This is a genomic window from Parasphingorhabdus sp., assembly GCF_039939955.1.
In the GTDB taxonomy this organism is placed as follows: domain Bacteria; phylum Pseudomonadota; class Alphaproteobacteria; order Sphingomonadales; family Sphingomonadaceae; genus Parasphingorhabdus.
The window spans coordinates 860,820-918,490 of the sequence record NZ_JBDVHS010000005.1; the positions used below are offsets into that span (position 1 = coordinate 860,820).

The window sequence follows — 57,671 nt, forward strand, 5'->3', positions numbered from 1 at the left end:
GTTCTTCTATAAAAAACAAGCGCTTAACGCGGTTGATGCTCGGTGCCGGAATGGCGTCGCTCACAGTCGCTGGCTGCGCCGGTAACGGCGGTGCTCCGCAGCTGCCGCCTGCTTCTTTTGTTGCCATGCAAGAAGGGCCAGGAGAAGAATATGTGATTGGTCCATTGGATGAGCTGACAATTTTTGTGTGGCGCAATCCTGAACTGGGCGCCAGAGTTCAAGTCCGGCCTGATGGGCGGATCACCACTCCGTTGATCACCGATATGCCTGCAGTCGGCAAAACGCCGGCAATGTTGGCGCAAGATTTGAAGCTACAGCTGTCGGAATATATCAATGAACCATTGGTATCCGTCATTGTGAACAATTTCTCCGGAACCTTTTCACAGCAAATTCGGGTGGTTGGTGCGACAGAAAAGCCCGCATCTCTTCCTTATCGGGCTAATATGACCTTGCTGGATGCGATGATTGCAGTCGGTGGCTTGTCTGAATTTGCTTCCGGTAACAGCGCCCGTTTGATCCGTTTTGATCGCGGCACTGGCAAGCAGCAGGAATTTGCACTGCGGATCGCCGATTTGCTCAAAAAGGGCAAAGCCGAAGCAAATGTCATGCTGCGTCCTGGTGATGTGATCATCATTCCGGAAAGCATGTTTTGATCAATATTGTTCCATTTGATTAGGAATTAGAAAGACCAATGAACGGCCTTTATGATGAATTTAGAATAGCATTGCACAGCGTCTGGAATCGACGCTGGTTAGCGCTGGCCGTCGCCTGGGGGCTTTGCCTCTTGGGATGGCTCGTTGTTGCGTTGATACCCAATAGCTATGAATCGCAGGCCCGTATCTCGGTTGAGGTACAGTCGATATTGTCTGACAAAATTGGTGTGGATGCCCGTGAACGCAAGAAAAATATGGAGCGCGTTCAAGGAACGCTAGCTTCGACCGTCAATCTTGAAAAAGTGGTCCGTGGAACGGCCCTTAACCAGTCGGTCGTTACCGATCGGGAACTGGCGAGCAAGGTCGAGATGTTGCGTCAGAGCATTGAAATAAAATCGGAAGAAGACAATCTGTTCGAAATTATTGCGCGCTCTTCGGCAAGCAATTTTTCTGACGCACAAAATGCTGTTCTCGCTCGCGATATTGTTCAGAAGCTGATCGACATATTTGTTGAAGAAAATCTGTCCGGCGGGCGTGCGGAGACCAGTCAGACGATTAAATTCCTCGATGCTCAGCTCGCGGAAAGAGAAAAAGAGCTTCAGGAAGCGGAGCAAAAACGCGTTCAATTTGAGACAGAAAACCTAGGCTTGTTGCCAGGTGTTGGCTCGATCAGCCAGCGCATGGAATCCGCTCGCTCTGAACTGGCTCAGATTGAATCGCAACTTGGTCAGGCGTCGGGCTCGCTCGCTGCTCTAAATGGCCAACTTGCGGGGACACCGGCATCCATCCCTATGCCGGGTGTCGCTGGCGCCGGTGGTGCTCGCGCGCAATTGGCTCAGGTAGAAGCCCAAATGGCTTCTGCGCGGGCGCGGGGTTGGACCGACGGGCACCCTGATATTGTTGCAATGAAGAAAGAAATTGCAGCCCTTAAACCGCAAGCGGCTCGACAGCCAGCGGGCGGTGGTACCTATAACACGCCTAACCCGGCATATAGTTCGATCCAGAGCATGCGCGCCGAACGTCAGGCAACTGTTGCTGCACTACAGGCGCGGAAAAATACGCTGCAAGCGGATTTGGCCCAGTTGGCATCAAAACAGACATTGGAACCGGGGATTGCGGCGGAAATGGCGCGGATTAATCGCGACTATGAAGTATTGAAAGGTCAGTATGACAAACTGCTAACCGATCGCGAACAGGTCAAGTTGCGCGGTCAGGTCGAAACCGAAACAGACTCCGTAAAATTCCGGGTTATCGATCCGCCGTCCAGTCCACGATCTCCGGCGGCACCAAATCGCCCGTTATTGTTGGCTATGGTGCTAATTGCGGGTCTTGGGGCAGGCGTGGGGACGGCTTTTGCAATGGGCCATGTGCAAACGAGCTACCCGACTGCCGCCCGTTTAGAGAAAGCCAGCGGCCTTCCGGTTGTCGGTTCTGTTTCGCAAATTATCACCAACGCACAACAGGTGGCGCGCAAAAAGAATATGCGGATGTTCTATGGCACAACTGCAGCACTCATTGGAGTTTTTGCGATGCTGATGATTGTTGAATTTATCCAACGCGGCATGGTGGCCTGAGGCAATGATGGTAAAAAAATATAACCCTCCCAAGAAAACTAGTTCGCTGCTCGAAAGGGCCGGCGAGATCTATGACTATATTCCAGCGGTTCGGACGATTGAAAACGGCGCCAAGCCTTCTGATGCTGAGCCTGGTCAAGAGACGGCTCGAGACATAACTCCGGTTGCGCCGTCGCCGATGCCGATGCAGGTTTACGATGGTCCACGGGTGATTGTAGATCGCGACAAACTGCGGGAAGCCGGTTTCATCGTCCCCGACGGCCCTGTGACCGGTATTTCGGAAGAATTCCGGATCATTAAGCGCCAGTTACTTTTGGCCGCGAAGGGCAATCAAAGAACCAATCCGGTTCCGAACGGCGAACGGATTTTGATTTGCTCCGCCCATCCGAACGAAGGCAAGACATTTTGCGCGCTGAACCTGGCTCTTTCCATCGCGGCAGAGAAGGACAACGAGGTATTGCTGGTTGATGCGGATTTCGCAAAGCCAAGCATTCTGTCCAGCCTCGGCTTGGAAGGCAATAAGGGCTTGATGGACGCGCTCGCCGATCCGGAATTGTTGGTCGAAGATTGCATTATTCATACTGATATTCCCGGCTTGGCGATCTTGCCAGCCGGTGATCAGACCAATGCTGATACAGAATATTTGGCGTCATCGCGGACCGAGAAGGTCCTCAACCGACTGACGCAAAACAACCCCCATCGTATCGTCATTTTTGATTCCCCTCCGGCGTTGGCAGCATCGCCGGCATCTGTTCTGGCGACCCATGTCGGGCAGGTGGTAATGGTGGTGAAAGCAGATGAAACGACCGAAACTGCGCTGCGCGATGCACTGAGTTTGTTGGTCGGTTGTGAACATATCCAATTGCTTCTCAACGGCACGAAATTTTCGCCGACGGGAAGGCATTTTGGATCCTATTATGGATATGGAGAGTAGGCCATGACCAAGCTTTCACCCACAAAAGCCCTGCAATATGGGGCCGCGGTTTTACCATTATTGGGCCTAATCGCGTCGCCGGTTAATGCGCAGCAACGCAAAGCCGAAATAACGCCATATATCGAGGTCCAGCAAGTGTTGATCGCTGACATCAAGGGTGGCAGCGATGTGTTGACCTACACGTCGGTTGCAGCTGGTTTAGACAGTTCGATTGAAACACGCCGCGCGGCCGCTCAGGTTAATGTGCGCTATGAACGTCGCTTCTTCTATCAGGACAATCTGAGTGACGATGATATTGTCACGGGTCTCGCGCGGGGACGCTTGCAGCTGGTGCCTAATTTACTGTCCCTCGAAGCTGGCGGTATCGCTACCCGTAGTCGACTCGATTTACGGGGTGCAGCGCCATCAAATACCGTGGGAAATATCGACAATGTGACGCAAGTCTATTCAGTCTACGCAGGTCCGAGCTTGGCAACTCGTGTCGGGGATTTTGATGTTAAAGCCAATTACCGGGCGGGTTACACCAAGGTCGATAACGGAAATGTAGGAATATTGCCGCCAGGACAGATTCCGGTGGATGTGTTCGGCGATAGTGTAAGCCACTCTGCCAATGCTAGCGTTGGTATGAAACCAGGCGAATTGCCCGTTGGTTGGTCAGTGGGAGCGGGCTGGGAACGTGAGGATGCGAGCCAGCTTGATCAACGCTATGAAAATAAATTTGTACGGGCGGATGTTACGGTACCGATCACGTCAAGCGTGGCGTTGGTTGGCGGTGTTGGTTACGAAGATATCGAGATATCCGAGCGTGATGCTGTCCGGGATGCCAATGGCAATCCGGTGGTGGACAATGACGGTCGAATCGTAACCGATGAAACGTCGCCCCGATTGTTATCCTATGACCAAGACGGAATTTTCTGGGATACCGGCGTGTTATGGCGTCCAAGCCGCCGTACTTCACTCGAAGCGCGGGTTGGTCAGCGCTATGGTAGCGAAACCTATTTTGGCAGCTTTGGATATCAACCCACTGAAAATACAGGTGTGAACGTTCTAGTCTACGACACGGTCTCGGGTTTTGGCAATTTCCTGAATGATAATTTAGCCAATTTGGGAGCCAATTTTTCCAGTTCGCGGAATCCGCTGAGCGGGGAATTAAATGGCTGTGCCTTCGGTCAGGCGAGCAGTCTCTGCCTAAACGATGTGCTGCAGTCCGCTGCATCGTCTCCCTTCCGCGCGCGAGGGGTCAATGGGCAATATACCCATAATTACAACGGATGGCGAACTGGCCTTGCTGTCGGTTATGCCCGCCGTCGGTTCTTTGCTTCGCAATCGGGCGCGGTTCCTGCAGTTGACGGTTTAGTGGATGAAAATTACTATACCAATCTATCTATTGGACGTAATATTGATCGCTATTCTAACTTTGACGTAAATATTTACGCAAATTTACTGGATAGCGGCTTTGCCGGTGCTTCAAATGTTCTAGGACTTGGGGCCAATGCAGCTTATTACCGTCAAATTATACCTAGACTGCGTGGTACAGCGGCCGTTGGACTGGACAGTTTCCAGCAAGAAGGTTTCGACAGTCAGCTTACGGCATCTGCTCTGCTGGGCCTCAGATATGACTTTTAGCATCAACGCTGTTGGTGATCGGAGATACAGATATGTATGATACATTCTATGGATTAAACGGTCGGCCGTTTCAGCTGACCCCGGATCCGCATTATTATTTCGAAAGTCTGACACACCGCAAGGCGCTGTCCTACCTTGGCTACGGTCTAGCGCAAGGTGAGGGGTTCATCGTTATTACGGGCGATGTGGGCGCGGGCAAGACCACTTTGGTCAGCCACCTTATGCAGACGATCGATAAAGCGCGTTTGACGGCGGCTAATATCGTGACCACCAAGTTGGATAGCCAAGATATTGTTCGCGTTGCGGCCAATCATTTCGATATCAATACCGAAAATATGGACACGGCTCAGCTGCTAAGCGCATTTGAAGAATTTCTTCACTCTGAAGCCCGTGCCGGTCGACGGTGTTTGCTGATCGTGGATGAATCGCAAAACCTTCCGGCGGGCGCATTGGAAGAATTGCGGATGCTATCCAACTTTCAACTCGGCGGACAGGCCTTGCTCCAGATATTCCTGCTCGGTCAGCCCGAGTTCCGCGATATGTTGCAAAATTCCAACCAGCTTGAGCAATTGCGCCAGCGGGTTATCGCCAACCATCATCTTGAACCGATGGATGCAGAAGAAGTCGAACCATATATCACCCACCGTCTAGCGAAAGCCGGCTGGTCTGGACGCCCTAAGATCACTTCGGATGTGTTCCGTTTGCTCTATGCGGAGACAGATGGTGTTCCCCGTAAAATTAACACGCTAATGAGCCGGATATTGTTGATGGGTTCGATCGAACATACGGAAATGATCGATCAAGCTTTGGTCGGGCGCGTGCTCGGAGACCTCAAAGGAGAGGCTGTCGAAATTGACGAGCCGTCGGTAGAGGAAATCGAAACGCCACCGCCCGTTGCAATGCCGGTGAAGGCGCATGATAATGATGCCGATATATTGCCAGAAAAATCTGTTGCGGAAATAGAGCCGGTTCAAGAACCAGCAGAAGTACAGTCTGTTGCCAAATCTGTAGAGGCCATCGTGCCTGCTCCTGTTGTCGACGAAGCCATGGTCGAGCAGATCCAAGCGATCTCAAAACGCCTGTCTTTGCTGGAAACGCGCATGGGCGAGCAGGAAGAGAACCTTCAGCGTGTCTTGACGATGCTGGTCGAATGGGTTGAAAGAGATGCCCTGAGCAAGGAAAGCTATATTAATGCAGGACGCGCGGCCTGATCCTATCGCCACGGCAGGAAAAGCGGATGCTTTATTCAATGCCATGTCTGTGGATATCGAGGACTGGTTTCAAGTGGGAGCTTTTGAAACCGTCATCGACCGCACCGATTGGGATAAGCTGGAGCATCGGGTAGAGCGCAACATCGAGGCGGTGTTGGCTTTGTTCGATGAAATGAATGTCAAAGCGACATTTTTTATCCTCGGTTGGGTTGCAGAGCGCTATCCGGCCCTAATGCAGCAGATCGCTAACGCGGGCCATGAAATCGCCAATCACAGCTATGATCATGCGCGGGTGTTCACCTTGTCGCCCGATCAGTTTCGCGCCGATTTGGACACCAGCCGAAAAATCCTGGAAGATACTTCTGGTCAGAAAGTTTTAGGATATCGGGCGCCGAGTTTCTCGATTGATCAGCGGACGCCGTGGGCGCATGAGATATTGGCAGAACAGGGCTATGCTTATTCTTCCAGTGTCGCTCCGATCAATCATGATCATTATGGCTGGGCTGGGTCTCCGCGTTTCGCTTGGAAACCTGTTGAGCAGTCCGAACTTATTGAGCTGCCGGTTACGACTGTGAAATTGGGTGGTCGGACATTGGCTGCGGGCGGCGGCGGTTTTTTCCGCTTGCTACCATATGCACTATACGAGCGTTCCATCGAGAAAATGCATCGTGACGACGGCCACGGAGCCATATTCTATTTTCACCCTTGGGAGATTGATCCTGATCAACCACGTGTGAACAACGCACCGGTTCGATCGAAATTGCGGCACTATACGAATTTGAAACGGATGCGGGCGAAGCTTTTGCGCGCAGGACGGGATTTCAAATGGGGTCGGGTGGATGAACTTGCGGCGTTAGAATTGGGTTTGCTGGGATGAGCGCCGCGTTGAAAGCTAGCGGTCTGTCCGTTCGCGTTCTTGCGCGCGCAGAAGCAGATGAATTGGCGCGGATCGAAGCATTTATTGCGGAATCGCCAGAGGGCACGGCTTTCCATCGTCCGGCTTGGGTTCTATCGGTCAGCAAGGCCTGTGGTCACGAATGGCGTTATCTTCTCGCCGAAGACGCTGATGGGGCATTGCAGGGCATCCTGCCGCTCAATTTACTTCATTCCGCACTATTCGGTCGGGCGTTGGTTTCGTCGGGCTTTGCGGTTAGCGGAGGCATTGTCGCAAATAGCGATCAGGTGGTCCAATTGCTTGCGGACGAAGCCTGGCGGTTTGCCGAGCGGCATAGTTTCCCAACCGTAGAGTTGCGCGGTGGCCCAGTGCCTGAAAGCCATTGGCAACAAAACCAAGACGTTTACGCAGGCTTCACGAACCAGCTCGCAGATGATGAAGAAAATCAGCTTCTCGCCATTCCCCGTAAACAGAGAGCGGAAGTGCGAAAGGGGCTGAAAAACAATCTGAACATCCGTATCGGGACGGATCAGCAAGATCGAGCAGATCATTATGCGGTTTATGCTGAAAGTGTACGCAATTTGGGCACACCGGTTTTCCCGAAAGCGCTTTTTGATGAAGTGCTGGATGGTTTCGGCGAAGATGCCGATATCTTGACCGTTCTGGAGGATGGTGTGCCAGTGGCTAGTGTTTTGAGCCTATATCATCAACAAACCGTGCTGCCATATTGGGGCGGCGGGACATGGAATGCCCGTCGGCTTCGGGCCAATGATGTTCTCTATTATAGTTTGATGAATCACGCGCGCGAACGGGGATGCGAACGATTTGATTTTGGCCGTTCAAAGCTCGGTACAGGCGCTTATGCGTTTAAGAAAAACTGGGGTTTTGAACCGGAACCTCTGACCTATGCGACACGCACGGCGGATGGCGAGCAAGCCCGTGATGTTAATCCGATGAGTCCGAAATATCGTTTGCAAGTAGCATTGTGGCAGAGGTTGCCTCTGTCGGTTGCTAACCGGATTGGACCATGGATCGCCAAGGGGCTTGGTTGATGGGTGAAATATTGTTTTTGGCGCATCGTGTGCCGTGGCCACCCAATCGCGGTGACAAAATTCGTTCCTATCACTTCATGCAAAAGCTAATGGATAGCGCGCCGGTACATGTCGCCTGTTTCGCCGATGATGAGGCTGAACGACAAATGGATTGGGCGCGCAAATCTGAGCTGGCATCTTGTGAAATCATTATCCGACAAAAACCTAAATGGATTGGCGGTATCGAAGCGTTAGCTACTGGAAAACCAGTGTCGTTGACCTGTTTCGACAGTGCCGAAATTCACGCCCATGTTGCCCATGTTATCGCAACGCGGCCGATCGATTGTATCTTCGTATTTTCCGGGCAAATGGCGCAATTTATCCCTGCGAGTTTCGATGGCCGCGTTGTGATGGATTTCGGCGATGTCGATAGTGCGAAATTTGAAAGCTATGGCGATGACGGTTCAGGACCAATGGCTTGGATAAACCGCCGGGAAGGCCGCTTGCTGCGCGCTTTCGAGAAACACATCGCCGAACGGGCTGACTTTAGCCTGTTCGTGAGTGACGCAGAGGCTCGTCTGTTTTGCTTGCGCTCGGGACTATCTGATGAACGGGTGAAGGCGGTTGGCAACGGCATTGATGCAAGCTTCTATACTTCTCTTGATGTGAAACCGGCGAGCCTTGGAAGCTGTAACTCTCTGATCCTCTTCACCGGACAAATGGACTATCAGCCGAATGTTCAAGCGGTGGAGAGCTTTAGCCAAGAGGTTATGCCGGAGATTCTCTCGCGCTTTCCCGACGCACGTTTTGCGATAGTCGGGCGGTCACGCACGGAAAGAGTCAAACAACTCGACCGAAAAAATGGCACGGTTGTCGTGGGCGCAGTTGATGATATCCGGAGTTGGATTGTTGCAGCCGATGTCGTTGTCGCGCCTTTGCGGATTGCCAGAGGTATTCAAAACAAGGTGCTTGAAGCAATGGCTATGGCAAAGCCGGTGGTTGCATCGACATGTGCGGCAGAAGGCATAGCGGCAGTCAACGGCGAGCATTTCTTGATAGCGCAATCTATTGGCGACGAAGCCGATATGGTGTGTCAGTTGCTTGGCGATGGCGAACGCGCCAAGCGGCTCGGCGAGCAAGCAAAACAACTGATTGACGGTCATTATTCTTGGGAAATGCAGCTTGCAGATTTGCCCAGCCTTTGCGGTTTCTCTGAACCTGCCGTAGCCGGGGCGGCCGGTTGATGAACATAGCGATGGACCATCCCGGAGATAGCGAAACGGTGGCAGCGCGTTCAGCGCTTTGGTTGAAGCATTTGAAACTGCTGGCCATCGCGACATTGGCTATTTTGGGAATTTTGTGGCGCGACGGCGCGGATATGGTCGAGATATGGTGGACATCATCCACCTTCAATCATTGCCTCCTGATCCTTCCGATCCTCTATTGGCTGGTGCAACAGCGGCAGGAAGAATTGGCGAAACTTGCCCCCGAAATTTGGTTTCCGGGGTTGATTTTGGTTGGACTGGCCGCCTTTGGCTGGTTGCTAGGGGAAGCGGCAGGCGTTGCCTTTGCAAGACAACTTGGGTTGTTGATGATGTTGCAGGGCGCAGTTGTGACGTTGCTTGGTCCGATCGTTGCTCGCGGGTTGATATTCCCATTGGCGTTCAGCTTCTTCTTGGTGCCATTTGGCGAGGAACTTATACCATTTTTGCAAATGGTTACCGCCAACTTGGCGATGCATTTTTTGGGTTGGGTCAATATCCCCGCCTATATAGATGGCGTTTTTATATCGACGCCAACTGGATATTTTGAAGTCGCCAAGGCCTGCTCGGGGATTAAATTCCTCATCGCCGTGATCGCCTATTGTGCGCTGGTCAGCAATCTCTGTTTCTCGAGCTGGAACCGCCGGATGATTTTCATGACGGCTGCGGTAATAGTTCCGATTGTTGCCAATGGAATTCGTGCATTCGGTACGATTTACATCGCCCATCATACGTCTACCGATTTTGCGGTAGGGTTTGATCATATCTTCTACGGATGGTTCTTTTTTGCTTTTGTTCTCATGTTACTGATGGCGATTGGCTGGCCCTTTTTTGACCGCAAGATTGAAGACCCGATGATCGATGGTGATGCACTGAGCCGGATAGAAATTCTGCGAACAAGTCCGCAAAAACCTGTTGTGGCTATGGGAGCGCTTGCCGTTATCATTCTAGCACCTATGCTTTGGGTTTCCGCTCTTGCCGTTCAGCAATCACCGGTTCCGGATCAGGTGTCCTTACCGAAAGTGACCGGTTGGGAGAGCGTAGACTATCAACCCCTCTTTGATTGGGAGCCACGGTTTGACGGCGCAGTGCATCATCTTTTTGGCCGTTATCGCAATCAGCTGACGGGTGCAGAGATAGATTTGTCGGTCGCTATATTTGACCGTCAGGAAGACGGTCGAGAGATTGTGGGGCACGGGCAGGGCGCGTTGGTCGCGGATACGCAATGGTCATGGAACCGGAATATAGACGCGCCCGAGGGGGCTTTCGGTATGGAGTTGGTGGCTCCCGGGCCGGTAATACGGGATGTTCTCACTTTTTACCGGATCGGTGACAAGCTAACCGGCCGTAGATCGGTGGTGAAGTTGGAGACGCTAAAGAATAAAATTCTCGGCGGTCCGCAGCAAGCGGTCGCCATATTAATTTCATCAGAGGCAGGACATGATGATTCACGGCTCGGTCCGATCATTGCATTTCTTGATGACCTAGGGCCGGTCGACAAATTGGCTGACGAGATGGCGGGGCTGCGCTAGGGCACACCATATGTGCGGAATTACAGGCATTTTTCATTTAGAGACGGCCAAGCCGGTTGATCCTGATCGTCTACGGAAGATGACGGACAGTTTGACGCATCGCGGGCCGGACGGCTCCGGTATCTGGACCGCGCCAGGCGTAGGGCTTGGGCATCGCAGACTTTCCATCATCGATCTCGAAGGTGGTGCGCAGCCAATGCTGACGCCCGACGAAGCGCAGGTCCTGAGCTTCAATGGCGAAATATATAATTTTCGGGAAGTGCGGGCAGAACTGGAAGGCCTTGGGCATCAGTTTCAGACAAACAGCGACAGCGAGGTCATTCTCTATGCCTGGCGTCAATGGGGTGTGGATTGCCTAGAAAGGCTGAACGGGATGTTCGCTATCGCTATCTACGACCAGCGCACCCGGCAATTGTTTCTCGCCCGCGATCGACTGGGCGTGAAACCGCTATATTATGCACCGGTATCGAACGGCAGTATATTATTTGGTTCGGAGCTAAAGGCTCTGCTTGCCAATCCATTGCTACGCCGGGATCCCAATATAACGGCCGTCGATGACTATTTTGCCTTTGGCTATATACCGGATCAAACGTCCTTGCTGAAGGGCGTGAAGAAGCTCGCGGCCGGACATTATCTGTTGCTGGAACGGGGCAAGCCGGAACCAGCATCCGTACAATATTGGGATATGGACTTCAGTAAGCGGCATAAGGCATCGGCCAAGGTTCTTGAGGAAGAGCTGGTTGAGCTTTTGAAACAGGCCGTGGGGTCGCGGATGATTGCAGATGTGCCGCTGGGCGCATTTCTATCTGGTGGCGTTGATAGCAGCGCAGTGGTCGCTCTGATAGCCGAGAAAAGCCGCAGGGCCGTCAAGACATGTTCGATTGGTTTTGATCAACAGTCGCTAGATGAGACCAGTTTTGCGCGCCGTGTGGCGGAACGTTTCCAGACGGATCATCGTGAACGCATAGTGGCTTCGGATGATTTTGGCCTGATCGATACGCTCGCGGATCATTTCGACGAACCCTTTGCTGATGCCTCGGCCTTGCCGACTTATCGTGTGAGTGAGCTAGCACGGGAGACCGTTACCGTGGCACTTTCCGGAGATGGAGCGGACGAGGCTATGGCTGGCTATCGTCGTCATGTGTTTCATCATGCCGAAGAACGGGTAAGGGGTCTGTTACCACAAGCCTTCCGTGGACCGGTATTGGGTTGGCTGGGCTCCGTCTATCCCAAGGCGGATTGGGCACCACGTCCGTTCCGTGCCAAATCCACTCTACTATCGCTGGCGAGAACAGGACCAGAAGGTTATGCCGAAGCCGTTGGCGTGACAACGCCATCGGGCCGCCGACAAATCTATTCGGATAATATGCAACAAGATTTAGGCGATTATTACGCCGAGCAGCGCATGATAGATTTGATGGAAAATGCGCCGGCGCAAAATGGCCTCGACCAGGCGCAATATGCGGACATGAAAATGTGGTTGCCCGGCGATATTTTGACCAAGGTCGACCGGACAAGCATGGCTGTCGGGTTGGAAGCGCGGGAACCTTTGCTCGACTATCGCTTAATGGATTTTGCGGCAAAGCTGTCTGCTAATTTGCGGGTGCAAAAAGGGCAGGGCAAATATCTCCTCAAGAAATCGATGGAGCAGTATCTTCCGAGCGATATTTTATACCGACCCAAAATGGGTTTTGTGACGCCCATAGCACAATGGTTTCGCGGACCGCTGGCGGACAAAGCACGAGACATCACAAGCGGAGGAACATTGGTGCGGACCGGCTGGTTTGATAAAAAGTCGCTGCGCAAAGTGGCTGATGATCATATCGCTGGTCGCTCGGACAACAGCCGTTTGCTGTGGCAACTGTTAATGCTCGACAAGAGCTTGCAGCGGCTATTCGGTCTCTGATTCTTTGGAATAAAGGGCCTCAACGAAATAGAGGCCATCAGGAGGGGCATTAAAGCCGAGCGCATTTCGGTCCTTCGCAGCTAGAGCGTTTGCGAGATCCGCCTTGCTCCATTTCCCGCTACCAACAAGCTTCAGGCATCCAACGATTGAGCGGACCTGGTGATGGAGGAAGGAGCGAGCGGAAACCTCTACTTCAATTTCCTCACCAAATCGGGTGACCGATATGCTGTCGAGTGTCTTGATCGGACTTTGTGCCTGACAATGGACTGAACGGAATGTAGTGAAATCATGCTGACCGATCAGCACCTGCGCGGCATTGTGCATGGCCTCTACATCCAGATTGGGCGCAACCTGCCAGCTTAGACCGCGATCAAAGGTCAATGGCGCACGGCGATTGGTGATTTTGAACAGATAACGGCGACCGATGCAGGCAAAGCGGGCGTGCCATTCGTCATCGACAATGTCACAGGCAAGCACAGCTATCGGGTTCGGCCGCAGTCCTGCGTTAATACCTTCTCGCAATCGGAAAGCGCTCAGCTTGGTTTCCAGGTCAAAATGGGCCCGCATCGCTAGAGCATGCACGCCTGCATCGGTTCTGCCCGCCGCAAAGATGCGCACGGTCTGACCGGTGATTTTGTGGATGGCCTGTTCTAACGCTTGTTGAACGCTGGGGCCGTGATCCTGATGCTGCCAGCCCATGAACGGGCGACCATCATATTCTATGGTGAGTGCAAAACGAGTCATTGTAAGATGGTTCCTGCGGGAATTTTTGTGCCGTTGAGGAACGATTTTAGGGCCATCGCGGGTTTGCCCGCTTTTTGAATCAATTCTGGCTGGATAGAGCCTGTTTCGCAGCCGATGAGGAGGCGGTCGTCTAGAATAGTGCTCGACGGTCCCTGAGTATCACTAACTACTACCTTGAGGATGCGATATCGATTGTCCTGATATTCGAAAAAGGCGCCGGGATTTGGATTGTAAGCCCGGATCTGGCGTTCGACCTGTTCGGCTGATCCGTTGAAATCCAATCGGGCTTCTTGTTTGTCGACCTTTTTTGCATAGGTTGCCAGCGCATCATCCTGCGGTTCTGGCGGATGCTTTGCTGGGGCCGTGAGATATTGGATCATCAAATCAGCACCTGTGCCGGCCAATTCCTCTGTTAGTTCGCCCGCGGTTTTATGATCAATGGATGTTGTTGCCTTGAGCAACATCGGCCCGGTATCCAGTCCGGCTTCCATCTGCATGATCGTGATTCCGGTCTCTGTATCGCCAGCCAATATGGCACGTTGCACCGGTGCCGCGCCGCGCCAGCGGGGTAGCAGTGATCCGTGAATATTGAGACAACCCATTTGGGGGGCGTCCAAAATGGCCTGTGGCAAGATCAGGCCATAGGCTGCGACGATCGCGGCATCCAGATCAAGCGCGGCAAAGGCTGTCTGTTCGTCTTCGTCTTTCAATGAGACCGGCGTCCGCACGAGCAGCTCAAGATTCTCGGCGAGTTGCTGAACAGGCGAGGGCGATAGTTTCTTGCCCCGGCCCGCACGTCTGGGCGGCTGCGAATAGACCGCAACAATTTCATGCCCTGCATCATACAGCGCGCGCAGCGCCGGAACGGCAAAATCCGGAGTTCCCATGAAGGCTAAACGCATAATTTCTCGCTTGTATGTGGCTAAGCTCTTGGCAGGCGACGGATTTAGTCCCTAAAGGTCAATGCATGGCATCGCAAGAGATCGAAAACCTGGTTCAAGTCCTCGCCAAGCTTCCCGGCCTTGGCCCGCGTTCAGCACGGCGCGCGGTATTATATCTGCTGAAGCGCCCCGAAACGGCGATGAAACCAATATTGGCGGCCATGGAAAGAGTGGATCAACAGCTTGTTACCTGCGGAATTTGCGGGAATGTCGATACGCAGGACCCTTGCCAGATATGCACTGATCCCAGACGAGATGAAAAATCTCTTTGCGTGGTCGAGGAAGTGTCCGACCTATGGGCGCTTGATAAATCCCGTTTGTTTCCTGGGAAATTTCATGTGCTGGGTGGACGATTGTCGGCACTCGACGGTGTGCGTCCCGAAGACATTGGCATCGACAAGCTGATCAAACGCTTGGAGCAGGGCGGTATTGACGAAGTCGTACTGGCCATGAACGCGACTTTGGAAGGGCAGACGACGGCTCACTATATCGCAGAGCGGCTTGAAAATTATCCGATTCGTCTGAGCCAACTATCCCACGGTATTCCTGTTGGTGGCGAACTGGACTATCTTGATGAAGGAACGCTGGCGCAGGCACTGCGTTCCCGTCGACCGATTGTTCAAGAATGATTGCCGAACGAATCTTGTCTGGGAAATGCAATCTCGGTTAGCAATTGAAGATAAAAATTTGTGGCTTGATGGTAACAGCTGCTGTCCCGTGCGATCAATGATGGCCGTTTGATATCTTCGGAATCCACCAATTCAGCGAGTTTTGAGAAATAATTAAACGGTCAGTTAAAGTCTCTTGACGTAGCGACTGTGTTAGGGGCACATTGCACAACATAATAATAAAAGTCGGTCCTCCCCAATAATATAAGAAGACTGACAACCAGGAGAGAGCATGATGAAGAAATCCATTTTACGCAATCGGTGTGCCTTGGGCGCTCTGACATTGGCCATGGGAATTACCCCAAGCTTGGCCCATGCACAGGACGCGCCGGAAGAAGATGACGAGAATATCATTATCGTTACTGGGTCCTATATTCGCGGTACCCCTGAAGATGCAGCGGTCCCTGTTGACGTTTATACCAGCGCCGATTTAGCGCAGAACGGGGTTTCCTCACCACTAGAATTTATCAAAGATCTTCCGGAAGTCGGAAGCGTATTAGGTGATTCCAACCAATTCTCGACCGCCGCACAGGCCAATCAAGGCTTCGGTTCGGTCAACCTTCGTAACCTAGGCCCAACGCGTACCTTGGTGTTGTTCAATGGCCGACGGACTTTGACTGCTCCCGGCGCCGTCGCGGGCGGGTTCGGTGATACCAACTCCATTCCGCTTTTCGCTCTCGACAGGGTAGAGATTCTGAAAGACGGTGCTGCGGCGACCTATGGTTCGGATGCTATCGCGGGTGTGGCTAACTTCGTAACCAAAACTGGTTTTGAGGGTGTAGAACTGCAAGGCGATTATGACTTTATCAAAGGGTCTGATGGCAATTACACTGCCTCGATCTTGGTTGGCCAAAATTTTGGTGACATGAACATCATGGCGGGTTTTGGTTGGCAGCATCGTTCCGAACTGGCTTCGACAGATCGGTCTTATGGGTTTCAACCTTATGAGGTAAACCCAGCCGCTTGGTCCTCCGTTGGAACGCCCGGAAACTTCGTTGTTCCGGGAGCACCTGGTAGTTTTGTTCGCGATGTTGGGTGTGCAGACCTTGGTGGTGTAGAGGATACGATTACACTAGCTTCTGGCGCGGTTCCGCCTATTTGTCGCTTTAGCTTTGTTCCGTTTGATAACTTGGTTGAAGAAGAAGATCGATATCAGGGCTATATCCAGGCTGACGTTGACCTGAGTGATACATTTCGGTTCCATGGCGAGTTTACCTATGCTCAAACTGATGTAGACAGAATCGGAACTTCTCCTGGTTATCCGCCGCTTCAGGGACCTGGTGGCGCGAGATTGGGTGGCGGCTTTGTTGTTCCGGCCACCAATCCTGGGGCTCAAGTTTTCTTGGCCCAAACCGGTGCGCCACAACCTTTGGGCGGCAATATTTTACCAATTTTCTGGCGTCCTTTCGGGTTCTTGGGCAATCCTACAGACGCCGATAAAGGTTCGGGGCGCCAAACCGCTAACAACAAGGCTTATCGAGTTTCCGGTACCTTTGAAAAGGACTTCTCTGATACGTTACGCGGTCAATTGTCTGTAACGTGGGCGAACTATGAACGCAGCCGCAGCTCGCCTGGTATTGTTGGCTCCCGTTTGCAAAATGCGCTCAATGGCTTGGGTGGTGCTGATTGTGATCCGGCTACTGGAACGCCCGGCGTTGGCGATTGCCAGTGGTTCAATCCATTTACCAATGCCGGTCCAGGAAACCCTGCGTTGGGATTGACCAATCCGTTCTATGTGCCCGGCAACGAAAATTCGACTGATCTGGTTGAGTTTATTCAGGTTACAAATGGTCCAAGAGAGACGGAAGAAACTTTTGTTGTCGATTTGATTTTCTCCGGTGAACTCGGTCTTGATCTTGGCGGTGGCAACATTGGTTGGGCTGCTGGTGGACAATTGCGTAAGCTTGACTTTAGTTCTCGTCCGTTACGCTCGGAATCCAATTTGGATATTAACCCTTGTGTGATTTTGGGTGATCAAAGTTGCATCGGCGGTGGTCTGGACGGAGCAGGTTCCTTTATTTTCTTGGGCGGTTCACGGCCGGCTTCATTAAGCCAAGAGGTAAAAGCTATTTTTGCCGAGGTTGCTATTCCAGTCAGTGACACGTTGGAAATCACAGCTGCTGCACGTTTTGAAGATTATGGTGGGTCCATTGGCTCCACCTTTAATCCCAAAGGTGCAATTCGTTGGGAGCCAACCGATTGGCTGGTATTGCGCGGTTCGGCGGGCACGACCTTCCGTGGCCCATTGGCGGCGCAAGTATCTACAAATGCTGTGACATCTCTCGCCGCTATTAGCGCCGCGAATGGCAACTATAAGGCAGTTGACATCGCCGGTAACCCAACGGATCTCGGACCAGAGAAAGCTTTTAGCTATAATCTCGGTGCGGTGATTGATTTCGGCGGGTTTAACTTTTCCGTGGATTACTGGAGCTATGATTTCAAAGATGAAATTACTACTACCGACGGACAAGCAATCGCCAACAGTGTGATTAATGCGCCCGACGCCAGCGGCATCCGTTACGCCGATTGTTCGAACCCCTTCGCATCTTTGATCACGTTTGATGGTGGTGCATGCGTTCAAGGTACGACGCAAGGTACGAATATTTCACGTATTCTGACACAATGGGTCAACGGTCCGAAAACCAAGACATCTGGCCTTGACTTCGCTGCAAGTTACACGACGGATATTGGACCGGGTGTCTATTCCATAGGTGTCAATGCTAGCCATATTTTGGAATATGATGTTGGTGATTTCAACTTGAACGGGAATCTGTTGCGCCCTGGTTTTAGTGCGGTTGGATTGGCCAATCTTGAACGTAATCCAGGTACAATCTCACCGTGGCGGGCCAATGCCTACATCAACTATAATGTTGAAGGGCTGAATTTGCGATATGGAGCAACCTATATCGCGGGTGTTCGTGACGAGAGATGTGACAACTTGGCATTCTGTGCGGTGACGAATTTCGGTGGTACAAACTTTGGTCGGAATATCCCGGGTTATATGCAGCATGACTTACATGCGGCTTATGAGTTGCCGATCGATGCTTTTGATGCTCAACTGCAATTCTCGGTTGAAAACTTCACCAATGAAGAAGCCTCTGCGGCGCGGTTGCCACTGGGCTATAACCCGTTCATCGGGAATCCCTTGGGACGCGTTTTCCGTCTCGGAGCCAAAATCGGCTTCTAAAATCTGACGACAAAATCATAGGGGCTCGCCATTCATTTGGCGGGCCCTTTTTCTTTGACCTTTGGATAGCGCCGCTGGCGGTTGACGAATGTCGGCAAAATCCCTAAATTTGGCGCATGGCTATTTTACCGATCCTTGAAGTTCCCGACCCACGTCTGAAGACTGTTTCAGAACCGGTCACCGAGTTTGATGATGCGCTCAAAACGTTGATCGCGGATATGTTTGAAACAATGTATGACGCGCCTGGTATCGGATTGGCTGCCATTCAGGTTGGCGTCCCGAAGCGGGTGCTGGTCATCGATCTGCAGGAACCGGCTCCGCACGACCACGACCATGGTGAAGAATGTGACCATGACCACGGTGTGATCAACGATCCGCGCGTCTTCATTAATCCAGAGATATTGAACCCATCCGATGACTTGAACAGCTATCAGGAAGGCTGTCTTTCGGTGCCTGATCAATATGCTGATGTGGAGCGGCCCGCGACGATCACTGCGCGTTGGCAGGATGAAACCGGCAAGCAATTTGAAGAACCGATTGAAGGCATGCTTGCGACCTGTTTACAGCACGAGATGGATCATCTCGAAGGCATTCTCTTCATAGACCATCTGTCCCGCTTGAAACGGCAAATGGTGCTGAAGAAGCTTGCCAAGCTGCGCAAGGAACATGGAATAGCTGCCTAGGGTTAAGCAAGATTTTCGTCCTGAAAGAGTTTCGGGATATTTTCTTTCAACCTAATCATTGTGTTTCAGAGGCGCTGGCTTCTGCAAGGTGTCCCGCATGACGAGTATTGCCTAAAACCCTAAACGCTTCTAAGTTCCCTTTTCGTTCTTACTGGAAAGAGATTGTCTTGGATCCAATCATTGCCCTCATCGCTATCGTAATTGCTCTCTTGGGGGGGCTAGCGCTTGGCTGGTTTGTCGGTGGTAAGCCGGTTAAGGATGCTACGCAAGCAACGAAAGACGCGGTCCAAACTGCCAAGGAGGCGGCCGAAGCGACGGATGCGCTGCGGATCACACTCGACGGCGTCCGTGATGAGCGCGATGTTGCGAGAACAGAGCTCACGGCCCTTCAGGCCGATGCCCGCAATCATGAAAAACAGATGCAGCAATTGATCGAAGCGAAAGAGACTTTGTCGTCACAATTCTCGGAAATTGGTTCCAAAATGCTGGAAACAGCGCAGCGTCAGTTTCTCGAACGCGCTGACCAGCGCTTTGACCAAGCCAATGAAAAAGGTGGAGAGAAGATCGCCAAGCTTTTGCAGCCGGTGCACGAGCGTTTGGCGACTTATGAAGCCTCAATTACGAAAATCGAGAAAGAGCGAACTGAATCTTACGCCGGCATTACGGCAACGATCGAACAGGTTCGGCAAGGGCAGGACAGGGTGCAGCAGGAAGCCGCCCGTCTGGTCAATTCCTTGCGCAATGCGCCAAAATCGCGCGGTCGTTGGGGAGAGCAGCAGCTTAAAAATGTTCTAGAGACCTGCGGATTGTCTGAACATACCGACTTTGTCACCGAGCAGAGCATCGAAACAGATGAAGGGCGTTTGCGCCCAGATGCGGTGATCAGCATACCGGGCGGCCGTAAATTGGTGATTGATGCTAAGGTCTCGCTCAATGACTATCAGGATGCCTTTGAAGCAGAGGAAGAGGATGCGCGTAGCTTTGCTATGGCGCGCCATTGCAACAGCATGAAAGCGCATATCGATGGGCTTTCGAAAAAAGCCTATTGGGACCAATTTGAAGATGCGCCGGACTATGTCATCATGTTCGTTCCAGGGGAGCATTTCCTTGCCGCTGCCCTCGAACATGAACCGACTTTATGGGACCATGCGTTCGAGAAGAAGGTGCTGCTTGCGACCCCGACCAATCTGGTCGCTATAGCGCGGACGGTTGCCGGTGTCTGGCGTCAGGAGAAAATGGCGGCGGAAGCGAAGCAGATTGGGCAATTGGGCAAGGAAATGTATGATCGCCTTGCGGTTGCCGGAGAACATCTCAAACGAATGGGTTCTGGCCTTGGCAGCGCAGTGGGTAATTATAATAAATTTGTCGGCAGTTTCGAGCGCAAGGTCATGGCGACGGGACGCAAGTTTGCCGAGCTGCAAATCGAAACGGGCAAAAAAGATCTCGAATCCGTGCCGGAAGTCGAAGCGCTGCCTCGCTATAGCGACGACATGACGGACAAACTGATCGAAGATGATCGCGAAACTAGCGATCAGCCGGTAGAATAGTTTAGGCCGGACCATCCGACCCTTCGCTAAAGGATCCACCGCACCCATCGAGCGTGCCGCTTTCGCTTGCCTGGACCTTTACGGTGTCGGCATAGACTTTATCACTCATACCATCGCTACATTCTGTGTCGCTGGTGATGTAAATGTTGATATTGTCCGTGTCCGAAAAACCCCTGACTTCCCATCCAGAGTCGGTTTTCTTCGCCCGGTCGACCGCAAGTGTGAAATCCTTGCCATTTTGCGATGTGAAGGCGATTTTCTCGTCCCCGATTGCGACGGTCCATCCGGGCTCGGTCCCCGTGGCTTCATAATCGCCTAGTTTGTCCACGACGACCGGCTCAGCCGCTTCCTCCGCACAACCGGTAAGCGCCAATGTGGCAAGCGATGACAATAATAGTATATTTTTCATGATATCCCCCTCCGCAGCGAAGCTAACATAGAGAGGGTCAGAACGCCAAATTATCTCTGGCGGCTTTGGTTCAGCACTTCATAGGCCATGACCGAGGCCGCAACGGCGGCGTTTAGACTGTCGGCCTTGCCCATCATTGGCATTTTGACGAGCGTATCGCAGTCGGCTTCATATTCCTCTGGTAGTCCCTGTGCTTCGTTGCCGATCAACAGGAACGTCGGAGACTTATATTGCACCGATTGATAGTCATTCTCGGTGTTGAGGCTGGTCCCAACCAATTCGCCTGGACCGCTGCGCAACCAGGATAGAAAATCTTGCCAGCGGGTCTGGGTGATTTGCTGCGTAAAAATGGCTCCCATGCTTGCACGCACCGTCTCAACGGAAAAGGGATCAACACAATCATCGATGAGGATCAGGCCTCCCGCACCCACAGCATCTCCGGTCCGTAATATTGTCCCAAGATTGCCGGGATCGCGGAGCGCTTGCGCCACCAACCAGATGTTGGATCGGGACCGATCCAGCTCATCTAATGCGATTGGATGGTCTTTATAGATTCCGACAATTGACTGCGGGTTCGATTTACCGGAAAGCTTAGCGATGATCGCTTCGCTGGTTTCGATGACGTCGCCACCGGCAGCCAGCGTTGCGGCTTCGATTTTCTGAGCCAGTGGATGCAATTCTACATCTTCAACAACCACCAGAATTTTGGGCGTTCTTCCGCTGTCCAGGGCCTCTGCCAATATCCGGAGGCCTTCGGCGAGGAACAAGCCCTCGCGTTTACGGTGTTTCTTTTCCCGCAGGCTTTTTAAACGTTTGATCGTCGGATTGGAAAAACCGGTAATTTGATGGCGCATTATTTCAGTCTTCGCCGAAGCCATCAAAGACGAGACCCGTTAGTTTCTCCAAAGCACTTGCTGCTTGGTCCCCAGACACAATGATCTCAATATTGTCACCTTTTGCCGCGCCCAACATCATTAAGCCCATGATCGAAGAGCCCGTCACTTCGGTGCCATCCTTTGCGACTTTGACATCCAATCCGTCGGGCAATTTGCTGACATAGGTCACAAATTTAGCGCTTGCTCTGGCGTGCAGTCCCCGTCTGTTGGTGATCTCAACAGTTTTGCGAAATTCGTTCACGCATCGGTTCCCAGAATCTCGGAGGCAACGCTGATATATTTTGTGCCAGCTTCTTTGGCTGCGGCGATTGCAGAGGCAATATCCATACATTTGCGGGCACCATCAAGCCGAATGAGCATCGGCAAATTGACACCGGCGATGACTTCGACCTTGTCTTTTTCCATCAAGGAAATAGCGAGATTGGAAGGCGTGCCTCCAAACAAGTCGGTTAGAATGATAACGCCTTCGCCGGAATCCACTTTTGCGATACTATCGGCTATTTCCTGACGGCGTTCTTCCATATCATCGCGCGCGCCTATGCCTATCGCTGCAATCGCCTTTTGCGCGCCGACAACATGTTCCATTGCAATGACAAATTCTGTCGCCAGATGTCCGTGCGTCACGAGAACCAATCCAATCATCCTGATTAAACGCCCCTGTTCTCTTTCAATTTTTGCATAGATTCCAGCGCTTCTAATGGCCGAGAGGCCAAATTGCGATGTAGGACATTGGGCGAAAAGCCCGCTCCGCGCAAGTCTTTGCTCAGTCGCTCGGCAATATGTACCGATCTGTGACGTCCGCCTGTGCAGCCAATGCCGACGTTGACGTAAGCTTTGCCCGCATCCTGATAGCGGGGAAGAAGGAATGTGAGCATATCGAGTATTTTCTCGACCGCCTCTGGATAGCTCGGATCTTTGCTAATATATTCAGCGACTTCTGGATCAAGACCGGTGAGTTGTTTGAGCGTCGGTTCCCAAAACGGGTTGCTGAGGAAACGAACGTCAAACAGCAGATCAATATTATTGGGAATGCCCCTGGAGAAACCGAAGCTCGTGATTGTGATGGTAGTAACCGCATCTTTATCGAGGGTGAAACGGTCACGAATGTCGCGTTGCAAATCGTTGGTTGTCAGATCGCTGGTGTCGATTACATGGCCGGCCCAGCGACGAAATGGTTCGAGCAATGTTCGTTCCAGTGCAATGCCTTCTTTGGCCGGCCGATCAAGGGCCAGCGGGTGTCGGCGGCGGGTTTCTCCATATCGTCGTTCCAGCTCCCCGCCTGTACAATCGAGGAAGAGCGTTGAGATGAGATAGCCCTCATTTTGCTGCAGATGTTCGATGCTGTTAAACAACTTTTCCGGCTCAAACCCTCTGGTCCGGCTATCGAAACCAATCGCCAGGGGAAGGTCGCTGTCACCCCGAGAACTGGAGGGCGGTGTTTGTAGCAAGCTGTCAACCAGTCGGATGGGGAAGTTGTCGATTGTTTCCCAACCGATATCTTCCAGCGTTTTCAACGCAGTCGACTTTCCGGCCCCAGACAGGCCGGTGACCAACAAAACCCGCTTGATGGAGTCACTGCTCATGCTTCGTCTATATCCTGCATTATTCGTTGCAACGCCAACTCCACCTTGATTGCTGCGCTCGTTTCCATAGCGTCCAATGTACAGAATGGAACGGTTATTCCCAGCAAATTCATAGCTTGCCTGTCCATAGGAAAACGGTCTGGTTTGTTTTTCAAATTGATGATCAATCTCAGCTCAATATCGGAAAGGTAGGGGCATTCGATTATGCCAAGGGAACGCACTTCGATCTTGCCGGCGAGATTGGATGGCGGGCTTAAAATCAGACTCTGGTTTTTCTGCTTGATGTCCACATAATCATCGCTGATCAACGTGGCCCCTCGGTCAATCAGCCGCAGCGCTAGGTCAGATTTTCCAGACCCCGATTTGCCACGAATCATGATACCTGCGCCCGAAATGGCAACCGCAGTTGCGTGCTGGTTACCTTGATCGTCGTTGCTGGGCGCTTTGGTCATCCCGTGGCCTTCGGAAGACGCACTTCAAAAAATGCACCGGATTTTCCGCCGGGCCGGTCCAATATCCGGATCGTTCCCTGATGGCCCTCGACAATGGTTTTGGCGATTGCCAAACCTAGTCCGCTATGCCTTCCAAAGGCCTCTCCATCGGGTCGATCAGAGTGGAAACGTTGGAAAACTTGCTCTCTTTGATCCGGATGGATGCCCGGTCCCTCATCTTCCACATGTATGATAATTTCATCACCATCTGGCGTTGCCAATATTTCGACTAGACCGCCATCCGGTGAGAAAGAGACAGCATTGTCTAATAGATTGCTGAACACGCGCTCAAGGCGGTCGCCATCGCCCATTACTCTCGCGACGTCCTTACCCGGGCGGGCAAAAGCTATATTTACCCCCTGGTTGCTGGTCCGTTGTTCGCGAGCTGCGAGCAGTTGTTCGAGCATTTTGCCGATATCAATGGGATCAAATTGGGCCCGCGCCAATTCAGCATCGACCCGCGATGCGTCGGAAATGTCATTGATCAGTCGATCAATGCGGCGAACATCGTCATTGGCGACATCCAGAAGCTGTTTTTGCAAACCTGGATCGTCGACACGTTCGAGGCCCTCCAGAGCTGATCGAAGCGAGGCGAGGGGGTTTTTAATTTCATGGCTGACGTCTGCGGCAAATGCCTCAGTGGCGTTGATGCGGTGACGTAAAGCACCGCTCATATCGGATAGTGCCCGGCTTAATTGACCGATTTCGTCTCGGCGCCCCGGCATCCTCGGGATCGCGATTTCATCTGACCGCCCCATGCGGACACGCAAAGCCGCCGTTGCCAGTTTTCTGATCGGTCTAACGATGGTGCGCGCCAGAAAAAGTGAGAGTAGGATTGAGACGGCTGCTGCACATAAAATTACGATCAATACGCTGGACCGCTCAGCTCTCACGATCCGTGTGATATCCCGTGCATTTGCGGTCAGAAGGATAGAACCCGTTCCGTCCGGAAGGACTTTCCCCGCTGTGATCACTGGAGTGCGATCCGGAGCAAAACTGACGGAACTAACTGCAGTTTGCGTTGAGGCAAGCTCCGGCCATTGGTCGGCAACATCGCGAGAAGGTTCGCGGAAATCAGGAATTTTCTTGCTGAAAACGAAGCTTTCGATTGTACGATCAAGAATGCGGGCTGCATCTTTGCGCAATGGTTCCGTTTCTGGATCGATAAATTGGTATGTTGGCTCCGCCAAGGTGAAGCTGTCTACAATTTTTGTACCATCGGGATCGTATAGACGTAGGCGAGCGCTCAGATGCTCGGAAAACTGTCGGACGAGCGTATTCCTTTGCTCGCTATCTCCGGTCGACAATGCGTCGGCAACGATTGTTAGCTGCATTCTTGCTTGCGCTAGGCGCTCTTCGGTCAATCGATCACGATAATTATTGAGATAGAATAAGCCGCCGGCCAGCAGCGCAATAGCCAAGACATTAACCGCCAAAATGCGGGTGGTCAGGGAAAGCCGAGCTGACCAACGAAGGGAAAGACCATTTTCGTAGTCTTGCTCGCAGTTATTCGGTGTAGCGATATCCGGCTCCGTATAGCGTATCTATTGCATCAAATTCAGAATCAACTTCGCGAAATTTGCGGCGGAGTCGCTTGATATGGCTATCGATCGTGCGGTCATCGACATAGACATCGTCCTGGTAAGCGGCATCCATCAACTGGTTCCGGCTTTTGACGACGCCAGGCCGGTGCGCCAATGTCTCCAAGATCATGAATTCGGTAACGGTCAGCGTTACACCTTCTCTCTTCCAGCGAACCAAATGACGCGCTGGGTCCATCTCGAGGTCACCGCGGACCAATGGCTCAGCAGCGGAATCCTCCTGTCCTTCGTCCAAAGATTTGACGAGTTCCGTGCGTCGCAAGATCGATTTGACACGGGCAATAAGCAGTCGTTGAGAAAATGGCTTCTTTATATAGTCGTCAGCTCCCATCGCCAGACCAAGCGCTTCGTCCAGCTCTTCATCTTTCGAGGTCAGAAATATGACCGGCAAGTTTGATTTTTCGCGCACTCGTCTGAGCAGTTCGAGCCCATCCATCTTGGGCATCTTGATGTCGAATACCGCCAGATCAGGTGGATTCTCCAAAATAGCATGAAGGGCGGCCTCGCTATCTGAATAGACGCGTGTCACAAAACCTTCTGCCTGCATCGCTATGGATACAGATGTCAAAATATTGCGGTCATCATCGACAAGAGCAATATTGGCTGCCATTATTTCGCGTTCCTTTGCCGCTTGCGCTGATTGTGACCTAGTGGATGGGATAGTGTGTGACAAGATAGGATGTCGGTAAGAGGTTTCAGGCTTTTGAGTCTTCGCCTAGCGAGGCATTTCGCAATTTTGCGATGTTTGACGGGAAGAAATTTGACCGACTCGACAGGGTTCAGTAAGCGCCACTCCAAACGCGCCGAAAGGCGCGACCTCAACCCGTTTCAAGCCATAGGGGATTAATCAGTGCCAAATGTTTCGTCTGTTTCTTTAAGTGATCAAGGTTTTGCGAATTCTGCTGAGCAGCACTGGAATCTAGGAGCTCCCGCATTGGTCGAAGCCGCCGTATCTCGCGGAGAAGGTCATTTGGCAAAAGATGGTCCCTTGGTCGTGGAAACGGGCAAGCATACCGGGCGTTCTGCCAATGATAAATTCATTGTAAGAGATGCCGAAACCGAAAATAGTGTCTGGTGGGGCAAAACCAATGTTGGAATGACGCCGGACCATTTTGCTGCGTTGAAAGAAGATTTTCTGGCCGCTTTGGCCGAGAAAGACACATTGTTCGTTCAAGATCTTTTCGGTGGTTCGCAACCGGAGCATCGTGTGAATGTTCGGGTAATCAACGAAAAGGCGTGGCACAATCTGTTTATCCGCACGATGCTGGTCCGCCCTGATGCAAGCGAGCTCGCGGCATTTGATCCGGAATATACAATCATCGATCTGCCAAGCTTCAAGGCTGACCCTGCGCGTCATGGTACGCGCAGTGAAACCGTCATTGCCGTCAACCTAACCGAAAAACTGATTTTGATCGGCGGCACGGCTTATGCTGGTGAAATGAAAAAATCTGTCTTCGGTTTGCTCAACTATCTGCTGCCGCTTGATTCGGTCATGCCAATGCACTGTTCGGCCAATATCGGACCAGAGGGCGATACCGCGATTTTCTTTGGCTTGTCTGGAACCGGAAAGACCACGCTGTCTGCTGATGCCAGTCGGGTATTGATTGGTGATGATGAACATGGCTGGTCGGATACCGCTGTGTTCAATTTCGAAGGCGGTTGCTACGCGAAAATGATCCGGCTGTCCGAAGAAGCGGAGCCGGAAATTTATGCGACCACACGCCGTTTCGGGACTGTCTTAGAAAATGTTGTGATGGATCCCGAAACACGGGAACTCGATCTGGATGACAGCAGCAAAGCGGAAAACACCCGTGGCGCCTATCCGATCGATTTCATCCCGAATGTGTCTGAAAAAAATATGGGTCCGGTACCCAAAAATATCATCATGTTGACGGCTGATGCCTTTGGCGTCCTGCCTCCCATGTCTCGGTTGACCCCGGAACAGGCCATGTATCACTTCCTGTCGGGCTATACCGCGAAGGTTGCAGGCACAGAAATCGGTGTGACGGAACCCGAAGCGACCTTCTCCACATGTTTCGGTGCGCCGTTCATGCCGCGCCATCCTTCAGTCTACGGAAATCTTTTGAAAGAACGCATTGCCAAAGGTGGCGTGCGTTGCTGGCTTGTGAACACCGGTTGGACCGGCGGCAAATATGGCGAAGGCAATCGGATGCCGATCAAAGCAACCCGGGCATTGTTAAACGCGGCATTGGACGGAAGCCTGAACGACGGCGAATTCCGGATTGATGAGAATTTCGGTTTTGAAGTGCCGGTATCGGTACCTGGTGTAGACAGCGCAATTCTTAACCCGCGTTCGACCTGGTCTGATGCCAGTGCTTATGATGAAACCGCGCAAAAGCTGGTCAAATTGTTTGTCGATAATTTTGAAAAATTCGCAGAACATGTCGATCAAAACGTTCTGGAATCGGCTCCAAAAGCGGCCTAATTTGTCGTCACAGCGCTTCTGATCTCAATATCCACCTGCTTCAGGTCATGGCTGGGCAAGAAAATTAGTGTTTCCCCTTCGATCATCCCTTTTGATCGGGAGGGAACCTCTATTCTACCGTGGTTTGCAATATCATCGATAATGCGCACCAGGCGTTCTGTGACGTCGGAAATGCTATAGCTCAGCGGAGCGGTCAGGTGGATTTCTTGTTCGGCGAAATAATGTAGTCCGTTTGTCACAAAACAACCGTTGTCCAACTCTGAGAATGAGGTCTGAAACAAGGTCGGGAAGGGGCCATCGGCCAGATATTGTGAAACGGATTCTTGGAAATAGGAAAAACTAGCCAGCCTGCGAGATGGCATCCATGCGGCAGACGTTGCGTCAAGCCTGGCTCCGATCCATTTTGCTAAAGATAGCAGCCGGCGATTAACCTCGAGTAGATGTTTCGCGCTCGAGAGATTGTCTCGTACGGCTATGCCAATAGCGGATTCGTCAGAAGATGGATGATCGCAAAAGAGCAGGTCGCATTTCTCTGCTTTCAACCGCTGGTCAATCTCTGTTGGGGTATGACGAGATAACAGGAAGGGCATGGCGTCAACGATGACTTCAACCATTTCGAATTCTTTGAACTTCGATAGATTTGCCGAAATTTTTTCGCCTGTCGCCTCAGCCCAAGGCAACTGCGCCAAGTCAAAATCACTCGCCATCGGCGCAATGATCAGAAGAGGAGGTTCGGTTTGCAAGCGGCTCACTCCATTTCAACTTTTCGTTCCGCATATGTTCTAGTCAAAGTTGAAGGTCTAGGCAATGCTGTTCGTGCCAAATTTTAAGCCATGGTGGTTGTTAAAGGCATCGGCAACCAATCGATTTGGAAAGTCGTTAAAACATTTGATTGTCAGCTAGGCGATGGAACAGTAACGATGCCGCTATGTCGAACCTGATTTTATCGATACTTATGATAGCTGGCGCTGCACTGCTGGCTGGCGGCATATATGTGTTGCGTAAGGGCCTGAACAAAAAGCAGGGCTTGCTAATGCTGGTCGCTGCTGCGGTAATGTTCGCCAATGTCGGAATCTGGTTGATTCCTACCCCGGAAGACAATCAACCAATCTCGCCGCAATCCGGAGATTGATCAGATTGGTTTATTTGATTGGCGAATCCGGTGCGAGCCGCATGTCGAGATAATTGTCGACCGAACCCATCAGCAGTTCCATTTCATTCTCGTAAAAATGATTTGCCCGCGGAATTTCATCGTGATGGATCGTGATGTGCTTCTGTGTCCGTAACTTATCGACGAGTTTTTGAACCGCGCTAGGGGTTACGACTTCGTCATTCACACCTTGAACGATTATGCCCGAAGAGGGGCAGGGTGCGAGAAAGTTGAAATCATACATATTCGCCGGTGGCGATACGGAAATGAAACCACGGATTTCCGGGCGGCGCATCAACAGTTGCATGCCGATCCAGGCGCCGAAGCTATATCCAGCGATCCAAGTGGTCTGTGCCTCGGGATGGAAACTCTGTACCCAGTCAAGGGCTGCTGCTGCGTCAGACAGCTCGCCGATGCCGTTGTCAAACGTGCCCTGTGAACGACCAACGCCCCGAAAATTGAATCGCAAAGTCGCGAAACCGCGGTTCACAAAAGTCTTGTACATCGCCTGGGTGATCCGGTCATTCATCGTTCCGCCCGCTTGTGGGTGGGGATGAAGAATCATAGCGACCGGCGCGCGGTCGCGGGGTCCTGGGCTAAAGCGTCCTTCGAGGCGACCTTCGGGTCCGGTAAAAATTACGTCTGGCATGAATTTTCAATTCTTCGGTCAAAATTAAATTTTTCGAAGCGCAAGATTATAGAATAGCTTTTGCGCTAGATGCAGCGCCTATATAGGGAGAGTGAACAAATCCGCAACTCAATCCCGCAAACCAGAGAGTTTTTGCCGCTATCGTGACCGAAACCAAACGTATCTATCTTGACTATGCGGCGACTGCGCCGATGCTTGATGTCGCCAAAAAAGCCTGTGCGGAAGGCTATGAGCATTGGGCAAACCCGTCTTCCCCCCATGCTGACGGCCGTGCCGCTCAATCGATGTTGGAAAAGGCGCGGCAGCGTTTCAAAGCAGCGCTCGATTGGAATGGTGATGTAATTTTTACGAGTGGTGCCAGCGAAGCGATTCAAATTGCACTGACCAAGTCGAAGCCGGTCGTTCAATATGTTTCGCCGGTCGAGCATGATGTGGTTTTGCGATTCGCGCCGGATGCGAAAACTATTCCGGTCAATAAATATGGAATGGTTGAGCCCGCGAAGTTGAACCATTTGCTGAAGTCTTCTGAAGAACCGGCTCTGATAGCGATTCAATCGGTCAACAATGAGACCGGGGTGATGCAGGATATCAACGCTTTGGCAAAAGTCGTGCGGGATCGAGGTAGCTATTTGCTGGCGGATTGTTCGCAATCGATAGGGAAGATGCCGTTGCCGGATGCCGATTTGATCGTCGTAGCTGCGCACAAATTTGGAGGGCCTCCGGGCGTTGGCGCGCTTTTGGTCAAGGATCTTCGACTGCTACACGCCGATGGCGGGCAGGAGCAGGGTTATCGATCCGGCACCCAAAATTTGCCTTATATCATGGGCATGACTGCAGCCTTGGAGGCTCCCGCAAATTGGGCTGGTCGTGCGGCTGAGTTAAGGCAGCATCTGGATGATGCGATCAAGAAAGAAGGGGGCATTGTTATCGCGGAGAAAGCCCCCCGTATTGCGACAATTGCTAGCTATCATATGCCTTCCGTTGCCGCGAACACACAATTGATCAAATTTGATATGGCTGGGTTTTCGGTTTCCGCGGGCAGCGCCTGCTCTTCTGGTACGTTGAAGACCAGTCATGTACTCGAGGCCATGGGTATCGACCCGAAAATCGCACAGGAAGTCATTCGTGTCAGCATCGGGCGCGACACAACCCGAAATCATATTTATGCCTTCATCGACAAATGGAAGTCGATCTTTGCGGAATCTAGGAATAGCTGATCGTCCGATGACTGCCATCTATCTCGATAATCAGGCAACTACGCCACTCGCACCCGAGGTTTTCGATGCTATGCTGCCATGGCTGAAGGACAATTTCGGTAATCCACATAGCCCCCATGTGATGGGGCGACAGGCCGCTGCGGCTGTAGAGGTCGCTCGCGAACAGGTCGCGGCCTTGCTGCCATCAAATGGCCGCGTGATTTTCACAGGTAGCGCCACCGAGGCCATTAATCTGGCATTGGGTGCGGTTCGGAATATATCTGCTCAGGAGCGCAACCAGATTGCGGTGTTGGATACTGAACATGCTGCCGTGCGCGATACAGCGCTCTGGTATGATACGCAGGGTTTTGAAACGACTTTACTGCCTGTCGACCCGCAAGGCTTGGTTGCAATGGAAAGGTTGGAAGCATCTTTGGGGCCAAAGACCGCACTGGTAGGTGCGATGCTGGTCAACAATGAAATTGGTGTGATCCAGCCAGTAGAGCAGATTGCGGAAATGGCGCATAGGGCTGGAGCACTGATGCTTTGCGATGCGGTGCAGGGATATGGTCGGATCGATGTTCCGCAGCAGGCAGACTTGATCGCACTATCCGGGCATAAGATCTACGGGCCCAAGGCTATTGGCGCGCTTTGGGTACGTGATGGCATTGAACTGCAGCCCATGGTTCACGGCGGCGGGCAGGAGCAAGGGGTGCGGTCAGGTACTCTGTCTCCGGCTTTATGTGTGGGATTGGGCGTGGCAGCGAAGCTATGTGCGGAGCGCCGGGACGAGGATATGGCTCACATCGCGAACCTAGCTGATAGAGCGCATAACCTGTTTGGCGACTGGACGGTTAATGGATCGGTGGATCAGCGCTATCCTGGGAATCTGAATATTCGCCGCGATGGTTTGGATGTGGCCCGTTTGATGTCGGATGTCCGCGGGGTGGCCTTCTCCGCCGGTTCCGCCTGTGCCAGCGGATCGGGTAGGCCCAGCCATGTGCTGGCAGCATTGGGTCTTAAACCCGCAGAGATCAAATCATCCATTCGCTTGGGCTTTGGCCGCTACAACAATATTGAAGAGGTGGAGCAGGCGGCAGACCTGATCAACCAAGCGGCGGAGAAACAGCTATCATGACGAAAATTGCGGTTCATTTTGTGAGCGCTGATGGCGAAAATACGGTTTCTGCTGAGGCGTCGGAAGGCGACGAGCTGCTGACCGTTGCGCAAATGCACGATCAACCGCTCGAAGGGACATGCGAAGGTCAGATGGCTTGTTCGACCTGTCATGTAATTGTCGATGCTGCAGATTTTGACAAATTGCCAGAAGCCACAGAGATGGAAGAGGATATGCTCGATCTGGCCGCCGGTGCCCGGCGAACCAGCCGTTTGGCCTGTCAGATCACGCTGACCGCCGAACTGGATGGTTTGACGGTTCATTTGCCTAGCGAAAGCCACAATATGCAGATCATCTAACGACTTGCATTTTTACCAAACTCCCACCATATGCGCAGCGGGAGTCGGGTGGACGCAGTCGTCGCCAACCCGGTCAGGTCCGGAAGGAAGCAGCCGCAACGATTTTTCTGCGGGTCGCTCGGCTCCTACTCACAATAAAAATGAAATACGGCCCCTGTTCCGTTGATAAGCCTTCGACAAGATCGCTTGTCTCGCCTAAACTCATCTTTCATGTCCGATTCACAAGATATATTTGCAGCGGGCGGCGTCGATGCGCCCGAACAACCCGCACCGGGAGCAGCGCAAGCCTATCGGGTGTTAGCCCGTAAATACCGGCCTTCGAAATTTTCGGAACTAATCGGGCAGGATGCGATGGTCCAGACGCTGGGCAATGCGATCAAGCGAGACCGTCTGGCCCATGCCTTTCTGATGACGGGTGTGCGCGGTGTCGGTAAAACTTCCACGGCAAGGCTTATTGCCAAAGCACTCAATTGCATTGGTGAAGATGGGCAGGGTGGTCCTACCATTGATCCCTGCGGCCAATGCGAACCATGCCGGAGTATCGCGGAAGGCAGCTTCATTGATGTCATCGAGATGGATGCCGCCAGCCATACCGGCGTCGACGATGTTCGCGAAATTATCGAGGCGGTGCGCTATTCATCCGTCTCCGCGCGCTATAAAATCTACATCATCGATGAAGTGCACATGTTGTCGAAAAACGCCTTCAATGCGCTGTTGAAGACGCTGGAAGAGCCACCGGCGCATGTAAAGTTCATTTTTGCGACCACTGAGGTCAACAAGGTTCCGATCACCGTATTGTCGCGTTGCCAAAGGTTTGATCTGAAGCGGATCAGCGCAGAGCAGCTGTCCGACCATTTCGGGATGATTGTTGGCAAAGAAGGTGTGACTGCGGAGCAGGAAGCACTAGATCTGATCGCGCAGGCGGCCGAAGGATCTGTTCGTGACGGGCTTTCGATTCTCGATCAGGCCATTGCTCATGCTGATATGGATGGGGATGGTGAAGTCAAAGCGATCCAAATTCGTGATATGCTGGGACTTTCGGACCGCGGTGCCGTCCGCCGGTTGTTTGCGAAATTGCTAGAAGGCGATTCCGCTGCGCTCCTTGATGCCATTGGAGAGCAATATAAAGTAGGCGTAGAGCCGCTATCATTGATGAACGGTCTACTCTCCCTTTCGCATCAGGTGACGTTGTTCAAAGTGGGCAGGGCCAGCGACCCGACATTGTCGGAGGAAGCCAAGCAACAATTTGCCGATTGGGCAGGGCAATTATCCTATCCCGTTTTGCACCGGCTTTGGCAGTTGCTGCTCAAGGGATATGAGGAAGTGCAGCAAGCACATCTGCCCCGCGAAGCCTGTGAAATGGCGTTGCTGCGGATATTATGTGCAGCAGATATGCCCGACCCTGGAAAACTTGCGAAAATGTTGGAACAGGGCGCTCCGGCTGCCGAGAGCCAACCGGAGGTGCAAAGGCCCGCCGCTGTTCCAGCGGCTGATCCGGTCGCTGCGGCCGTTCCCGCGCCCGCTATGTCTCCGGCACCTGTATCCGCCCCGGAACCATTCGTTGCGGAAGAGCCAAAAACCAACGCGTTGCCAGAGCAATTCGCGGATGTTGTAACCGCTGTGGGGCGGGTGTCCGCGGTGTTGGAAAGCATCTTGATCGCCGATATGCGCGTGGTTGCCCTAGATGCACCAAATATAATTTATCAGCCGGTACGCTCGATCGCTGATGCCGATATCCGAAAAATTGCGGACGCATTGAAACAGCAAACCGGTAGCGAGTGGAAAATCACTGAAGGGCCGGGCGAAGCGCAACCGAGCCTCGCGGAGCAAGAGCAAAATGCCCGGGATGCGGAGCGGCAGGCGATATTGGATGCTCCGATGGTGAAAGCCGCCTTTGAAGCCTTTCCAAATGCCCAACTGCTGGAGGAGGATGATCCCCGGCCACAAGAATCAAGGAGCGCATAGCTATGAAATCGATGGAAGAAATGATGAAAGCCGCGCAAGAGGCCGCACAGCAGGTGCAGACTCAGATGGAAGAAGCGCAAAAGAAACTCGACGGGCTGGAGGTAGAAGGACAGGCTGGCGGAGGACTGGTGAAGGTCAAGGCAACGGCAAAAGGCCGGATTTTGGCCGTGACGATTGACGACAGTCTGATGAAAGCGGACGAAAAGCAGATGCTCGAAGATCTGGTTGCGGCCGCTTTTAACGATGCTCGCAATCGCGCCGATGCGGTGAGCAGCGAAGAAATGGGCAAGATGACCAACGGCATGCAGTTACCCCCAGGTTTTAAACTACCATTTTAGGCCGATCTGCTGATCTGCTTGAAGTGTATCTTGAAGCCACCATATAGTGTGCAGAAGCGCTCTCGCAGCGTGATATGTTGGAGTAAAAATGTCCGAAACCGAAGCTAAAGCTACCCCTGAGTCCAAAGCGTTGCCCTTGTTGCCGTTGCGCGACATTGTGGTGTTCCCGAATATGATTGTGCCGCTTTTTGTTGGACGGGATAAATCGGTGGTCGCGCTTGAAAAAGCGATGGATTCAGACAAGGAAATTTTCCTCGTTGCTCAGCTTGATCCGGCAGAAGACGATCCAGCGCGTGATCAGCTTTATGATCTCGGTGTGGTGGCTACGGTACTACAATTGCTGAAGCTCCCCGATGGTACGGTTCGTGTGTTGGTGGAAGGCAAACAGCGCGCCAAACATCAATCTTTAGAAGAAAAATCTGATGGCTATGTATTGGCCACAGTAGATTTGATTGACGAACAAGCCGCTGAAGGTGCTGAATCCGCAGCACTCATGCGTTCTGTGGTTGATCAATTCGAAAATTATTCGAAACTGAACAAGAAAATGCCAGCGGAAACGGTCGTGCAATTGGGCGAGATTGATGATGCGTCTCGGCTTGCCGACGCTGTCGCCGCCAATATCAATGTGAAGGTGGCTGATAAGCAGAGCCTGTTGATCGAAAGCGATCCCACCAAACGCCTCGAAATGGTGTTTGCCTTCATGGAAGGTGAATTGGGCGTGTTGCAGGTTGAGAAGAAAATTCGTGGTCGCGTCAAACGCCAAATGGAGAAAACCCAGCGCGAATATTATCTCAACGAGCAGATGAAGGCGATCCAGAAAGAACTGGGTGACGGCGAAGAGGGCGAAGGCGACGAGCTCGGAGAGCTTGGCAAGAAAATCAAGGAAATGAAACTTTCCAAGGAAGCCAAAACCAAAGCTTCTGCAGAGTTAAAAAAATTGAAAGGCATGCAGCCGATGTCGGCCGAGGCAACGGTGACACGCAACTATTTGGACGTGTTGCTCGGACTGCCATGGGGCAAAAAGTCACGGCTCAAGAAAGATTTGAAACAGGCCGAGAAGGTTCTTGATAATGACCATTTCGCGCTGGAAAAAGTCAAAGAACGCATTCTGGAATATCTCGCGGTGCAAACCCGTACCAACAAGCTGAAAGGTCCGATCCTTTGCTTGGTGGGGCCTCCCGGCGTCGGCAAAACGTCGCTTGGCCGCTCGATTGCAAGGGCCACTGGACGGGAATTCGTTCGCCAGTCGCTCGGCGGCGTGCGCGATGAAGCAGAAATCCGTGGACATCGCAGAACCTATATCGGTTCGCTTCCCGGTAAAATTGTTTCCAATCTGAAGAAAGCTGGCACGTCTAATCCGCTGTTCCTGCTCGACGAGATTGACAAGTTGGGACAAGATTTTCGTGGCGATCCGGCATCAGCATTGCTCGAAGTGTTGGACCCTGAGCAGAACGACAAATTCCAGGACCATTATCTGGAAATCGATATCGATCTGTCCGACATCATGTTCGTGACCACCGCCAACTCGCTTAACCTCCCGCAGCCGCTGCTCGACCGGATGGAGATCATCCGTCTCGAAGGCTATACGGAAGATGAGAAAGTCGAGATTGCCAAACGCCATCTGCTGGACAAGCAGATTGAAGCGCATGGCTTGAAAAAGGGTGAATTTGCGCTGCGCGAAGATGCGTTGCGAGACCTGATCCGCTATTATACGCGGGAAGCCGGTGTCCGAACCTTGGAGCGCGAAATTGCAAAGCTGGCGCGCAAGGCGTTGCGGCGCATTTTGGAAGGCGAGTATAAAAGCGTAGAAATCACGCCTGACAATCTCTCGGAATATGCCGGTGTTAGAAAATTCCGTCACGGTGTCGGCGAAGAGGAAAATCAGGTTGGCGCGGTTACCGGGCTAGCTTGGACCGAGGTTGGAGGCGAGTTGCTGACAATTGAATCGGTTACCGTTTCCGGCAAGGGGCAGATTAAAACCACGGGTACGCTCGGTGATGTGATGAATGAGTCCATTCAGGCGGCGCTCTCCTTTGTGAAAGCGCGCGCGCCATCTTATGGGATCAAACCCAGCATCTTTAGCCGCAAGGATATACATATCCATTTGCCCGAAGGCGCTGTGCCAAAGGACGGTCCATCTGCGGGCGTCGGTCTTGTCACGGCGATCGTCTCGACTCTGACCGGTATTCCGGTGCGCCGTGATGTTGCGATGACGGGCGAGGTTACCTTGCGTGGCCGGATATTGCCGATTGGCGGATTGAAGGAAAAACTGTTGGCGGCATTGCGCGGCGGTATCACGACGGTGCTGATTCCCGCGGACAATGAAAAGGATCTCGTCGAGATTCCCGAGAATATAACCTCGCAACTCAAGATCATTCCGCTGAGCCATGTCGACGAAGTGCTGGCCGAGGCCTTGGCTGATAAAGTGGAGCCGATTGAGTGGAGCGATGCCGACGAACTGGCTAGCCATGCCACCGCTCCCGTCGTCGATGATGCGGGGTCCGCAGCCCGGCATTGATTGCTTTTCGCTATCGAGTCGCGGTTTTGAAACAAAGTTGAAATCGTGCTGTAAAATTATCGAAATGGGACAAGGTTGTCATAGCAATGGCTATGTTTACCAAGCTTTGGTGTAAAAAAATCTGTTTTGGCGCAGAAAACAGCGGTTTTTCTTTGACACGCTCGGATAATTTCGCATTACTGTTCACAGACAAAGACGCGATTCAAAATGAATTGCCACCAGAGAAGGGGGGATACCCATAATGAATAAACAGGATCTTATCAGTAACGTTGCGGATCACAGCGGCCTCAGCAAAAGCGATGCCGGCAAAGCAGTGGATGCCGTATTCGACTCCATTACCAGCGCATTGTCCGGCGGCGGAGAAGTTCGCCTCGTTGGTTTCGGTACATTCTCAACTTCAAAGCGCAAAGCATCTACCGGTCGCAACCCGCGTACCGGCGAACCAATGCAGATTCCTGCATCGACACAAGCTAAATTCAAAGCCGGCAAGGGCTTGAAAGACGCCGTCAACAAGTAACCAATCCGGGGAGCAATTTTGCTCCCCATTTTTTCGCGCTTTGTTCTAGAAATATTAGGCGGGACCTCGAAAAAGAGGCCCGCCTTTTTCTATGGGCGACGCTTGTTCTCGCATAGACTGTGGGCTTTTGCTGAAGCCTGTCCGCTGAAGGGTCCTTTGTCAGGGGAAATGGTAGACGCTACAGGGTTCGAACCTGTGACCCGCTGATTAAGAGTCAGCTGCTCTACCAACTGAGCTAAGCGTCCATAAGAGAGTGGCTATATAGGCCCGGATCCTGTGAACACAATAAGTGGCTGCAAATTTATCCGAAGGCGCCGCGGCGGCCAGGGTGACGATCGATCGACATCAATATGCCGACACAGATCATGATCGTCATCATCGATGATCCACCGTGGCTGAGGAATGGTAGCGGAATACCCACGACTGGCGCCAATCCCATTACCATCATCAGGTTGATAGCGACGTAGAAGAAAATGGTGGTGGTCAATCCCGCTGCCGTCAGCTGGGAGAAGCGGGTCTTTGCTCTCGTTGCGACGCCCAAACCCCAGCGGAACAGCAAGAAGAACCCCGAAAGAACCAATATTCCGCCGAACAAGCCCCACTCCTCAGCCATGGTCGCAAACACGAAATCGGTGTGTCCCTCGGGGAGATAATCCAAATGGCTTTGCGTTCCGTTCAAAAAGCCTTTGCCAAACAGGCCACCGGAACCAATGGCGATTTTGGACTGGCTGATATGATATCCCGCGCCCAGTGGATCATTCTCCGGGTTTAGAAAGGTGGTTACGCGTCTTTGTTGATATTCTTCGAGAGCGAAGAAATAGGCGAGAGGCGCCAATATTGCGATAGCGACACCGCCACCGACGAAGAGTCGCAGCGGCAGTCCGGCTAGGAATGCGATGGTCAACGCGCCGGCGACAACGGTTATCGTCGTACCAAGATCGGGTTGCAGTAATATGAGCGCTGCCGGAAAAGCGAGCAGGACCAGAAGCGGCCAAATCGCACCCCATGTCCGTATCTGGCTGGGTGGCAATAGGTCGTAAAAGCGGGCCACGGCCAAAATGATGGCGACCTTCATCAGTTCAGAAGGCTGTAGTCTCATGAACCCGAGGTTGAGCCATCTTTGGCTCCCGCCGCCAACAGCACCCATTAATTCTACGCCCAGAAGCATGATCAGGACGATGCCATAGACTGGGAAGGCCATGGTCTTCCAGAATGTCTCCTTAAAGTAGGACATTATGATCGCCATCATGAGGAAGACCATGAACCGGAGCATATGGAGGCCGGCCCACGGCGTCATGCTGCCCCCTGCAGCCGAGTAGAGCACGATAAAGCCAAAGCTGGCCATCACCAACAGAAGCAGGATCGTTTTCCATGGAAGCTGTGCGATTGGAGCGGGAACGAAATTACTCAAGGCTTATTCACCCGCACCGGTTTCGCTATCGGCTTGCTCTTGAGTTTCGGCAGCCGCTTTCTCGAGATTTTTCTTGGCGCGATAGGCCGCCATCTTCTTATCCATGCGTTGCTGTATATTGCCGCCCCAAGAGCTTTCAAGGCGGGTGAGGGACTCCATCGCCTTCTGGCGATCATAAAGAAAGGTCAAGACGTCGCGGGCCACAGGATAGGCAGCACCGGACCCGCCGCCGTGCTGAATGACCACAGAGGCGGCGTAGCGCGGATTGTCAATGGGCGCGAAGCAGATGAACAAGCCATGGTCGCGATATTTCCAAGCAACATCATTGCCGCCGCGGCCAAAGTCTAAATTGACGACCTGTGCCGTACCGGTCTTGCCAGCGAGTTGCACATTCGGGATGGGCAAGCGCGCGCGCCCGGCGGTGCCGGGACCATTGACCACGTCGCTCATGGCATTGTGGACATAGGCGAGATGTTCCGGGTCGAGGTTTAACGTTTCCATGACCGGCTTTTTGTCGTTCATGACGATCCGCGGCATAATCTTGTTTCCGGTCGCAATCCGTGCTGTCATCACGGCCAATTGGGTTGGATTGGCCAGCACATATCCTTGTCCAATAGAGGCGTTGACCGTGTCGAAAGCTTGCCATTCCCGCTTATGCTTCCTGCGCAACCATTCTGGGTCGGGTACTGTGCCGTAAAATTGGCTAAGGACAGGCAATGGATATTTTTGTCCCATACCCAGGCGATTGGCCATTAACGCTATAGGATTGATACCGATTTTCTGGGCAAAATGATAAAAATAGACATCACAGCTTTGATAGATGCCTTTGGCCATGTCGACGCGTCCATGGCCGCCACGGTTCCAGCAGCGAAAGCGTCGGCTACCTACCCTGAGGCCGCCGTTGCAATTGACGGATTCATTGGGGTCGAGACCTGCTTCCAAAAAGGCCAGCGCCACCATGGGTTTGACCGTTGATCCGGGCGGGAAAAGGCTTTTGAGAGACTTGTCGAGCAGTGGAACATGGTCATCTTCGCGCAGCATCCCATATTCGCTAACGCCAATACCATCGGAAAAGCTGTTGGGATCAAAGGACGGCATTGAGGTCATCGTTAGAATATCGCCCGTGTGGCAATCTAGGACAACGACGGAACCGGATTCGGGCCCCAAACGGCGTGCGGCATATTCCTGCAAGTCGATATCCAGCGTCAACTGTAGTGGTTTGCCCGGAACATCGGGACGGGTGTTGAGCTCTCGGACGATCTTGCCGCGTGCGGTCACTTCGACCCGTTTTGCTCCGGCTTCACCCTGCAGACGGTCTTCGAAGACCTTTTCAAGCCCATCTTTGCCGATTTTATATCCCGGAGTGATCAATATGGGGTTGGGGTTTTCCTTATATTCTTCGGCCGACGCTATGCCGAGATAGCCGACGAGATGTCCGATTGCTGCGCCGCTGGGATATGTGCGCGAGAAGCCTTGGCGGGGAGATACGCCGGGAAGGTCGGGTAGGCGGACACTGACTGCGGCATAATCTTCCCAATCCAGTCCGGTAGCCACTTGAACGGGCTGGAAACTGGTGGCCTGATGCAGTTCCTTGTCTATCCGCTCCAACTCTTCCGGATCGAGCGACAGCAGCTCGGCGAGCGTTGCTATGGTTTTCTCTTTGTCCCGCAACCGGTCAGGGATGATGTCGACGCGAAAATCGGTCTTGTTGTTGGCAATGGGTTTCCCATTGCGATCAATCAGCCAGCCACGCCGGGGCGGAACGAGTGTGAGGTTTACCCGATTGCTCTCGGATAGCAGCTTATAGTGTTCGTTCTCGGCAACCGAGATATAGGCCATCCGGCCAGCGAGCAGCACCCCGACGCCAATCTGCAATCCCCCGATCACCGTAGCCCTGCGCGTGAAGGTAATCTCCTGCATGGCATTGCTGACGGTTTTTGACGGTTTCATGATGCGACCCGCCAATTGTCTATCGCGCCGACGATCCGGGTAACAAACGGATAGAGTAGAATTGAAAATAATATCTGCGGAACTAGCAAATCATAACGCAAGATATTGGATTGAAAATCGACGATCAGCATACCGGCTACTAACACAAATACCAGAGCGATCGAGGCAATAAGCCAATCCTGCCAATAGTCGCGGCGAACCGCCTTTCTATCGACCGCTTCGAGCGCGATGAAAACGACTGACCAAAGAAAGGCTGAACTGCCAAAGGGTTGGCCACTGAATATATCGTCGATCAGGCCCAAGGGAAAACCAGCCCAGACGGACCAGAAGCCGGGGCGTATCAGGCGCCACGCCAGCATCACCAGCAGCCCCATGGGCGGTAAAATCGGATAATCGGTTATGAAGGGAAGGGCAGTGATCATGCAGCCGATGATAACGGTCAGCGGCGGTATGACTTTGATCCGTAACTGGGACGGTTGTCGGCCAATTTGGGACTGATGGGATCTGGCCACTATTCTCCGATTTCCTCTTCCGCTGCCGCTGCAGAATTATCTTCGATCTGTCGTACGGTTTCCGCTTGAAATATGGGCTGGACTATCGCGTGGCTGACCTTTGCAGGGCTCGCCAAAACTCGTCCGATTGCACCGGTTTCCGTAATACGAACGACAACGGCTACGGGTGTGCCCGGACTATATAGGCCGCCGCTTCCCGACGTGATGACCAGATCACCTCCCTCAAAAGGATTGGTGCCGATATTGATCGGTTGAATATCTACGGTGCCATCGCCGCGTCCGGTAGCAAAGGCGGCAAGGCTGTCGCTTGCGCGCTGAACCGGCGTAACATTTTTCGTATCGGAAACGAGCAGCACACGCGCGGTTGTCGGCCCGGTTTCCAATATCCGGCCAACCAATCCTTGTGGAGAACGGACCGGTTGCCCAGTTTCCAGCCCGCTGGAGCTTCCAACGCCGATCGTCGCAATCCTCCGCGTACTGGACGCGGTTGAACTGATCAGCCGGGCCATCGCGATAGAATCGGGTATTTCCTCGGTCAGGTCCAATAGCCGCTTCAGGCGTTCATTTTCTTGCTTGAGGGCGCGGGCTTCCAGGATTTCGATGCGATTTTGTTCAAGCTCCCGTTGCATCGCGGCATTTTTGGAGCCTGCTTTGAAATAGGCTGAAATTTCATCTCCAGCGTTACCTGTCGCACCGCCGATTTCGGCAAGAGACTTGCTGACCGGCGCCATTGTTTCTGCGCCAATAGTACGAAGAGCAGCAAAACCCTGTGGATCTATGAAGGAGACGAGCAGCAGGAGCAGTCCCAGAACCGCTCCCAATATGCCCAGCAAAAAGCTAGCGAATATGCTGTATTGCGCCCGCTTGGAAAATCCTGGACGCCGATTAATTGGCGGCGCCATATCGATCTATCCTTTCGCTTCCAGTCGTTGTTCCATCATATACTCGCTACTAGGCCGTGGTTAAGACGCCTCTAAACATTGGATCTTCCATGGCACGACCGGTGCCGATCGCGACGCAGGCGAGGGGATCTTCTGCAACGGTGACAGGCAAGCCCGTTTCGTCGCTAAGAGCCGCATCAAGACCAGCGATCAGGGCTCCGCCTCCGGTTAGAACAATGCCTTGGTCGACAATATCGGCCGCTAGCTCAGGTGCGGTATTTTCCAGTGCGATACGAACACCTTCAATGATCGTTCCGATTGGTTCGTTCAGCGCTTCGGCAATTTGGCCCTGGTTGATCGAAATTTCTTTCGGGACACCGTTCACCAAGTCGCGGCCCTTGATATGGATCGTATGACCGACGCCATCAGCCGGAGCCTGAGCGACACCGAAGTCTTTCTTGATCCGTTCCGCTGTGGTCTCGCCAATCAGCAGATTGTGATGGCGGCGGACATATGAGACGATTGCCTCATCCATCTTGTCACCACCGGTGCGCACGGACGTTGTATAGGCTAATCCACGCAGTGACAGAACGGCCACCTCGGTGGTACCCCCGCCCACGTCGACGACCATGGAACCAATGGGTTCTGTAACCGGCATGTCGGCACCAATGGCGGCTGCCATCGGTTCTTCGATCAGAAACACCTGCCGGGCACCGGCATTTGATGCTGCGTCACGAATGGCCCGGCGTTCAACCGATGTCGAACCGCTCGGAACACAAATCACGATTTCCGGATAGCTGAATAGCTTGCTCTTGCCGTTCACTTTTTGGATGAAATGTTTGATCATCTGCTCGGCAACATCAATGTCGGCGATAACACCATCGCGCAATGGACGAATGGCTTCGATGCTGTCCGGCGTCTTGCCCATCATCATCTTCGCGTCATTGCCGACTGCTTTGACCTTTTTTACACCATTGTCCGTTTCGATCGCGACAACTGACGGTTCATTGAGCACAATGCCCTGACCGCGCAGATAAACCACCGTATTGGCCGTTCCGAGGTCGATCGCCAAATCTTGGGAGCGGAATTTGAACAGATTTTCAAACATAATTTTGTCCGTAATTTCTTATATTTGCAGATCTTTCTGCAATAGTTAAATAAAGCGATAGTTAAGCTGAACGAGGCATGAAATAAACCATGAAAGTCGCCCAGAAAATCAGGGGTCGCTTGGGAAGATCGCTTGGGCTAGGAACGGCAATATGTCAATAAGAAGACTTCCAAATAGCTTGATAAATCGGATCGCTGCCGGCGAGGTTGTCGAGCGTCCTGCCAGTGCTCTGAAGGAGTTGGTCGAGAATGCGATCGACGCCGGAGCAAGCCAGATTAACATCCGTTTGGAGCAGGGGGGCTTGGAGTTTATCCAGGTTTCCGACAATGGCTGCGGGATGGGGCGGGATGATATCGCCCTCGCGCTGGAGCGGCATGCGACCTCGAAACTGCCAAACGAAGCCATAGAGCTGGTGACGACCATGGGGTTTCGTGGTGAAGCGCTGCCGTCCATAGCCAGCGTGGCCCGCTTGACGATCGAAAGCCGAGAGGCAGGCGCGGATGGTTGGTCCCGTGTGGTTGACCATGGCGAATTGGCTGAGGAGGGTCCCGCAGCAATCCCTCCAGGGACCAAAGTGCGGGTTGAGCAGCTTTTTGGTAACGTACCGGCAAGACGTAAATTCTTGCGAACTGCACGCAGTGAATATGCTGCGTGCACCGATATTGTCCGGCGACTCGCAATGGCACGACCTGATATTGGGTTCACCCTTGAGCATCAGGGACGTAAGGCGATAGCTGTTCAAGGCGGCGAAACCGGCCCGGAGCGGGTTGCTGCGCTGACCAGTCGCGATTTGCACGCCAATAGCGTCGCCGTAGACCTGCAGCGGGAAGAAATTTGGCTGACGGGCGTCGCAGGCTTGCCGACTTACAATCGCGGCGTTGCCGATCACCAGTTTCTCTTTGTCAACGGCCGTCCGGTGAAGGATCGCTTATTGGTTGGTGCTGTCCGCGGCGCCTATGCCGAGATGCTTGCGCGGGACAGGCATCCGGTGGTCGCTTTGTTCATCGATATGCCGCCGGAGCTGGTTGACGTGAATGTGCATCCGGCGAAGACTGAGGTGCGGTTTCGCGAACCGGCAATGATCCGCGGTATGATTGTGAGCGGTCTTCGAAAAGCTTTGGATGAAGGCGGTTTTCGCGCGGTTCAACGGCCAGCAGAATCGGCGCTGTCGCGCTGGCAGAGTGAACCGGTAGCTCCTGACCCTCAGTCGAGTATTTTTACCGCACAGGGCCGGACGAATATCGCGCAACAACCCTATCCAGCCGCACAGGTGCACGATAGCAATAACGGCGTTGCAGCCTTTGATCATAGTGACGAAATTGCGCCATTGATGGGCAAGGCAGAGGAAGCTTCCGAGCCGGTGCCGGAAGCGGAGCGCCATCCCCTAGGCATAGCGCGGGGGCAGGTCGCGAAAACCTATATTGTCGCTGAAGCAGAAGATGGGCTCGTGATCGTAGATCAGCATGCTGCGCATGAACGCCTCGTTCTGGAACGAATGCGGAAAGCGGTTGAAGGCGGCACAGTGGCTTCCCAGGCGCTACTGATGGCAGAAGTGGTGGAGTTGGACGAAAATGCCTGTGATCGCTTGGAAGCACGCGTTGCGGAATTGTCTGAATTTGGGCTCGAGCTGGAACGGTTTGGTCCCACAGCGATGCTGGTTCGCGCGACCCCTGCGATGCTCGGATCAGGCGATGTGAAAGAACTGGTCACGGATCTGGCTGATGAACTCGGTGCCTATGATGAGGCCTTGAGCCTAAAAGAGCGCATCGAACATGTGGCTTCGACCATGGCCTGCCATGGCTCGGTGCGGGCAGGGCGGGTACTCAATGTCGCCGAAATGAACGCATTGTTGCGCGAGATGGAGGTGACGCCGCACAGTGGCCAGTGCAATCATGGCCGCCCGACATGGGTGAAATTGGCATTGGACGATGTCGAAAAGCTATTCGGCCGAAAATAGGCCGGCCGCTCGTCGATCAAGCGAGATCGTCGAGGAGGCCTAGGTTGACGGTATCAATCGTATGGATGCCAAAATGATTGTCTTGGCTCCAGCGGACAACGCCGTCAAAATCCCCCAATCCTTCGACCGACAGGCTGATGGCCTCGCCGATTTCGACCGTGATGTCACTTTCGACCTGAATGCCATAGCGCGACAGGTTTCCAACAAAAACCGGAACCCATTGGCCATCATGTTTGAGTAGCTTTGCAGCGATCCGTTTGGTCATACGATCGTCCCGTTCGCGATAAGCCTCGGGGGTGTCCCGGCTATTATCCGGATCATCGGTATCTGTCATGAAAGGACCCCTATTTATACAACAACTACAAATATGGGGGAGAGGAATTTTTAAGGTTTCAAATCAATGTTTGTCAAAATATTAATCCATAATTTACCAGAAAATACATAGCTTAACATCATGATAAAAAATGATAATATCAAGCAGGCGCTGCTTATGCAGAGCCTCAGTGATTTTGATTGCAGATCAAATGTTCAGGGACGCAGCGAGGCCTTGAAAGGGTTCAGATCACCGTCGCTGTCGTTCGGTGCGATCCCGGCTAGTTTTGCAACGAGCGAATAGATGTCGACATTGTCGAATATAGGCTGTTGGCCGCCCGCAAGAATGGCCGGGCCGGTGGCGAGAAAGAAGGCAGTCATGTCCGGGGCACGGTGATCATAGCCATGCCCGCCACCAATGCCGGTCATCCATTCCGGGACATCCTGATAGACCACCCAGCCTGTTTCAGGCAGGCAGAAGATCGAAGGCACGCGCGGGTTTTTCCCATAGGCAAAATGTGCGGGGATATTCTCGCGTTCCCAGCATTGCATATGATCATGTGGGCGCAGAAACGCGGCGCGTACAGCGTCTTCATTGCCTTCCAGCGGTTCCAGCCCCGCATAATTACCGTCCTCGACCAAGCGATATTGTTCGCGCGGCATGATTTTATCGAGATATATAATCCGTTCGGGCGATGTTTCGGTCATGCCATGATCCGATGTGATGACAAAATTCACAGGCTGTTCGAGCATATTGAGCTGTTGCTTCAACCGCCCGATTTCGGCGTCGACTGCCGTGATGGTAGCGTGCAATCGGTCGCTTGGTGCAGGACCAAAGAAATGACCGGCTGTATCGACGGTATCGAAATATAGAGTGATCAGCTGGGGGCGGATATCAGCAGGGCGCCGTACCCAATCGACGACCGCGTTGATGCGACGGTCGTTGGATAGTCTCTGGTTAAACGGCCACCAGTCTGTCGGGCGAACGCCATTAAATTCGACTTCGGAGCCCGGCCAGAACATCGTTGCTGTGCGAATGCCTTGCTTTTCAGCGGTAATCCAAATCGGTTCTGCCTGATCCCACCAAAAGGGATCCTGTGTAGACATTCTGAATATCTCGCCCGGCCGCGCGCGATCCTCCATCGTATTGCCGACAATGCCGTGATGATCCGGTGTTTTGCCGGTCACAAGCGTCCAGTGGTTGGGGAATGTCTTGCTGGGGAAAGATGGGCGCATCGGACCATATATGCCCTCGGCTGCAAGAGCCTTGAGGTGAGGGGTTATGCCGCGATCGAAGTAATCGGGATGGAAGCCATCGATAGAGATCAGCAATGTGACCGGTGTCCGTATCTCGGCTTTTTCGTTGTTCGAATTGGTCTGCTCAGGCGCGGTCGCAGAGCTCGCGGGAGTGCTTGCGAGCAGAAAACCAGCAAAAATCAGTGAGCATAGGGTCCGAATCATGTCATGTTCTCCCGGAAGATCACCTTATAATGGCTCTATATGACAGTTTAGACATTGAATTTGAAATTGAAGATATCCCCGTCTTTCGCAACATAGTCTTTGCCTTCCTGGCGCAACTTACCGGCTTCGCGGGCGGCGCTCTCGCCACCAAGATCGACAAAATCCTCAAAGGCGATGGTTTCGGCGCGAATGAAACCCCGTTCAAAGTCGCTGTGGATTTCTCCGGCCGCTTCGGGGGCTTTCGCGCCCTTGTGCACGGTCCATGCCCGCGCTTCTTTTGGGCCAGCGGTGAAGAAGGTCTGAAGATTGAGCAATTGATAGCCCGCGCGAATGACCCGCGCGAGGCCGGATTCATCCAGTCCGAGTTCCGCGAGAAACTCAGCGCGATCTTCCGGCTCCATTTCTACCAGTTCGGATTCGATCGCTGCAGAGACGATCACGGCTTCTGCGCCTTCGGCCTTGGCTTTTTCAAATACGGCCGCGCTCAGATGGTTCCCGTTTGCTGCATCGCTTTCGTCGACATTGCAGACATAAAGCACGGGCTTGGCGGTTAGCAGCTGTGACTGGTCGAATATTCTTTGTTCTTCCTCACCCCCCGGTTGGGTCAAACGCGCTGGTTTGCCTTCGCGTAGCAATTCCAGAGCTTGGCCAAGGACATTGGCGGCAATCTTGGCTTCCTTATCACCGCTGGTGGCTTTCTTCTGGAAAGCGGGAACGCGCTTCTCGAGGCTTTCGAGATCGGAAAGCAGTAACTCGGTTTCAACAACTTCTGCATCGGATAGCGGATCAATATTGTTGGCGACATGCTGGATATCGTCATCTTCGAAACAGCGCAGGACATGGACAACCGCATCAACTTCGCGAATGTTGCCGAGGAACTGGTTGCCCAGACCTTCGCCCTGCGAGGCGCCTTTGACCAGGCCCGCAATGTCGACAAAGGCGAGCTGCGTTTCAATGATCTTGGCGCTGCCAGCAATTTTGGCGATCTGGTCGAGCCGTGGATCGGGCACTGCGACCTGACCGACATTCGGTTCGATCGTGCAAAAGGGATAATTGGCCGCTTGCGCTGCCTGTGTCTCGGTCAGTGCATTGAAAAGCGTTGATTTTCCGACGTTGGGAAGGCCAACGATACCGCATTTGAAACCCATTTATTCACTCCGTCATGCTGAAGCTGATTCCGCACTCTGTGCCAAACCGCTTGAAAGTTGCGCATATACGCTCTGAACCCTGAATCAAGTTCGGGGTGACTATTTTGTAAGAAACTGCCTCAATTCTGCATCCGCATTGCATATTCACTCAGGAAGCGGGGATCATCGCCTTTCGCCAGCCAATCGGCCTCGTTGGCGATTGCGCCCAGCATATGGGCCAGATCGTCAATCTCTGCCTTAGCAAAATTGCCGAGTACATGGCCGGTGACCCGTGATTTTGTGCCAGGGTGGCCGATGCCAATGCGTACGCGACGGAATTCGGGGCCAATATGAGCGATCATCGACCGGATACCATTGTGGCCGGCCGCGCCGCCGCCGTGTTTCACTTTGATCTTGCACGGTTCTAGATCGAGTTCGTCATAGAAAACTGTGACATCTTCCGGCTGTAATTTGTAAAAATCCATCGCGGCACGCACGCTGTTGCCGCTTTCATTCATGAAGGTCGCCGGTTTGAGCAGGATAAGCTTTTCGTCGCCCAGCCGCGCTTCCATGGTCCAGCCCTTGAACTTCTGCTTGGGCGGTGGAAATCCGTGTATTTCCTCAAGCGCGTCAATCACCATGAAGCCGACATTGTGCCGGTGCATCGCATATTGCGCGCCCGGATTGCCTAGGCCAACCCATAGTTGCATTTTCTAACGGCTCCTCGCTCGCTTTGCGCTTCTCGAAAGACAAAAAAACCGTCCATGCCCTGATTGAATGGCATGAACGGTTTTTCGTTACATTGTTTTGTAAGGGAAGGTCTAGTCTTCGGAACCGCCTTCTTCGCCTTCGGCTGCTTCGCCTTCGGCACCTTCTTCACCTTCGCCTTCTTCACCTTCGCCTTCTTCCGCTTCGTCATCGGAAGATTTGAGTGCAGATGGTGCGGCCACGCCGGCAATGGTAAAGTCACGATCGGTGATCGCGCTTTCTGCGCCTTCGGGCAGGGTGACGCTGGAAATATGGATCGAATCACCAATTTCCAGTCCGGTTACGTCGATCTCGATCTGGTCAGGGATCATGTCCGCATCGCACATCAGGTCAAGTTCATGACGCACAACGTTCATAACGCCGCCACGTTTCAGACCTGGAGATTCTTCTTCGTTGATGAAGATGACAGGAATGTTGACCTGTACTTTCGCGCCTTTTGCCAGACGGAAGAAGTCAACATGGAGTGGACGGTCGGTGACCGGATCAAAAGCAACATCTTTTGGCAGGGTCCGTGTTTTTTTGCCGTCAAGCTCGACCTGAACCAAAGAGTTCATGAAATGGCCGGTGCCGAGGAGTTTGTTCAATTCACGCGCTTCGACGTGGATCGTTACGGCTTCTTTCTTATCGCCGTAGATTACGGCAGGGACACGGCCTTCGCGACGCAGTGCACGGGAGGCTCCCTTGCCAGCCCGTTCGCGTGGCTCGGCTGAAATAGTCAGCTGATCACTCATAATGTTGCTCCAAAATTAGTTTTTGTTAGATTTCCGCCACGCCTCCAGGGTGCTCATGGTCGGAAAGAGGGCGCTATAAGGTCGGGTCGTTGCAAAAGCAAGGTTTTTGCGCAGCGATTGGGCGCTATCGGAAAAATCCGATTTGCGAGCTGGTTGCAAGCAATATCCCGCCTTGCGACCAGATTTCGACCCGTCCGTCGGTGGCGCTGTTCCGCACGGTAGCACCGGTCACCCGCAGGAGCATGAATTCATTGCCGGCTGCGGCCAGATCTTCATCGCTGGCGTAAATATAGCTGGCCATCGTCACGGTCGAGCCGGGGCGGAACTGTTCAGTGACGAAAAAGGTCCGGGGCATCGGCGTGTCGAGAATCGAAAGAAGGCTGATCCGGTCCACCGGACGGCCATCTGCTTCCTTGATCCAGACGATCGCTTCGGGCGAATCGTTTATGGCAAACGGCATGCCCTTGGCGATGCGCTGGTCATAATGGGTGACCCATTCCGGGGCCATGGGATTGACTGAGGGCAGGGAGATGGATTCGTCCGGTGACTTGGTTGTCGGCATTTCCACTTGATAGTCGATGTCGGTGGGCCTGCGGGTGCTGGTGACGATATCGGCGGCGTTGGTCAGCGATCCGTTTTGCGACAGTTCCACGCGCCAGAATTGCGTCGAGGACCCGGCGCGGAGCAGTTTGACCGATAGTTTGACCTCTCCGGGACCGACGCCGGTCATGTAGACGATCTGCTGCGACATCAACACGCCGCGGCATTCCGGATGCATCTGCACGGCGCGTCCCGCTACGGCGGCAACCCAGCCACCAAAGGCCATGCCGGTTGGATTGCGATAGACGTCGCTAGCTTGAATCGTGAACTGCCCGTCTTCCAGCGCGACCAGCGCCGTTTCTTGGTCAAATATATATGTCATGCAATGGCCTGATTATTGAATTTTTTCGATTTTATACCCGCGTTTCACGAGCATTGCTTGTACCGCATCTGGACCAGCAAGATGGGCTGCGCCAACTGCCACTAATGATGTGTCGGGACGTTGTAGGCGTTTGTCCAGCTGTTCTGTCCAGTCCAAATTGCGTGCAACCAAAAGGTTGTGGCGAATTTCCGGGTTGGTCAATATTCCGGTATCGGAAAGAGTGATGATTTGCTCGATATTGCCGGTCACCCAAGCGTTGAACAGATGTTCAAAGGCCTGTTGCGCATCATCTGATTCTTCGATCACGCTGGTCAGCATCTGACGCTGCTGTGCTTCGGGGAGCTTGTCGAAATATCCGAGTTGCAGCTCGATGGTCTCGAGCGCCTCGATCGGTTTTCCAAGCTTTTCATATTGTGCGGTCAGTCTTTTTTCCACGCTGTCACTCGAATCGAGGCCCAGGCTTTTGGTCCGTGCAGAGGCAAGCGATAGCGCCGCAGCCCAGGTTTCCATCCGGTTGAGCGCGCGTTCGGAAATATCCGAAGCATCGATGATACGATCAAGCTCATCTTGCAGGGATGGTTGGATGCGCGCGTCGAGCTTTTCCTGTCCGGGTGAAATGGCCAAGCGAGAGAAAATTTCTGCGGCATTGCGCGTGTCATCCAGTCCGAGCACCTCGATGATCAATTGATCCGACTCTACAATCGCCGCCTCCAGCGCGGGTGTGCGCCATTGTACATTTTTGGGCAGGACATGGATTGTGCCGAACATATAGGCCACGCCCTTCTGCTCGGGCTGGGTGCCGCTGACTTTCCACAACGCCGGCGTACCGGCGTCGACCGTGTTCAGGGTCACTGAATCTGCCGGGCTATTGCATGCCGCGAGCAGCAACGAGGCGAAAAAGGAAAATATGGTGATGATGATACGCATAATGTCTATTTGGTGAGGCCTAAGGGAAAAGAAAGCCCACGAGAGAGAATATTCAATATTCAATCCGTTCTACCGCCACTCCTTTTTGTGCGAGCAGCGCCTGTAAACTGCTTTCTCCGGCGAGATGGCCAGCACCAACGGCGAGGAACACCGTACCCGGCTGTTCCATCCGCTGCTCTACCCATTTTGCCCAGGTGATGTTGCGATTGACGAGCAGCGTATCGTAGATGATTTTATCTTCTAGCCCCGCATTCATCAATTCGCCCAGTGCATCGACATTGGCGTTGGCCCATTCAGCAACCATCTGCTCCATTCCAGTGGTGACGTCATCAATCGTGTCGACCGTGAAATTGAGAAAACGAATTTGCACATCTTCCGCCAAATTATCGAAAAAGCCCAGTTGCTGTTCCGGCGTTTCGAGTCCGCTAACTTTAATCGCCCGTGCTTTGGCATGAGATAGCAATTCATCTTCAACCCCTTGATCAGCGTCATATCCATTGCGCATCAGCGGTATCAGCGAAAGACTGACGCTGGCAAACCATGGGTCGAGCGGATCAAAGGCCGCCACAGGTACGCTCAAACGGGTCATGGCCGCTTCAAAATCCGTCCGGTCTTCGGCGCTCAATTTGTCGCGCAGCGATATGCCGGTCTTGTCGATTGCGAGTTCACCGACGAGCTTTGCCATCACCGACGGATCGGGTTTGACCATTTCGATGACCAATTCGTCGGACGCATAGAAACTATCTTTTACCGCCTCATCGAACCAGCTCATCCCGGGTTTCAGGATATGAATGGTACCGAACAGATAGATGGTCGTGTCTTCGTCTTTGATTACCCACAGCGCGGGGTCGGCATCATCCGGCATGGCTGATGGTAGGCTGGCTGATGAGCTTGCCGGAGCGCTAACGCTGTCGGATACGGCTTCGTCCCCAGTGCTGGCGACGACGTCCTGAGGCGCAGAGCAGGCGGCTAGGGACAGATAAAGAGGAAGCAATACGCTTTTTGAAAGCCAATGATGCGCCATGAAGAAGTTACTCCGACTGAATATAGTCGGACGTCATTCAACAATTGACGGCAAATGCCCAGCAAAATTTGCACCATGGTTACGCGGCTATAGCCCCCATCATATAATTCTGTTAATCGAGTGATTAAATCAAGGAGTCACGAATGAGCACGATTCACGCCCGCACCTGTCATATATGTGAAGCCAATTGCGGCCTATTGATTGAGGTTGAAGGGCGCGAAATACTCTCGATCAAAGGCAATCCTGATCATGTGCTGAGCCGGGGGCATATCTGTCCCAAGGCCACTGCGATTGCCGATTTGCAGGATGACCCCGACCGTCTGCGCAAGCCCGTTAAAAAGGTTGATGGCGAGTGGCAGGAAATTGGCTGGGACCAAGCTTTTGCTGAAATTGGTGGCAAGTTGACAGCGCTCAAAAGAGAAGGCGCCAAGCCAGCTATGTATATGGGCAACCCTAGCGCCCATGATTATGGGATATCCACGCAGATCAGTAGCTTGCGTCGTGCAATCGGGCTGAAAAATATCTACTCCGCCTCGACGCTGGATCAAATTCCGCACCATGTCGTGCAATATCATATGTACGGTCATGTCAGTCTAGCGGCTGTGCCCGATATTGACCGCAGCCAGTATCTTGTGATCATCGGTGGCAATCCGGCCGCGTCCAATGGCAGTATCTGGACGGTGCCGGACTTCAAGAAACGGGTGAAGGAAATGCAGGCGCGCGATGGCAAGCTGATTGTCGTCGATCCCCGGCGGACCGAGACAGCGAAGCTGGCGGATGCCCATCATTTTGTGAAACCAGGCACCGATAGCGCCCTTTTGATCGCGATATTGAAGAGTCTGTTTGATGCCGGGCTGGTGGATACCTCCCGGCTTGATGCCATTCTCGACGATAGCTGGGATTCTATCGCGCCAGCAATCACTGGCTTTGATATGGATCAACTCTCGGCGCATTGCGGAATTCCGGTCGAAACCATGCGGGATATCGCATCTGAGTTGGCCGCTGATCAACCGGCGGCTATCTATGGCCGTATGGGCGTTTCGGTCTGCGAATTTGGGACGCTGAACCAATGGCTGATCCAGATAATCAACATCGCCACGGGCAATCTTGACCGGGAAGGGGGTACGATGGTGCCCGAACCGGCGCTGGATACGGTTGATTTGGTCAGCAGAGGCTCTGTGCGGACGAAAGATACGGTGCGCGGTGAAATGCCTTCGGTGATGAGCGAATTGCCCATGGTCACCTTCGCTGATGAAATGCTGCGGGACGATGAAGAGCGTATCCGCTCTTTGTTCGTGGTCACCGGCAATCCGGTATTGTCTGCGCCAGATGGTGCGAAGCTCGATCGTGCGTTGGAAAAACTGGATTTGATGGTGTCTTTCGACATGTATGTCACCGCGACCAGCCGCCATGCCGACTATATCCTGCCGCCATGCGGGCCGCTCGAGAAGGATCACTATCCGTTTTTCTTCGGACCGCTGGCGATCCGCAACTATGCCAGCTATTCGCCCGCGATCTTCGATCTTCAGGACGGAGAAAAAACCGACTGGGAGATTATCGCGGAACTCGCGCGTGAGATATTGGCGCAAGACGGGCAGGATATCCCGAATATCCGGGAGCCGCGAGATGCGCTCAACGACATGCTTTTGGGGTCTCCCGCGGGTTTGAGTCTTGCCGAGGTGGAAGCAGCACCCAATGGCATTGATCTCGGACCGCTCCGTCCGTGCATGGCCGAACGGCTGCGCACCGAGGATAAGAAAATTCAATGCGCTCATCCTGATTTTCTGGCGGAGCTGGAACGATTTGCTGCGTCGCTAGGCGATGAGCAGCCGGATAGCCTGCGCCTTATTGGTCGCCGCCACGTGCGTCAGAACAACAGCTGGCTGCACAATACCAAGCGGCTGTTGAAAGGTGCGGATCGGTGCACCTTGATGATCCATCCCGATGACGCCGAAGCGCGCGGCCTGTCCGATGGCGCCATGGCATCGGTGCAAAGCCGTGTGAACAGCGTCGATATCCTTGTCGAAGTCACCGATGACGTCATGCCCGGTGTGGTGTCTATCCCGCATGGCTTCGGTCATGGCCGTAAAGGCGTTGGTCTATCGGTTGCGCGGGAGAAACCCGGTGTTTCCCTGAACGATTTGACCGATACAGATCGCTATGACCCGCTGTCTGGCAATGCGGTGCTGAACGCCGTTTCGGTGACCGTTGAGAAGGTCGAAACGCTAGAGGCGGCGGAATGATCTGAAACAATTCGCGATGTATATGCGCATGGCCTAAAATGGAGCGTGCACGCGATACTGGCTTTGAATTAGGCAATGGCTATTCTAGCAGGTCCAGCTTGTATCCCTTCGCCTGCAGCGCCGTTCGCAGATTGTTTTCACCGTATAGATATTCCTGATTTACGATCACTAGACTAGTCCCGGGCTTGTCGAGCATCGCGTCAATCTTGATCGGCCAGTTTTTCATCCGGTCCAAATGGATTTTTTGGAATAGGTTGCTTAGGCCAGCTGGTTTGACGGGCGTGGCTTCTGGAGGCAGTCCTTTTGCCCAGAGGATTCCTTGGGTTTCTTTTGCCGATAGCCCGTCTATTTTGTCTCGGGGGAGACGTTTTAGGACTTTATACCGCTGAGTTTTGTCGACTGCCAATTCGGCCTTGATAAAGGCATTAAGCCATTGTCGTTGTTCTTTTTCACTGACCTTGTTGAGAATATCGATCAAATGAAAAGGGTCTTCCAGACCGTCTATCGTCAAATCGTGATCGATGACCGTTTTGGCGATCCTAAAATCGAGATACCGATTGCTCTGTCTTGGTTGCAATATCCGGTCGCTGCCAGAAACCTCTGCCAATATAAGCCATGTGGGCATGAAATCGCCGATCGTTATAGCGCCCATTAGGTCGCCCTTGATCTGATGGTATAAGTTGGAATCAAACCGTTCTTCAACTCGATCACGATCATGTCGTATGAGTTTATGAAGTATTTCTCGTTCATATTGCCGACGCAGAATCCGTTGTGATCGGTCGATATGTGGCGTTTCAAAATAGACCTTATCGGCGCTTTGCAATGCATTGTTAAAGGCTTCGCTTTGCCATTCTAGCGGTTGCGGAATTCCACGAATAGCGCCGAAGATGTAGACGGTAGAATTGGAATCACTGATTTTCCACAGCGCTGGACTGGGGGTGAAGGTAAAGGCTTCTTTGCGATCCTTGCGCCGTTCTTCAGACCGTTCTGCTGATGTGCCTGCAGAAGCATCGGTATCCTTGGCCGCCTCCACTGTGGCTTCTTCAGCCGGGATCGGTTTCGCCAAAACGGGGTTAGCAATCTGCGCAAGAGCAGTCAGGGCCAGGAGGGTGACGAACCGAGGTGATAGAAGTCTTGGTTTAATCATTTGAAATCTTTCGGGTATATTCAGCGAGCCTATGATTAACACCGCTGTTGGGGAAAGGATATATTGATTGTGTGAATGGATATAGTTTCTTGACCCGTGCAGCCCCATCCGCCAAAGCGTTGCCGAATTCAATCGACATCGAATTTACCGGCCAAGAAAGCTATCACATTGACTGACCAGAAGCCGCTTAGCTTCCAGCAGATTATCCTGAAGCTCCATGAATATTGGGGCGATCGGGGTTGCGCGATTCTGCAGCCTTATGACATGGAAATGGGCGCCGGCACCTTTCACTCGGCGACGACCTTGCGGGCGCTTGGGCCTGATCCTTGGAATGCCGCTTTTGCGCAGCCTTGCCGTCGTCCGACCGATGGCCGCTATGGTGAAAATCCCAACCGGCTCCAGCATTATTACCAATATCAGGTGATCCTGAAACCGTCGCCGCCGGATATTCAGCAGCTCTATCTCGATAGCCTTGTCGCCATTGGCATTGATCCCATGTTGCATGATATCCGCTTCGTCGAAGATGACTGGGAAAGCCCGACATTGGGGGCCTGGGGTCTCGGCTGGGAAGTCTGGTGTGATGGCATGGAAGTCACGCAATTTACCTATTTCCAGCAAATGGGCGGCTTTGACTGCAAGCCGGTCGCCGGTGAGCTAACCTATGGGTTGGAACGGCTGGCCATGTATATTCAGGGCGTCGATAGCATCTATGACCTAGATTATAACGGTGCTGGAATGACTTATGGCGATGTCTTCTTAGAGAATGAGAAGCAGATGTCGGAATGGAATTTCGAAGTCGCCAATACCGATAGTTTGTTTGATCTATTCAACAAGGCTGCGGCTGAATGCGAAAATTGCCTCGATAAGAAGCTCCCGATTCCTGCTTATGAGCAAGCGATTAAGGCGAGCCATGTGTTCAACCTGTTGCAGGCACGCGGCGTGATCAGCGTGCAGGAACGGGCTAGCTATATGGGCCGTGTCCGGGACCTCGCCAAGGGTAGCTGTGAAGCCTATATGGCGAAAAACGGATGGGAAGCATGATGGCGGACTTCCTCCTCGAATTGCTCTCCGAAGAAATTCCTGCGCGGATGCAGGCCAAGGCGCGGGCTAATCTGGAGCGGCTGTTTGTCGCGCAAATGGCGGAAGCCGGCCTGAAAGCCAGCGCGATTACCATCTATTCGACGCCCAGACGATTGGCGCTTATCGCAAAAGATCTGCCGGCGCAGACCGAAGCGGTTAGCGAAGAAGCCAAAGGGCCACCCGAAGCGGCTCCCGATCAGGCGGTAGACGGTTTTTGCCGCAAAAATGGCGTGACCCGCGAACAGTTGGAAGTGCGCGATGTCAAAGGGCGCCCGACCTTCTTCGCCGTGATCAACAAGCCGGGTCGCGATACAAAGGACGTTCTGGCGGAATCCATTCCCGCGATCATCAAAGCCTTTCCATGGCCGAAATCCATGCGTTGGGGCGATGCCAGCCAAAGCACCGAGAGCCTGCGCTGGGTCAGGCCTTTGAGCGGCATCATCGCGATATTGGGTGATGATCTGGTGTCATGCGAGATTGA

53 protein-coding genes, 1 tRNA gene and 1 other RNA gene (1 of these 55 only partly in view) are annotated in these 57,671 nt (G+C 53.0%); 28 read left to right on the top strand and 27 right to left on the bottom strand.

What is annotated here, in order from left to right; genetic code table 11:
• Positions 1–8 precede the first annotated feature (8 nt).
• From ABJG22_RS09345 to ABJG22_RS09390, 10 genes are read left to right on the top strand one after another with little or no spacing between them, the layout of a single operon-like run.
• Entirely contained in the window at positions 9–653 is a 645-nt protein-coding gene (locus ABJG22_RS09345; RefSeq protein ID WP_348020341.1) for an XrtA/PEP-CTERM system exopolysaccharide export protein, read from the top strand.
• A 38-nt stretch (positions 654–691) separates the two neighbouring features.
• Positions 692–2,227 carry an XrtA system polysaccharide chain length determinant gene (locus ABJG22_RS09350; protein ID WP_348019961.1) on the top strand — a complete coding sequence of 512 codons (1,536 nt, stop codon included), beginning with the start codon at positions 692–694 and terminating at the stop codon, positions 2,225–2,227.
• Positions 2,228–2,231: 4 nt separating this feature from the next.
• A complete protein-coding gene (locus tag ABJG22_RS09355; protein WP_348019962.1) occupies positions 2,232–3,161 on the top strand; it encodes an AAA family ATPase in 930 nt (309 codons plus the stop codon).
• Positions 3,162–3,164: 3 nt separating this feature from the next.
• Positions 3,165–4,787, top strand: a complete 1,623-nt coding sequence (locus ABJG22_RS09360) for a hypothetical protein (RefSeq protein WP_348019963.1) — start codon at positions 3,165–3,167, stop codon at positions 4,785–4,787.
• Between the two features lie 32 nt (positions 4,788–4,819).
• Positions 4,820–5,998: an XrtA/PEP-CTERM system-associated ATPase gene (locus ABJG22_RS09365; RefSeq protein WP_348019964.1), complete on the top strand. Its 1,179-nt coding sequence runs from the start codon at positions 4,820–4,822 to the stop codon at positions 5,996–5,998.
• On the top strand, positions 5,979–6,875 hold the full coding sequence (locus ABJG22_RS09370; protein WP_348019965.1) for an XrtA system polysaccharide deacetylase: 897 nt from the start codon (positions 5,979–5,981) through the stop codon (positions 6,873–6,875). The genes ABJG22_RS09365 and ABJG22_RS09370 overlap by 20 nt, the downstream gene beginning before the upstream one ends.
• On the top strand, positions 6,872–7,945 hold the full coding sequence (locus tag ABJG22_RS09375; RefSeq protein WP_348019966.1) for a FemAB family XrtA/PEP-CTERM system-associated protein: 1,074 nt from the start codon (positions 6,872–6,874) through the stop codon (positions 7,943–7,945). Before ABJG22_RS09370 ends, ABJG22_RS09375 begins: the two co-directional genes overlap by 4 nt.
• Complete coding sequence (locus tag ABJG22_RS09380) at positions 7,945–9,168, top strand: TIGR03087 family PEP-CTERM/XrtA system glycosyltransferase (RefSeq protein WP_348019967.1); 1,224 nt, start codon at positions 7,945–7,947, stop codon at positions 9,166–9,168. Before ABJG22_RS09375 ends, ABJG22_RS09380 begins: the two co-directional genes overlap by 1 nt.
• Complete coding sequence (gene xrtA, locus ABJG22_RS09385; protein WP_348019968.1) at positions 9,168–10,718, top strand: exosortase A; 1,551 nt, start codon at positions 9,168–9,170, stop codon at positions 10,716–10,718. Before ABJG22_RS09380 ends, xrtA begins: the two co-directional genes overlap by 1 nt.
• 10 nt (positions 10,719–10,728) lie before the next feature.
• On the top strand, positions 10,729–12,624 hold the full coding sequence (locus tag ABJG22_RS09390; protein WP_348019969.1) for an XrtA/PEP-CTERM system amidotransferase: 1,896 nt from the start codon (positions 10,729–10,731) through the stop codon (positions 12,622–12,624).
• Here the strand turns inward: ABJG22_RS09390 and truA are convergent.
• Positions 12,610–13,368 carry a tRNA pseudouridine(38-40) synthase TruA gene (truA, locus tag ABJG22_RS09395; RefSeq protein ID WP_348019970.1) on the bottom strand — a complete coding sequence of 253 codons (759 nt, stop codon included), beginning with the start codon at positions 13,366–13,368 and terminating at the stop codon, positions 12,610–12,612. The genes ABJG22_RS09390 and truA overlap by 15 nt on opposite strands.
• Positions 13,365–14,270 (bottom strand): methionyl-tRNA formyltransferase, encoded by a 906-nt coding sequence (gene fmt / locus ABJG22_RS09400; protein ID WP_348019971.1) that lies wholly within the window; start codon positions 14,268–14,270, stop codon positions 13,365–13,367. Before fmt ends, truA begins: the two co-directional genes overlap by 4 nt.
• A 65-nt stretch (positions 14,271–14,335) precedes the next feature.
• On the opposite strand from fmt, the gene recR reads away from it, so the two are divergent.
• The 4 genes from recR to rmuC all read left to right on the top strand — a co-directional run bounded on the left by recR (position 14,336) and on the right by rmuC (position 20,394).
• Positions 14,336–14,938: a recombination mediator RecR gene (gene recR / locus ABJG22_RS09405; protein WP_348019972.1), complete on the top strand. Its 603-nt coding sequence runs from the start codon at positions 14,336–14,338 to the stop codon at positions 14,936–14,938.
• 271 nt (positions 14,939–15,209) lie between these two features.
• Entirely contained in the window at positions 15,210–18,164 is a 2,955-nt protein-coding gene (locus tag ABJG22_RS09410; protein ID WP_348019973.1) for a TonB-dependent receptor, read from the top strand.
• Between the two features lie 116 nt (positions 18,165–18,280).
• Positions 18,281–18,847, top strand: coding sequence for a peptide deformylase (gene def / locus ABJG22_RS09415; RefSeq protein ID WP_348019974.1), 567 nt, complete (start codon positions 18,281–18,283; stop codon positions 18,845–18,847).
• Positions 18,848–19,014: 167 nt separating this feature from the next.
• Positions 19,015–20,394 carry a DNA recombination protein RmuC gene (gene rmuC, locus ABJG22_RS09420; RefSeq protein ID WP_348019975.1) on the top strand — a complete coding sequence of 460 codons (1,380 nt, stop codon included), beginning with the start codon at positions 19,015–19,017 and terminating at the stop codon, positions 20,392–20,394.
• A 1-nt stretch (position 20,395) separates the two neighbouring features.
• Here rmuC and ABJG22_RS09425 read toward each other — a convergent pair whose 3' ends face one another.
• Genes ABJG22_RS09425 through ABJG22_RS09460 form a run of 8 tightly spaced genes read right to left on the bottom strand, consistent with a single transcriptional unit; the run spans position 20,396 to position 25,984 of the window.
• A complete protein-coding gene (locus tag ABJG22_RS09425) occupies positions 20,396–20,803 on the bottom strand; it encodes a hypothetical protein (protein ID WP_348019976.1) in 408 nt (135 codons plus the stop codon).
• A gap of 50 nt (positions 20,804–20,853) precedes the next feature.
• Entirely contained in the window at positions 20,854–21,657 is an 804-nt protein-coding gene (locus tag ABJG22_RS09430) for an RNA methyltransferase (protein WP_348019977.1), read from the bottom strand.
• Positions 21,658–21,661: 4 nt separating this feature from the next.
• Positions 21,662–21,940: an HPr family phosphocarrier protein gene (locus tag ABJG22_RS09435; protein WP_348019978.1), complete on the bottom strand. Its 279-nt coding sequence runs from the start codon at positions 21,938–21,940 to the stop codon at positions 21,662–21,664.
• A complete protein-coding gene (locus ABJG22_RS09440; protein ID WP_348019979.1) occupies positions 21,937–22,341 on the bottom strand; it encodes a PTS sugar transporter subunit IIA in 405 nt (134 codons plus the stop codon). Before ABJG22_RS09440 ends, ABJG22_RS09435 begins: the two co-directional genes overlap by 4 nt.
• 5 nt (positions 22,342–22,346) lie before the next feature.
• A complete protein-coding gene (gene rapZ / locus ABJG22_RS09445; protein ID WP_348019980.1) occupies positions 22,347–23,282 on the bottom strand; it encodes an RNase adapter RapZ in 936 nt (311 codons plus the stop codon).
• Positions 23,279–23,734, bottom strand: coding sequence for an HPr kinase/phosphatase C-terminal domain-containing protein (locus ABJG22_RS09450; protein ID WP_348019981.1), 456 nt, complete (start codon positions 23,732–23,734; stop codon positions 23,279–23,281). Before ABJG22_RS09450 ends, rapZ begins: the two co-directional genes overlap by 4 nt.
• On the bottom strand, positions 23,731–25,296 hold the full coding sequence (locus tag ABJG22_RS09455; protein WP_348020342.1) for an ATP-binding protein: 1,566 nt from the start codon (positions 25,294–25,296) through the stop codon (positions 23,731–23,733). The genes ABJG22_RS09450 and ABJG22_RS09455 overlap by 4 nt, the downstream gene beginning before the upstream one ends.
• Positions 25,280–25,984 (bottom strand): response regulator transcription factor, encoded by a 705-nt coding sequence (locus tag ABJG22_RS09460; RefSeq protein WP_348019982.1) that lies wholly within the window; start codon positions 25,982–25,984, stop codon positions 25,280–25,282. The genes ABJG22_RS09455 and ABJG22_RS09460 overlap by 17 nt, the downstream gene beginning before the upstream one ends.
• A 240-nt stretch (positions 25,985–26,224) precedes the next feature.
• On the opposite strand from ABJG22_RS09460, the gene ABJG22_RS09465 reads away from it, so the two are divergent.
• Positions 26,225–27,820 carry a phosphoenolpyruvate carboxykinase gene (locus ABJG22_RS09465; protein WP_348019983.1) on the top strand — a complete coding sequence of 532 codons (1,596 nt, stop codon included), beginning with the start codon at positions 26,225–26,227 and terminating at the stop codon, positions 27,818–27,820.
• Here the strand turns inward: ABJG22_RS09465 and ABJG22_RS09470 are convergent.
• Entirely contained in the window at positions 27,817–28,563 is a 747-nt protein-coding gene (locus ABJG22_RS09470) for a hypothetical protein (protein WP_348019984.1), read from the bottom strand. The two genes, ABJG22_RS09465 and ABJG22_RS09470, sit on opposite strands and share 4 nt — an antisense overlap.
• A 185-nt stretch (positions 28,564–28,748) precedes the next feature.
• Here ABJG22_RS09470 and ABJG22_RS09475 point away from each other — a divergent pair, with 185 nt between their 5' ends.
• Complete coding sequence (locus ABJG22_RS09475; protein ID WP_348019985.1) at positions 28,749–28,952, top strand: hypothetical protein; 204 nt, start codon at positions 28,749–28,751, stop codon at positions 28,950–28,952.
• A 10-nt stretch (positions 28,953–28,962) separates the two neighbouring features.
• On the opposite strand, the gene ABJG22_RS09480 is transcribed toward ABJG22_RS09475, so the two are convergent.
• The gene (locus tag ABJG22_RS09480) at positions 28,963–29,619 is read right to left on the bottom strand and encodes an alpha/beta hydrolase (RefSeq protein WP_348019986.1); all 657 of its coding nucleotides are present in this window, start codon (positions 29,617–29,619) and stop codon (positions 28,963–28,965) included.
• A gap of 143 nt (positions 29,620–29,762) precedes the next feature.
• Here ABJG22_RS09480 and ABJG22_RS09485 point away from each other — a divergent pair, with 143 nt between their 5' ends.
• The 8 genes from ABJG22_RS09485 (at position 29,763) to ABJG22_RS09520 (ending at position 37,629) form a co-directional block, all read left to right on the top strand.
• The gene (locus tag ABJG22_RS09485; protein WP_348019987.1) at positions 29,763–30,836 is read left to right on the top strand and encodes an aminotransferase class V-fold PLP-dependent enzyme; all 1,074 of its coding nucleotides are present in this window, start codon (positions 29,763–29,765) and stop codon (positions 30,834–30,836) included.
• A gap of 7 nt (positions 30,837–30,843) precedes the next feature.
• Complete coding sequence (locus tag ABJG22_RS09490; RefSeq protein ID WP_348019988.1) at positions 30,844–31,953, top strand: cysteine desulfurase family protein; 1,110 nt, start codon at positions 30,844–30,846, stop codon at positions 31,951–31,953.
• Positions 31,950–32,291 (top strand): 2Fe-2S iron-sulfur cluster-binding protein, encoded by a 342-nt coding sequence (locus tag ABJG22_RS09495; protein WP_348019989.1) that lies wholly within the window; start codon positions 31,950–31,952, stop codon positions 32,289–32,291. Before ABJG22_RS09490 ends, ABJG22_RS09495 begins: the two co-directional genes overlap by 4 nt.
• Before the next feature lie 37 nt (positions 32,292–32,328).
• An RNA gene (gene ffs / locus ABJG22_RS09500) (signal recognition particle sRNA small type) lies at positions 32,329–32,423 on the top strand.
• Positions 32,424–32,501: 78 nt separating this feature from the next.
• On the top strand, positions 32,502–34,256 hold the full coding sequence (locus ABJG22_RS09505; protein WP_348019990.1) for a DNA polymerase III subunit gamma/tau: 1,755 nt from the start codon (positions 32,502–32,504) through the stop codon (positions 34,254–34,256).
• Between the two features lie 2 nt (positions 34,257–34,258).
• Entirely contained in the window at positions 34,259–34,594 is a 336-nt protein-coding gene (locus ABJG22_RS09510) for a YbaB/EbfC family nucleoid-associated protein (protein WP_348019991.1), read from the top strand.
• Between the two features lie 88 nt (positions 34,595–34,682).
• Positions 34,683–37,112: an endopeptidase La gene (lon, locus tag ABJG22_RS09515; protein ID WP_348019992.1), complete on the top strand. Its 2,430-nt coding sequence runs from the start codon at positions 34,683–34,685 to the stop codon at positions 37,110–37,112.
• 241 nt (positions 37,113–37,353) lie between these two features.
• A complete protein-coding gene (locus ABJG22_RS09520; protein ID WP_348019993.1) occupies positions 37,354–37,629 on the top strand; it encodes an HU family DNA-binding protein in 276 nt (91 codons plus the stop codon).
• A gap of 169 nt (positions 37,630–37,798) precedes the next feature.
• Here ABJG22_RS09520 and ABJG22_RS09525 read toward each other — a convergent pair.
• From ABJG22_RS09525 to ABJG22_RS09550, 6 genes are all read right to left on the bottom strand, one after another.
• Positions 37,799–37,874: transfer RNA gene (locus tag ABJG22_RS09525), tRNA-Lys, on the bottom strand.
• 56 nt (positions 37,875–37,930) lie between these two features.
• The gene (gene rodA / locus ABJG22_RS09530; protein WP_348019994.1) at positions 37,931–39,040 is read right to left on the bottom strand and encodes a rod shape-determining protein RodA; all 1,110 of its coding nucleotides are present in this window, start codon (positions 39,038–39,040) and stop codon (positions 37,931–37,933) included.
• Positions 39,041–39,043: 3 nt separating this feature from the next.
• Positions 39,044–40,990, bottom strand: a complete 1,947-nt coding sequence (mrdA, locus tag ABJG22_RS09535; RefSeq protein ID WP_348019995.1) for a penicillin-binding protein 2 — start codon at positions 40,988–40,990, stop codon at positions 39,044–39,046.
• Complete coding sequence (mreD, locus tag ABJG22_RS09540) at positions 40,987–41,502, bottom strand: rod shape-determining protein MreD (protein WP_348019996.1); 516 nt, start codon at positions 41,500–41,502, stop codon at positions 40,987–40,989. Before mreD ends, mrdA begins: the two co-directional genes overlap by 4 nt.
• On the bottom strand, positions 41,502–42,404 hold the full coding sequence (gene mreC / locus ABJG22_RS09545) for a rod shape-determining protein MreC (protein WP_348019997.1): 903 nt from the start codon (positions 42,402–42,404) through the stop codon (positions 41,502–41,504). The genes mreD and mreC overlap by 1 nt, the downstream gene beginning before the upstream one ends.
• Positions 42,405–42,453: 49 nt before the next feature.
• Positions 42,454–43,491 (bottom strand): rod shape-determining protein, encoded by a 1,038-nt coding sequence (locus tag ABJG22_RS09550; protein WP_348019998.1) that lies wholly within the window; start codon positions 43,489–43,491, stop codon positions 42,454–42,456.
• 151 nt (positions 43,492–43,642) lie between these two features.
• On the opposite strand from ABJG22_RS09550, the gene mutL reads away from it, so the two are divergent.
• Positions 43,643–45,448, top strand: coding sequence for a DNA mismatch repair endonuclease MutL (mutL, locus tag ABJG22_RS09555; protein ID WP_348019999.1), 1,806 nt, complete (start codon positions 43,643–43,645; stop codon positions 45,446–45,448).
• Between the two features lie 16 nt (positions 45,449–45,464).
• Here mutL and ABJG22_RS09560 read toward each other — a convergent pair whose 3' ends face one another.
• From ABJG22_RS09560 to ABJG22_RS09595, 8 genes are all read right to left on the bottom strand, one after another.
• Positions 45,465–45,782, bottom strand: a complete 318-nt coding sequence (locus ABJG22_RS09560; RefSeq protein WP_348020000.1) for a PilZ domain-containing protein — start codon at positions 45,780–45,782, stop codon at positions 45,465–45,467.
• A 194-nt stretch (positions 45,783–45,976) separates the two neighbouring features.
• Complete coding sequence (locus ABJG22_RS09565) at positions 45,977–47,221, bottom strand: ectonucleotide pyrophosphatase/phosphodiesterase (protein WP_348020001.1); 1,245 nt, start codon at positions 47,219–47,221, stop codon at positions 45,977–45,979.
• 47 nt (positions 47,222–47,268) lie between these two features.
• Positions 47,269–48,369 carry a redox-regulated ATPase YchF gene (gene ychF, locus ABJG22_RS09570; protein ID WP_348020002.1) on the bottom strand — a complete coding sequence of 367 codons (1,101 nt, stop codon included), beginning with the start codon at positions 48,367–48,369 and terminating at the stop codon, positions 47,269–47,271.
• A 119-nt stretch (positions 48,370–48,488) separates the two neighbouring features.
• The gene (gene pth / locus ABJG22_RS09575) at positions 48,489–49,058 is read right to left on the bottom strand and encodes an aminoacyl-tRNA hydrolase (protein WP_348020003.1); all 570 of its coding nucleotides are present in this window, start codon (positions 49,056–49,058) and stop codon (positions 48,489–48,491) included.
• Positions 49,059–49,169: 111 nt separating this feature from the next.
• Positions 49,170–49,847: a 50S ribosomal protein L25/general stress protein Ctc gene (locus ABJG22_RS09580; RefSeq protein ID WP_348020004.1), complete on the bottom strand. Its 678-nt coding sequence runs from the start codon at positions 49,845–49,847 to the stop codon at positions 49,170–49,172.
• A gap of 124 nt (positions 49,848–49,971) precedes the next feature.
• The gene (locus tag ABJG22_RS09585) at positions 49,972–50,769 is read right to left on the bottom strand and encodes a thioesterase family protein (RefSeq protein ID WP_348020005.1); all 798 of its coding nucleotides are present in this window, start codon (positions 50,767–50,769) and stop codon (positions 49,972–49,974) included.
• A 12-nt stretch (positions 50,770–50,781) separates the two neighbouring features.
• A complete protein-coding gene (locus ABJG22_RS09590) occupies positions 50,782–51,696 on the bottom strand; it encodes a TraB/GumN family protein (RefSeq protein ID WP_348020006.1) in 915 nt (304 codons plus the stop codon).
• A 52-nt stretch (positions 51,697–51,748) separates the two neighbouring features.
• Entirely contained in the window at positions 51,749–52,720 is a 972-nt protein-coding gene (locus ABJG22_RS09595) for a TraB/GumN family protein (RefSeq protein ID WP_348020007.1), read from the bottom strand.
• Between the two features lie 143 nt (positions 52,721–52,863).
• Between ABJG22_RS09595 and ABJG22_RS09600 the strand changes: the two genes are divergently transcribed.
• Entirely contained in the window at positions 52,864–54,963 is a 2,100-nt protein-coding gene (locus tag ABJG22_RS09600; protein ID WP_348020008.1) for a molybdopterin oxidoreductase family protein, read from the top strand.
• 79 nt (positions 54,964–55,042) lie between these two features.
• Here ABJG22_RS09600 and ABJG22_RS09605 read toward each other — a convergent pair whose 3' ends face one another.
• Positions 55,043–56,029, bottom strand: a complete 987-nt coding sequence (locus tag ABJG22_RS09605; protein WP_348020009.1) for a TraB/GumN family protein — start codon at positions 56,027–56,029, stop codon at positions 55,043–55,045.
• A gap of 249 nt (positions 56,030–56,278) precedes the next feature.
• Here ABJG22_RS09605 and ABJG22_RS09610 point away from each other — a divergent pair, with 249 nt between their 5' ends.
• The gene (locus ABJG22_RS09610; protein WP_348020010.1) at positions 56,279–57,151 is read left to right on the top strand and encodes a glycine--tRNA ligase subunit alpha; all 873 of its coding nucleotides are present in this window, start codon (positions 56,279–56,281) and stop codon (positions 57,149–57,151) included.
• Positions 57,151–57,671 carry the start of a glycine--tRNA ligase subunit beta gene (glyS, locus tag ABJG22_RS09615; RefSeq protein ID WP_348020343.1) on the top strand. The gene runs 1,651 nt beyond the window's last position, so only the first 521 of its 2,172 coding nucleotides appear in the window; its start codon is at positions 57,151–57,153; its stop codon lies off the right edge, out of view. The genes ABJG22_RS09610 and glyS overlap by 1 nt, the downstream gene beginning before the upstream one ends.

Coding starts and splice junctions, on each gene's coding strand:
- ABJG22_RS09350 (WP_348019961.1), top strand. CDS start 692: ATGAACGGCCTTTATGATGAATTTAGAATAGCATTGCACAGCGTCTGG.
- ABJG22_RS09355 (WP_348019962.1), top strand. CDS start 2,232: ATGATGGTAAAAAAATATAACCCTCCCAAGAAAACTAGTTCGCTGCTC.
- ABJG22_RS09360 (WP_348019963.1), top strand. CDS start 3,165: ATGACCAAGCTTTCACCCACAAAAGCCCTGCAATATGGGGCCGCGGTT.
- ABJG22_RS09365 (WP_348019964.1), top strand. CDS start 4,820: ATGTATGATACATTCTATGGATTAAACGGTCGGCCGTTTCAGCTGACC.
- ABJG22_RS09370 (WP_348019965.1), top strand. CDS start 5,979: ATGCAGGACGCGCGGCCTGATCCTATCGCCACGGCAGGAAAAGCGGAT.
- ABJG22_RS09375 (WP_348019966.1), top strand. CDS start 6,872: ATGAGCGCCGCGTTGAAAGCTAGCGGTCTGTCCGTTCGCGTTCTTGCG.
- ABJG22_RS09380 (WP_348019967.1), top strand. CDS start 7,945: ATGGGTGAAATATTGTTTTTGGCGCATCGTGTGCCGTGGCCACCCAAT.
- xrtA (WP_348019968.1), top strand. CDS start 9,168: ATGAACATAGCGATGGACCATCCCGGAGATAGCGAAACGGTGGCAGCG.
- ABJG22_RS09390 (WP_348019969.1), top strand. CDS start 10,729: ATGTGCGGAATTACAGGCATTTTTCATTTAGAGACGGCCAAGCCGGTT.
- truA (WP_348019970.1), bottom strand. CDS start 13,368: ATGACTCGTTTTGCACTCACCATAGAATATGATGGTCGCCCGTTCATG.
- fmt (WP_348019971.1), bottom strand. CDS start 14,270: ATGCGTTTAGCCTTCATGGGAACTCCGGATTTTGCCGTTCCGGCGCTG.
- recR (WP_348019972.1), top strand. CDS start 14,336: ATGGCATCGCAAGAGATCGAAAACCTGGTTCAAGTCCTCGCCAAGCTT.
- ABJG22_RS09410 (WP_348019973.1), top strand. CDS start 15,210: ATGATGAAGAAATCCATTTTACGCAATCGGTGTGCCTTGGGCGCTCTG.
- def (WP_348019974.1), top strand. CDS start 18,281: ATGGCTATTTTACCGATCCTTGAAGTTCCCGACCCACGTCTGAAGACT.
- ABJG22_RS09425 (WP_348019976.1), bottom strand. CDS start 20,803: ATGAAAAATATACTATTATTGTCATCGCTTGCCACATTGGCGCTTACC.
- ABJG22_RS09430 (WP_348019977.1), bottom strand. CDS start 21,657: ATGCGCCATCAAATTACCGGTTTTTCCAATCCGACGATCAAACGTTTA.
- ABJG22_RS09440 (WP_348019979.1), bottom strand. CDS start 22,341: ATGATTGGATTGGTTCTCGTGACGCACGGACATCTGGCGACAGAATTT.
- rapZ (WP_348019980.1), bottom strand. CDS start 23,282: ATGAGCAGTGACTCCATCAAGCGGGTTTTGTTGGTCACCGGCCTGTCT.
- ABJG22_RS09450 (WP_348019981.1), bottom strand. CDS start 23,734: ATGACCAAAGCGCCCAGCAACGACGATCAAGGTAACCAGCACGCAACT.
- ABJG22_RS09460 (WP_348019982.1), bottom strand. CDS start 25,984: ATGGCAGCCAATATTGCTCTTGTCGATGATGACCGCAATATTTTGACA.
- ABJG22_RS09475 (WP_348019985.1), top strand. CDS start 28,749: ATGTCGAACCTGATTTTATCGATACTTATGATAGCTGGCGCTGCACTG.
- ABJG22_RS09480 (WP_348019986.1), bottom strand. CDS start 29,619: ATGCCAGACGTAATTTTTACCGGACCCGAAGGTCGCCTCGAAGGACGC.
- ABJG22_RS09490 (WP_348019988.1), top strand. CDS start 30,844: ATGACTGCCATCTATCTCGATAATCAGGCAACTACGCCACTCGCACCC.
- ABJG22_RS09495 (WP_348019989.1), top strand. CDS start 31,950: ATGACGAAAATTGCGGTTCATTTTGTGAGCGCTGATGGCGAAAATACG.
- ABJG22_RS09505 (WP_348019990.1), top strand. CDS start 32,502: ATGTCCGATTCACAAGATATATTTGCAGCGGGCGGCGTCGATGCGCCC.
- ABJG22_RS09510 (WP_348019991.1), top strand. CDS start 34,259: ATGAAATCGATGGAAGAAATGATGAAAGCCGCGCAAGAGGCCGCACAG.
- lon (WP_348019992.1), top strand. CDS start 34,683: ATGTCCGAAACCGAAGCTAAAGCTACCCCTGAGTCCAAAGCGTTGCCC.
- ABJG22_RS09520 (WP_348019993.1), top strand. CDS start 37,354: ATGAATAAACAGGATCTTATCAGTAACGTTGCGGATCACAGCGGCCTC.
- mrdA (WP_348019995.1), bottom strand. CDS start 40,990: ATGAAACCGTCAAAAACCGTCAGCAATGCCATGCAGGAGATTACCTTC.
- mreC (WP_348019997.1), bottom strand. CDS start 42,404: ATGGCGCCGCCAATTAATCGGCGTCCAGGATTTTCCAAGCGGGCGCAA.
- ABJG22_RS09550 (WP_348019998.1), bottom strand. CDS start 43,491: ATGTTTGAAAATCTGTTCAAATTCCGCTCCCAAGATTTGGCGATCGAC.
- mutL (WP_348019999.1), top strand. CDS start 43,643: ATGTCAATAAGAAGACTTCCAAATAGCTTGATAAATCGGATCGCTGCC.
- ABJG22_RS09560 (WP_348020000.1), bottom strand. CDS start 45,782: ATGACAGATACCGATGATCCGGATAATAGCCGGGACACCCCCGAGGCT.
- ABJG22_RS09565 (WP_348020001.1), bottom strand. CDS start 47,221: ATGATTCGGACCCTATGCTCACTGATTTTTGCTGGTTTTCTGCTCGCA.
- ychF (WP_348020002.1), bottom strand. CDS start 48,369: ATGGGTTTCAAATGCGGTATCGTTGGCCTTCCCAACGTCGGAAAATCA.
- pth (WP_348020003.1), bottom strand. CDS start 49,058: ATGCAACTATGGGTTGGCCTAGGCAATCCGGGCGCGCAATATGCGATG.
- ABJG22_RS09580 (WP_348020004.1), bottom strand. CDS start 49,847: ATGAGTGATCAGCTGACTATTTCAGCCGAGCCACGCGAACGGGCTGGC.
- ABJG22_RS09585 (WP_348020005.1), bottom strand. CDS start 50,769: ATGACATATATATTTGACCAAGAAACGGCGCTGGTCGCGCTGGAAGAC.
- ABJG22_RS09590 (WP_348020006.1), bottom strand. CDS start 51,696: ATGCGTATCATCATCACCATATTTTCCTTTTTCGCCTCGTTGCTGCTC.
- ABJG22_RS09595 (WP_348020007.1), bottom strand. CDS start 52,720: ATGGCGCATCATTGGCTTTCAAAAAGCGTATTGCTTCCTCTTTATCTG.
- ABJG22_RS09600 (WP_348020008.1), top strand. CDS start 52,864: ATGAGCACGATTCACGCCCGCACCTGTCATATATGTGAAGCCAATTGC.